Annotated in this window: 56 protein-coding genes and 1 tRNA gene (2 of these 57 cut by a window edge); 34 read left to right on the forward strand and 23 right to left on the reverse strand. The window is 71.9% G+C overall.

The features are described from left to right. Positions 1 to 629, reverse strand: partial view of a fumarylacetoacetate hydrolase family protein gene (locus RC1_RS12035; protein ID WP_012567672.1) — the 5' portion only. The gene continues 412 nt to the left of window position 1, outside the view; only the first 629 of its 1,041 coding nucleotides appear in the window; its start codon is at positions 627 to 629; its stop codon lies off the left edge, out of view. Positions 630 to 641: 12 nt separating this feature from the next. Beyond that, positions 642 to 1,778, reverse strand: a complete 1,137-nt coding sequence (locus tag RC1_RS12040; RefSeq protein WP_012567673.1) for a homogentisate 1,2-dioxygenase — start codon at positions 1,776 to 1,778, stop codon at positions 642 to 644. Positions 1,779 to 1,934: 156 nt separating this feature from the next. On the opposite strand from RC1_RS12040, the gene RC1_RS12045 reads away from it, so the two are divergent. Beyond that, a complete protein-coding gene (locus tag RC1_RS12045; RefSeq protein WP_148213442.1) occupies positions 1,935 to 2,375 on the forward strand; it encodes a MarR family winged helix-turn-helix transcriptional regulator in 441 nt (146 codons plus the stop codon). A 16-nt stretch (positions 2,376 to 2,391) separates the two neighbouring features. Here the strand turns inward: RC1_RS12045 and RC1_RS12050 are convergent, their stop codons facing one another. Continuing rightward, positions 2,392 to 2,979: a DUF433 domain-containing protein gene (locus RC1_RS12050; RefSeq protein WP_012567675.1), complete on the reverse strand. Its 588-nt coding sequence runs from the start codon at positions 2,977 to 2,979 to the stop codon at positions 2,392 to 2,394. A 120-nt stretch (positions 2,980 to 3,099) separates the two neighbouring features. After that, entirely contained in the window at positions 3,100 to 4,224 is a 1,125-nt protein-coding gene (pspF, locus tag RC1_RS12055; protein WP_012567676.1) for a phage shock protein operon transcriptional activator, read from the reverse strand. Between the two features lie 292 nt (positions 4,225 to 4,516). Here pspF and RC1_RS12060 point away from each other — a divergent pair, with 292 nt between their 5' ends. The 6 genes from RC1_RS12060 to RC1_RS12085 all read left to right on the forward strand — a co-directional run bounded on the left by RC1_RS12060 (position 4,517) and on the right by RC1_RS12085 (position 7,020). Beyond that, entirely contained in the window at positions 4,517 to 4,735 is a 219-nt protein-coding gene (locus RC1_RS12060; RefSeq protein WP_012567677.1) for a hypothetical protein, read from the forward strand. 14 nt (positions 4,736 to 4,749) lie between these two features. Continuing rightward, on the forward strand, positions 4,750 to 5,424 hold the full coding sequence (pspA, locus tag RC1_RS12065; protein WP_012567678.1) for a phage shock protein PspA: 675 nt from the start codon (positions 4,750 to 4,752) through the stop codon (positions 5,422 to 5,424). A gap of 36 nt (positions 5,425 to 5,460) precedes the next feature. After that, on the forward strand, positions 5,461 to 5,691 hold the full coding sequence (pspB, locus tag RC1_RS12070; RefSeq protein WP_012567679.1) for an envelope stress response membrane protein PspB: 231 nt from the start codon (positions 5,461 to 5,463) through the stop codon (positions 5,689 to 5,691). Further along, the gene (gene pspC / locus RC1_RS22185) at positions 5,688 to 6,422 is read left to right on the forward strand and encodes an envelope stress response membrane protein PspC (protein ID WP_012567680.1); all 735 of its coding nucleotides are present in this window, start codon (positions 5,688 to 5,690) and stop codon (positions 6,420 to 6,422) included. Before pspB ends, pspC begins: the two co-directional genes overlap by 4 nt. 29 nt (positions 6,423 to 6,451) lie before the next feature. After that, on the forward strand, positions 6,452 to 6,694 hold the full coding sequence (locus RC1_RS21775; RefSeq protein WP_012567681.1) for a hypothetical protein: 243 nt from the start codon (positions 6,452 to 6,454) through the stop codon (positions 6,692 to 6,694). A gap of 104 nt (positions 6,695 to 6,798) precedes the next feature. Continuing rightward, positions 6,799 to 7,020, forward strand: coding sequence for a phage shock protein B (locus tag RC1_RS12085; RefSeq protein ID WP_012567682.1), 222 nt, complete (start codon positions 6,799 to 6,801; stop codon positions 7,018 to 7,020). A 39-nt stretch (positions 7,021 to 7,059) separates the two neighbouring features. Here the strand turns inward: RC1_RS12085 and RC1_RS12090 are convergent, their stop codons facing one another. Next, the gene (locus RC1_RS12090) at positions 7,060 to 7,494 is read right to left on the reverse strand and encodes a VOC family protein (RefSeq protein ID WP_012567683.1); all 435 of its coding nucleotides are present in this window, start codon (positions 7,492 to 7,494) and stop codon (positions 7,060 to 7,062) included. A 366-nt stretch (positions 7,495 to 7,860) separates the two neighbouring features. On the opposite strand from RC1_RS12090, the gene RC1_RS12095 reads away from it, so the two are divergent. After that, positions 7,861 to 9,789, forward strand: a complete 1,929-nt coding sequence (locus tag RC1_RS12095) for an AMP-binding protein (RefSeq protein ID WP_012567685.1) — start codon at positions 7,861 to 7,863, stop codon at positions 9,787 to 9,789. 33 nt (positions 9,790 to 9,822) lie between these two features. Here the strand turns inward: RC1_RS12095 and RC1_RS12100 are convergent, their stop codons facing one another. Next, positions 9,823 to 11,127 (reverse strand): hemolysin family protein, encoded by a 1,305-nt coding sequence (locus tag RC1_RS12100; RefSeq protein ID WP_012567686.1) that lies wholly within the window; start codon positions 11,125 to 11,127, stop codon positions 9,823 to 9,825. A 190-nt stretch (positions 11,128 to 11,317) separates the two neighbouring features. On the opposite strand from RC1_RS12100, the gene RC1_RS12105 reads away from it, so the two are divergent. Beyond that, positions 11,318 to 11,617, forward strand: coding sequence for a hypothetical protein (locus tag RC1_RS12105; RefSeq protein WP_041785341.1), 300 nt, complete (start codon positions 11,318 to 11,320; stop codon positions 11,615 to 11,617). A 116-nt stretch (positions 11,618 to 11,733) separates the two neighbouring features. Then, positions 11,734 to 12,054: a hypothetical protein gene (locus RC1_RS12110; RefSeq protein ID WP_012567688.1), complete on the forward strand. Its 321-nt coding sequence runs from the start codon at positions 11,734 to 11,736 to the stop codon at positions 12,052 to 12,054. Positions 12,055 to 12,084: 30 nt separating this feature from the next. Here RC1_RS12110 and RC1_RS12115 read toward each other — a convergent pair whose 3' ends face one another. Beyond that, positions 12,085 to 12,603: a CIA30 family protein gene (locus RC1_RS12115; RefSeq protein WP_012567689.1), complete on the reverse strand. Its 519-nt coding sequence runs from the start codon at positions 12,601 to 12,603 to the stop codon at positions 12,085 to 12,087. Positions 12,604 to 12,695: 92 nt separating this feature from the next. Between RC1_RS12115 and RC1_RS12120 the strand changes: the two genes are divergently transcribed. Both RC1_RS12120 and RC1_RS12125 read left to right on the forward strand, forming a co-directional pair. Then, the gene (locus RC1_RS12120; protein WP_202795539.1) at positions 12,696 to 13,226 is read left to right on the forward strand and encodes a type II toxin-antitoxin system PemK/MazF family toxin; all 531 of its coding nucleotides are present in this window, start codon (positions 12,696 to 12,698) and stop codon (positions 13,224 to 13,226) included. A gap of 319 nt (positions 13,227 to 13,545) precedes the next feature. Further along, complete coding sequence (locus RC1_RS12125) at positions 13,546 to 14,007, forward strand: MmcB family DNA repair protein (protein ID WP_012567690.1); 462 nt, start codon at positions 13,546 to 13,548, stop codon at positions 14,005 to 14,007. A gap of 31 nt (positions 14,008 to 14,038) precedes the next feature. On the opposite strand, the gene rfaE1 is transcribed toward RC1_RS12125, so the two are convergent. After that, positions 14,039 to 15,502, reverse strand: a complete 1,464-nt coding sequence (rfaE1, locus tag RC1_RS12130; RefSeq protein WP_012567691.1) for a D-glycero-beta-D-manno-heptose-7-phosphate kinase — start codon at positions 15,500 to 15,502, stop codon at positions 14,039 to 14,041. 54 nt (positions 15,503 to 15,556) lie between these two features. Continuing rightward, on the reverse strand, positions 15,557 to 16,564 hold the full coding sequence (locus RC1_RS12135; protein ID WP_012567692.1) for a glycosyltransferase family 2 protein: 1,008 nt from the start codon (positions 16,562 to 16,564) through the stop codon (positions 15,557 to 15,559). 301 nt (positions 16,565 to 16,865) lie between these two features. Here RC1_RS12135 and RC1_RS12140 point away from each other — a divergent pair, with 301 nt between their 5' ends. The 3 genes from RC1_RS12140 (at position 16,866) to RC1_RS22525 (ending at position 19,705) form a co-directional block, all read left to right on the forward strand. Further along, entirely contained in the window at positions 16,866 to 18,509 is a 1,644-nt protein-coding gene (locus RC1_RS12140; RefSeq protein ID WP_012567693.1) for an alkaline phosphatase family protein, read from the forward strand. Between the two features lie 96 nt (positions 18,510 to 18,605). Beyond that, positions 18,606 to 18,890 carry a hypothetical protein gene (locus tag RC1_RS12145; protein ID WP_012567694.1) on the forward strand — a complete coding sequence of 95 codons (285 nt, stop codon included), beginning with the start codon at positions 18,606 to 18,608 and terminating at the stop codon, positions 18,888 to 18,890. Between the two features lie 161 nt (positions 18,891 to 19,051). Continuing rightward, positions 19,052 to 19,705, forward strand: coding sequence for a glutathione S-transferase family protein (locus tag RC1_RS22525; protein WP_012567695.1), 654 nt, complete (start codon positions 19,052 to 19,054; stop codon positions 19,703 to 19,705). Positions 19,706 to 19,736: 31 nt separating this feature from the next. On the opposite strand, the gene RC1_RS12155 is transcribed toward RC1_RS22525, so the two are convergent. Together RC1_RS12155 and RC1_RS12160 are read right to left on the reverse strand one after the other, a co-directional pair. Then, complete coding sequence (locus RC1_RS12155; protein ID WP_012567696.1) at positions 19,737 to 22,025, reverse strand: GumC family protein; 2,289 nt, start codon at positions 22,023 to 22,025, stop codon at positions 19,737 to 19,739. 236 nt (positions 22,026 to 22,261) lie between these two features. Further along, positions 22,262 to 22,471 carry a hypothetical protein gene (locus RC1_RS12160; RefSeq protein WP_041785345.1) on the reverse strand — a complete coding sequence of 70 codons (210 nt, stop codon included), beginning with the start codon at positions 22,469 to 22,471 and terminating at the stop codon, positions 22,262 to 22,264. A 217-nt stretch (positions 22,472 to 22,688) separates the two neighbouring features. Here RC1_RS12160 and RC1_RS12165 point away from each other — a divergent pair, with 217 nt between their 5' ends. Genes RC1_RS12165 through RC1_RS12175 form a run of 3 tightly spaced genes read left to right on the forward strand, consistent with a single transcriptional unit; the run spans position 22,689 to position 26,301 of the window. Next, on the forward strand, positions 22,689 to 23,972 hold the full coding sequence (locus tag RC1_RS12165) for a GumK N-terminal domain-containing glycosyltransferase (protein ID WP_012567698.1): 1,284 nt from the start codon (positions 22,689 to 22,691) through the stop codon (positions 23,970 to 23,972). Next, on the forward strand, positions 23,969 to 25,102 hold the full coding sequence (locus RC1_RS12170) for a glycosyltransferase family 4 protein (protein WP_012567699.1): 1,134 nt from the start codon (positions 23,969 to 23,971) through the stop codon (positions 25,100 to 25,102). Before RC1_RS12165 ends, RC1_RS12170 begins: the two co-directional genes overlap by 4 nt. After that, on the forward strand, positions 25,099 to 26,301 hold the full coding sequence (locus RC1_RS12175) for a glycosyltransferase (RefSeq protein WP_012567700.1): 1,203 nt from the start codon (positions 25,099 to 25,101) through the stop codon (positions 26,299 to 26,301). Before RC1_RS12170 ends, RC1_RS12175 begins: the two co-directional genes overlap by 4 nt. A gap of 21 nt (positions 26,302 to 26,322) precedes the next feature. Here RC1_RS12175 and RC1_RS12180 read toward each other — a convergent pair whose 3' ends face one another. The 3 genes from RC1_RS12180 to RC1_RS12190 all read right to left on the reverse strand — a co-directional run bounded on the left by RC1_RS12180 (position 26,323) and on the right by RC1_RS12190 (position 28,716). Beyond that, the gene (locus RC1_RS12180; protein ID WP_012567701.1) at positions 26,323 to 26,853 is read right to left on the reverse strand and encodes a hypothetical protein; all 531 of its coding nucleotides are present in this window, start codon (positions 26,851 to 26,853) and stop codon (positions 26,323 to 26,325) included. A 153-nt stretch (positions 26,854 to 27,006) separates the two neighbouring features. Beyond that, complete coding sequence (locus tag RC1_RS12185) at positions 27,007 to 27,876, reverse strand: ABC transporter permease (protein WP_012567702.1); 870 nt, start codon at positions 27,874 to 27,876, stop codon at positions 27,007 to 27,009. Positions 27,877 to 27,942: 66 nt separating this feature from the next. After that, complete coding sequence (locus tag RC1_RS12190) at positions 27,943 to 28,716, reverse strand: ABC transporter ATP-binding protein (RefSeq protein WP_012567703.1); 774 nt, start codon at positions 28,714 to 28,716, stop codon at positions 27,943 to 27,945. A 59-nt stretch (positions 28,717 to 28,775) separates the two neighbouring features. Between RC1_RS12190 and RC1_RS12195 the strand changes: the two genes are divergently transcribed. The 5 genes from RC1_RS12195 to RC1_RS12215 all read left to right on the forward strand — a co-directional run bounded on the left by RC1_RS12195 (position 28,776) and on the right by RC1_RS12215 (position 34,855). Next, positions 28,776 to 30,089, forward strand: a complete 1,314-nt coding sequence (locus tag RC1_RS12195; protein ID WP_012567704.1) for an ActS/PrrB/RegB family redox-sensitive histidine kinase — start codon at positions 28,776 to 28,778, stop codon at positions 30,087 to 30,089. A 69-nt stretch (positions 30,090 to 30,158) separates the two neighbouring features. After that, positions 30,159 to 30,743, forward strand: coding sequence for an ActR/PrrA/RegA family redox response regulator transcription factor (locus RC1_RS12200; protein WP_012567705.1), 585 nt, complete (start codon positions 30,159 to 30,161; stop codon positions 30,741 to 30,743). Between the two features lie 639 nt (positions 30,744 to 31,382). Further along, positions 31,383 to 32,831: an undecaprenyl-phosphate galactose phosphotransferase WbaP gene (gene wbaP / locus RC1_RS12205; RefSeq protein WP_012567706.1), complete on the forward strand. Its 1,449-nt coding sequence runs from the start codon at positions 31,383 to 31,385 to the stop codon at positions 32,829 to 32,831. Between the two features lies 1 nt (position 32,832). Next, positions 32,833 to 33,825: a UDP-glucose 4-epimerase GalE gene (gene galE, locus RC1_RS12210; RefSeq protein ID WP_012567707.1), complete on the forward strand. Its 993-nt coding sequence runs from the start codon at positions 32,833 to 32,835 to the stop codon at positions 33,823 to 33,825. A 43-nt stretch (positions 33,826 to 33,868) separates the two neighbouring features. After that, entirely contained in the window at positions 33,869 to 34,855 is a 987-nt protein-coding gene (locus RC1_RS12215; RefSeq protein ID WP_041785348.1) for a right-handed parallel beta-helix repeat-containing protein, read from the forward strand. Between the two features lie 101 nt (positions 34,856 to 34,956). Here RC1_RS12215 and RC1_RS12220 read toward each other — a convergent pair. The 3 genes from RC1_RS12220 to RC1_RS12230 form a co-directional block, all read right to left on the reverse strand. Further along, positions 34,957 to 35,047, reverse strand: a tRNA-Ser gene (locus RC1_RS12220). Between the two features lie 41 nt (positions 35,048 to 35,088). Next, positions 35,089 to 35,664 (reverse strand): DUF4269 domain-containing protein, encoded by a 576-nt coding sequence (locus RC1_RS12225; protein ID WP_012567709.1) that lies wholly within the window; start codon positions 35,662 to 35,664, stop codon positions 35,089 to 35,091. Positions 35,665 to 35,735: 71 nt separating this feature from the next. Continuing rightward, positions 35,736 to 36,461, reverse strand: coding sequence for a YggS family pyridoxal phosphate-dependent enzyme (locus RC1_RS12230; protein ID WP_012567710.1), 726 nt, complete (start codon positions 36,459 to 36,461; stop codon positions 35,736 to 35,738). 158 nt (positions 36,462 to 36,619) lie between these two features. Between RC1_RS12230 and RC1_RS12235 the strand changes: the two genes are divergently transcribed. The 5 genes from RC1_RS12235 to holA all read left to right on the forward strand — a co-directional run bounded on the left by RC1_RS12235 (position 36,620) and on the right by holA (position 42,821). After that, a complete protein-coding gene (locus tag RC1_RS12235) occupies positions 36,620 to 37,675 on the forward strand; it encodes a porin (protein WP_012567711.1) in 1,056 nt (351 codons plus the stop codon). A gap of 222 nt (positions 37,676 to 37,897) precedes the next feature. Beyond that, a complete protein-coding gene (locus RC1_RS12240; protein ID WP_012567712.1) occupies positions 37,898 to 38,416 on the forward strand; it encodes a DUF3576 domain-containing protein in 519 nt (172 codons plus the stop codon). A gap of 87 nt (positions 38,417 to 38,503) precedes the next feature. Then, entirely contained in the window at positions 38,504 to 41,101 is a 2,598-nt protein-coding gene (gene leuS / locus RC1_RS12245; protein ID WP_012567713.1) for a leucine--tRNA ligase, read from the forward strand. A 61-nt stretch (positions 41,102 to 41,162) separates the two neighbouring features. Then, a complete protein-coding gene (gene lptE, locus RC1_RS12250; RefSeq protein WP_012567714.1) occupies positions 41,163 to 41,762 on the forward strand; it encodes an LPS assembly lipoprotein LptE in 600 nt (199 codons plus the stop codon). 21 nt (positions 41,763 to 41,783) lie between these two features. Beyond that, positions 41,784 to 42,821, forward strand: coding sequence for a DNA polymerase III subunit delta (holA, locus tag RC1_RS12255; RefSeq protein ID WP_012567715.1), 1,038 nt, complete (start codon positions 41,784 to 41,786; stop codon positions 42,819 to 42,821). 255 nt (positions 42,822 to 43,076) lie between these two features. Here holA and RC1_RS12260 read toward each other — a convergent pair whose 3' ends face one another. Together RC1_RS12260 and RC1_RS12265 are read right to left on the reverse strand one after the other, a co-directional pair. Then, positions 43,077 to 43,301: a hypothetical protein gene (locus tag RC1_RS12260; protein ID WP_012567716.1), complete on the reverse strand. Its 225-nt coding sequence runs from the start codon at positions 43,299 to 43,301 to the stop codon at positions 43,077 to 43,079. After that, entirely contained in the window at positions 43,289 to 43,846 is a 558-nt protein-coding gene (locus RC1_RS12265; RefSeq protein ID WP_012567717.1) for a hypothetical protein, read from the reverse strand. Before RC1_RS12265 ends, RC1_RS12260 begins: the two co-directional genes overlap by 13 nt. 261 nt (positions 43,847 to 44,107) lie before the next feature. Here RC1_RS12265 and RC1_RS12270 point away from each other — a divergent pair, with 261 nt between their 5' ends. From RC1_RS12270 to RC1_RS12285, 4 genes are all read left to right on the forward strand, one after another. Continuing rightward, entirely contained in the window at positions 44,108 to 45,409 is a 1,302-nt protein-coding gene (locus tag RC1_RS12270; RefSeq protein WP_012567718.1) for an Hsp70 family protein, read from the forward strand. Further along, positions 45,406 to 45,810, forward strand: a complete 405-nt coding sequence (locus RC1_RS12275; protein ID WP_012567719.1) for a helix-turn-helix domain-containing protein — start codon at positions 45,406 to 45,408, stop codon at positions 45,808 to 45,810. Before RC1_RS12270 ends, RC1_RS12275 begins: the two co-directional genes overlap by 4 nt. Positions 45,811 to 46,073: 263 nt before the next feature. Then, entirely contained in the window at positions 46,074 to 46,532 is a 459-nt protein-coding gene (locus tag RC1_RS12280; RefSeq protein ID WP_041786449.1) for a Fur family transcriptional regulator, read from the forward strand. A gap of 10 nt (positions 46,533 to 46,542) precedes the next feature. Continuing rightward, entirely contained in the window at positions 46,543 to 46,752 is a 210-nt protein-coding gene (locus RC1_RS12285; RefSeq protein ID WP_012567721.1) for a hypothetical protein, read from the forward strand. A gap of 82 nt (positions 46,753 to 46,834) precedes the next feature. Here RC1_RS12285 and RC1_RS12290 read toward each other — a convergent pair whose 3' ends face one another. The 4 genes from RC1_RS12290 to RC1_RS12305 all read right to left on the reverse strand — a co-directional run bounded on the left by RC1_RS12290 (position 46,835) and on the right by RC1_RS12305 (position 50,705). Further along, entirely contained in the window at positions 46,835 to 47,782 is a 948-nt protein-coding gene (locus RC1_RS12290) for a diguanylate cyclase (RefSeq protein WP_012567722.1), read from the reverse strand. A 74-nt stretch (positions 47,783 to 47,856) separates the two neighbouring features. Next, positions 47,857 to 49,080 carry a tRNA guanosine(34) transglycosylase Tgt gene (gene tgt, locus RC1_RS12295; RefSeq protein ID WP_012567723.1) on the reverse strand — a complete coding sequence of 408 codons (1,224 nt, stop codon included), beginning with the start codon at positions 49,078 to 49,080 and terminating at the stop codon, positions 47,857 to 47,859. Between the two features lie 122 nt (positions 49,081 to 49,202). Beyond that, positions 49,203 to 50,402, reverse strand: a complete 1,200-nt coding sequence (gene rlmN, locus RC1_RS12300; protein ID WP_012567724.1) for a dual-specificity RNA methyltransferase RlmN — start codon at positions 50,400 to 50,402, stop codon at positions 49,203 to 49,205. A gap of 99 nt (positions 50,403 to 50,501) precedes the next feature. Further along, positions 50,502 to 50,705 carry a YgaP family membrane protein gene (locus RC1_RS12305; RefSeq protein WP_012567725.1) on the reverse strand — a complete coding sequence of 68 codons (204 nt, stop codon included), beginning with the start codon at positions 50,703 to 50,705 and terminating at the stop codon, positions 50,502 to 50,504. 139 nt (positions 50,706 to 50,844) lie between these two features. Here RC1_RS12305 and RC1_RS12310 point away from each other — a divergent pair, with 139 nt between their 5' ends. After that, on the forward strand, positions 50,845 to 51,936 hold the full coding sequence (locus RC1_RS12310) for an efflux RND transporter periplasmic adaptor subunit (protein WP_012567726.1): 1,092 nt from the start codon (positions 50,845 to 50,847) through the stop codon (positions 51,934 to 51,936). Beyond that, positions 51,933 to 54,244: the 5' portion of an efflux RND transporter permease subunit gene (locus RC1_RS12315; RefSeq protein WP_012567727.1), read on the forward strand. It continues 940 nt past the right edge of the window; 2,312 of the gene's 3,252 nt are visible here — the first part of the coding sequence; it begins with the start codon at positions 51,933 to 51,935; its stop codon lies beyond the right edge, outside the window. The genes RC1_RS12310 and RC1_RS12315 overlap by 4 nt, the downstream gene beginning before the upstream one ends.

Here is a 54,244-nt window from a genome sequence, read left to right on the forward strand (position 1 = left end):
CCGCCCAGTTCGTCCGGCGTCACCGCGACGGGGCTGAAGGCGCTGGACGGCTTGGACTGGAAGAAGCCGAAGCCCTTGGCCAGTTCGCCGGGGATCAGGCCGCGCAGGGAGACGTCGTTGACCAGCATGACCAGCGCGATCCGGTCCAGCGCCGCCGCCGGGTCGATCCCCATGGGCACGTCGGTGGTGACGACCGCCACCTCCGCCTCCAGGTCGATGCCCCAGCCCTCGTCCGCCGCCAGGATCGGGTCGCGCGGGCCGAGGAAGCTGTCGCTGCCGCCCTGGTACATCAGCGGGTCGGTCCAGAAGCTGTCCGGCATCTCCGCGCCGCGCGCCTTGCGCACCAGCGCCACATGGTTGACGTAGGCCGACCCGTCCGCCCACTGGAAGGCACGCGGCAGGGGGCTGTGGCAGGCGTCCGGATCGAAGGGCATCACGCCTTCGACGCCGCCATCGGTCTCCAGTCCGGCGGCGATGCCCTCCAGCCGCGGCCGGACCTCGGCCCAGCGGTCCAGGGCCTCCTGCAGGGTGCGGGCGACGGCGGGCACGGGGGCGCAGCGGGAAAGGTCGCGGCTGACCACCACCAGGGTGCCGTCGCGGCCGCCGGCCTTGAGCGATGCGAGTTTCATGGGCTCCGGTCCTCAGCGCGTGCGCCAGCTTTCGGCATAGGCGGCCAGTTCCACCGCCTCCAGGCCGGGGGCGACCTCCAGCGCGTCGCGGGTGTCCAGCATGACGGCATATTCGTCCGTGGCCTCCTTGCTCTGCCGGAATGCCCGGGCCAGCGCCTTGGGGTGCGGCCCGTGGGTGAAGCCGCAGGGGTGGAAGGTCAGCATGCCGGCCTTGATGTTGTCGCGGCTGAAGAAATCGCCAGCGTGGTAGAACAGCACCTCGTCATAGTCGTCGTTGTTGTGGAAGAACGGCACCTTGAGCGCCCCCTCGTCCGTCTCGAACGGCCGCGGGGTGAAGGTGCAGACGACGAAGCGGTCCGCCACGAAGGTGGTGTGGGCGCTGGGCGGCAGGTGGTAGCGGTGGCTCATCAGCGGCCGGATGTCCCGCACGTTCAGCCGCACCGGCGCCAGATCGCCCTTCCAGCCCACCGCATCCAGCGGGTTGAAGGGATAGCTGACGGTGGACAGCCGGCCGCCCCGCTTCACCGCCACCCGCCAGATGCCGTCCGGCCCGGCATGGTCCTGCTGTGCCAGGAAGGCGTCATTGATGGCGGGGGTGTCCAGCACCGCCGGGTCGAACACGGCATGCGGCCCCACCATGCCGCGGTCGGGAAGCTGGTAGGTCGATCCCGTCGCCTCGACCAGCAGCGCCGTCACCGGCCGGTGCGGAACCAGCCGCCACATCGTCCCCCGCGGCAGCACGACATAGTCGCCCGCCTCCACCGCCAGATGCCCGTAGTCGCAGAAGAGGTCGCCCGCCCCCTGGTGGACGAAGACCAGTTCGTCACCATCCCCGTTGCGGACCAGATGGTCCATGGCGGTGTCGCACTGCCAGATGCGCAGGGCCGTGTGGGCGTTCGACAGCACCGGCCGCGCCTGCCACGGACCGGCCGCCGCGGGCAGGTCTCGCACCAGATCGAAGGCGCGCGGGCGCAGCGGCCCCTCCCAGCCCAGCCAGCCGGTGGGCGGGTGGCGGTGGTACATGTGGGTGGCGGGGCCGAAGAAGCCCTCCTTGCCGATCTCGCGCTCATAGGTGCCGGGCGGCAGGTCGGCGTGCGCCTGGCGCGACGCCGTGCCTTCGATCCGGGGGAACGGAATGTAGCGGCGCATGGCGTCTGCTCCCTGGCCGACGGAGGGGCGGACCGGGACCGCACCCGGCCATCCGCCGGACGGTCGTTTCATCTGGAACGATACTAGGGCGACAATGTTGCGCTTGCAACGATGCCGGGGCCGCGCGACCGTCCGACAACGCAGAATGGCGGTCCCATGCTCCAGCTCGACAGTTTCATCCCCTACCGCATCAACGTCCTGGCGAAGCGGATCAGCAAGGCGCTCGCCACCCGCTACCAGGAACAGTTCGGGATCAGCGTCCCGGAATGGCGGGTGCTGGCGATCCTGGGGCGCGAACAGCCGCTCAGCTCCAACGACCTCGTCGAGCGCAGCCAGATGGACAAGGCGAAGGTCAGCCGCGCCGTGGCGGCGCTGGTGGACCGTGGCTTCCTGTCCCGCGCGGTGCATCCCGACGACCAGCGCCTGCTGCAGCTCCGCTTCACGGCGGCGGGCCGCGCGCTCTATGAGCGGATAGCACCGCTGGCGCTGGCCTGGCAGCAGCAGCTCCTGGACGCGCTGCCGCCCGACGACCGCGCCGCCCTGACCCGGCTGATCGACCGGATGGAGGAGCGGCTGCGGGAGATGGACGGGGTCTGACGCCGCCGGCAGCCGGCTACTCCGCCGGGCCGCCGCGGCTGGGCCGGCCCCGGCGGGGGTGCAGCTCGTCATAGAGCAGGGCCATCTCCAGCATCTCCTCCGTCAGGCCGGGAAAGGCGGCAAGGACGGCCCGCCGGTCGGCGCCCTCGCGCACCAGGACGGCCACCTGACGCACCGGCACGCGGGTGCCGCGGAAGACCGGGGCGCCGGTGCGGCCGTCGGCCCGCGCCACGACGATCAGCTCGCGCAACTGCCGCAGCCGGTCGATCCGGCCCTGCACCGTGCGGGCCAGATCGCGCAGCCGGACCCGGGTGACGACGAAATCGTCCGCGACCTCCACATCGACGATGTCGGCCAGACTGCGGGCGTCGCGCAGGGCACGCTGCACGGCCTGCTGCGCCGCCTCCTTCAGATGGGTCGGATAGGATTTGAGCGCCTCGCGCACGGCGATCACGACGGTGCGGACGATGTCCAGCTCGCGCCGGCGCGGCGCACTGGCCACGCTTTCCACCGCATGCTCGTCGAACGCCTTGGCGATATGCTCATGGCTGACGCCGGAGACGAAGGCCGCCTCGCGCACCGTCAACCTCACCGTGGGCAGCATGGCCTCCCCCGACGCCTTGCCGTCTTTCCGAAGGACCAGTTAACCCAGGGCCGGGGTCGGGCTTGAAGCGGGCGGATTGCCGCGCCGGCCGCATCCGGGAGGAACGCCGGCGGCGGCGTGTCACGCCTCCTCCCGCTCGGCCTCCTCGTCCTCGCCGACGGGGCGCGGGCCGGAGCGCCGCTCCAGCAGCTCGTACTTGCGCAGATAGCCGCGGAACTGGTGGTAGTTCAGCCCCAGGTCGGCGGCGGCGCGCTTCTGGTGGAACTGGTTGCGCTCCAGCGCCGTGCGCAGCAGCGCCTTTTCGAAATCCGCCACCTTGCCCAGGAAGTCGCAGGCCCCGCCGTCCGCGGGCCAGAGCCGCTCCACCCCGTCGCCCGGAGTCGGAGGCTGGGCGACGGTGACGGGAGTCGCGCCCGGGGGTGTCGCCGGGGCCGTGTCGTAGATCGCCATCTGCGTCGGCCGCCAGGGCGACCTGAAGGGGTCGAAGACGATCTCCTCGATCGCCCGGTCGCTCTCCGGCGCCCGGTAGACGGCGCGCTCCACCACGTTCTTCAGCTCGCGCACGTTGCCCGGCCAGGGATAGGCCAGCAGGCGCTGCTGCGCATGGGGCGCGAATCCGGGGAAGAAGGGCTTGCCCAGTTCCTTCACCATGGCGACGGCGAAGTGTTCGGCCAGGATCGGGATGTCCTCCGGCCGGGCGCGCAGCGGCGGGATGGTCAGCACGTCGAAGCAGAGCCGGTCCAGCAGGTCGGCGCGGAACTTCCCCTCGTCCGCCAGCCGGGGCAGGTCGGCGTTCGTCGCCCCCACCACCCGCACGTCCACCGAGAGGGTCTGGGTGCCGCCGACCCGCTCGAACTCCCCGTACTCGATGATGCGCAGGATCTTCTCCTGCACCCGCAGGCTGGCGGTGGCGATCTCGTCCAGGAACAGGGTGCCACCGTCGGCCAGCTCGAAGCGGCCGACATGACGCTTCTGCGCGCCGGTGAAGGCGCCGGCCTCATGGCCGAACAGCTCCGTCTCCAGCAGCGTCTCCGACAGGGCCGCGCAGTTCAGCTTGACGAACGGCCGGTCCCACCGCGGCGACAGATAGTGCAGGCGGGCGGCCACCAGCTCCTTGCCGGTGCCGCGCTCCCCGATCACCAGGGTCGGACGGTTCAGGGCTGCGGCCTGCGAGACATGCTCCATCAGCGCCGTGAAGGCGGGGGCCTGGCCGATCAGCGACGGCGGGCTGGCGGCGGCGGGCATGTGTCCCCCCTGCGTCTGGGGTCCCGGGCCGGGTGCGCCGGGGCCGTTTCGGGCGGTCGCCCCCGGCTTCCCCGAAGGCGGAGAAGCGGGATTGGTGTGATCGGCGACCGAGTGGCGAGAACCGCCAAGGAATGGTCCGGATGCTAAACCCGGCCACTGGGGTGGTCAAGACCGATCGCGGTATCCGCCTTGATTTCCAAGGATTTCCGGCGGACAGGGACGGTTGGCACGGTGCTTGCTGATATGTCCCCGACCGGAAGCAGACCTTCTCTCACGAAGGGGGACAGTGACGATGACAGACCAGACCTTCCAAACCGGACACCTCCCACGGACGGAGACGTTCGGTCGGGAAATCCGGTGCGAACGCGCCCCGGGGACGGGCTTCTTCGCCCGCCGGACCGACGGCGTGCTGCGGACCCTCTACGAGGATTTCCGCGCCGTACCGGCGGAGGCCTGGATCATCCTTGCGGTCGCCACCGTGATGAGCAACCTTTTCATCGCCCTTGCCTGAAGGAGACCCGTGACATGGGCATCTTTTCCCGTCTCGGCGACATCGTGAATTCGAACATCAACTCCATCCTGGATCGCGCCGAAGATCCGGAGAAGCTGATCCGCCTGATCATTCAGGAGATGGAGGACACCCTCGTCGAGGTCCGGTCCTCCGCCGTGAAGACCGTCGCGGAGAAGAAGGAACTGGAGCGCAAGCTGGCCGACCTGCGGCGCGAGTCGGAGGACTGGCAGCGCAAGGCCGAGTTCGCGCTGAGCAAGGACCGTGACGATCTGGCCAAGGGGGCCCTGGTCGCCAAGGCCAAGCTGGCCGAGGCCGCCGAGTCCATGGCGACGGAGCTGGCCCGGCTGGACGAGGCCCTGTCCAAGACCAACGAGGACATCGGGCAGCTCCAGCAGAAGCTGGCCGACGCCAAGGCCCGCGAGAAGGCCCTGGTGGCCCGCCACAAGACGGCGACGAACCAGCTCAAGGTCCGCACCCAGCTCTATGACAACCGCATCACCGACGCCTTCACCCGCTTCGAGCAGGTCGAGCGCAATCTCGACGTGCTGGAGGGCAAGGCCGAGGTGATGGCGATGGGCCAGAAGAAGAGCCTGGCGGACGAGATCGCGGAACTCGAAGCCGACTCCAAGGTCGAGTCGGAGCTGCAGGCGCTGAAGGCCAGGCTGGCGGCGAAGTCTCAACCGGAGTAAGTGGCGTGGCGGGTTCGACCCAAGAGGGGGCTCAAGATGCCTGAAGGCGCATTTGTCGTGGCGGTGGCGTTCCTGACCATCGTCGCCCCGATCTGGATCATCTTCCACTACGTCACCAAATGGCGCATCGCCAAGACGCTCTCGGCCGACGACGAGAAGATGCTGGCCGATCTCTGGCACAGCGCGGCGCAGATGGAGGACCGGATCCGGTCGCTGGAGAAGATCCTCGATGCCGAGGCACCGGGCTGGAGGGCCAAGGCACCATGAGCGATCCTTATGACAGGGGTGGCGGCCCGCCGCCCTTCCGCAAGCACCGCTACAGCAGCATGCGCAGCCGTGGCGGCCGCCCGGGGTTCGACTGGGAGCGCGATCTCCTGGGCAAGGACCCCGGCCAGAGCTGGAGCGAGTATCTCGGTCTGGGCGGCATCGGGATGTCCCGGGGGGGCAAGGACCCGTGGACGGACCGGGGAATGGACCGCGGGACGGGCCGGGGGACGGCCAGGGGGACGGGACAGGGTCCCGCCCCCGGCCGGGACGCCTACGGCGGCTACGACACGGACCACGACCCGACCAGGGAGGCGTCTTCGATGCCACAGATGGACCCGATGTTCCGGTCGCCCAACCCGCACCGGCTCTACCGCAACACCCAGGACGGCAAGCTGGCCGGCGTCTGCGCCGGGATCGCCGACTACATCAATGTCGATGCCTGGATCGTCCGGCTGGGGCTGCTGCTGGGCCTGCCCTTCTTCTTCTTCGCGATCGTGGCCGGCTATGTCGTGCTCTGGATCGTGCTGAAGGAGCGGCCCTCCCACCTCTACGAAAGCCAGGAGGAGGAGCGGTTCTGGCGGTCGGTCACGACCCGGCCCGACCAGACCCTGGCGGGCCTGAAGACCAAGTTCCGCGAGCTGGACCGGCAGATCGGCGGCATGGAGAGCTACGTCGCCTCCCGCGAGTACGACCTGCACCGCCAGTTCCGGGACCTTGAAAAGAAGAAGTGACGCGGGTCCTGCCCGCGGATGGAGGGGCCATGACCACCGGACATCTGATCGCGATCGTCGCCCTGCTGATCCCCATCGTGAGCATCGTCACGTCACACATGCGGCGCTGGCAGAAACTGGAGATCAAGGCGGCCCAGCGCGAGGTCGAGCTGCGCCGCCGCTTCCGGGTGTTCGACGAGCTGGAGCGCCGCGTGGCCGACATGGAACGCCACGTCACCAGCAAGGAGTACCAGCTCGACCGCGAGATCGGCCGGCTGGCCGGGCGCCCCTGATCCGGGAGGCCCCGATCCGGGAGGCCCTGAGCCGGGCGGTCCCGCGCCGGGCGCCCCGATCCTCCTTCCCCACACCCCCGACCTGATGCCTGACGGAGTCCGACATGTTGAGCGGTGGTCAACTCGTTGCGCTGTTCGCCCTGGCGATCCCCATCGTCGCCATCGTCATGAACCACATGACCGGCTGGCGGAAGGCGAAGGCCCAGGGCCTGTCCGAAGGGGCGGCGGCCGAGCTTGCGGCCCGCGCCGCCGGCCTGGAGGACCGCGTCGGACAGCTTGAACGCATCCTGGACGCGGAAAGCCCCGGCTGGCGGGCCCGGCACTGACACCCTGGGTCCGGCCCCGCACGTATCGGCCCCGCACCTCTAGCGGATCGGAGAAGCCAGCGCCCAGGTCACCCCGAACGGGTCGCGGAGCTGGCCGTAACGGTCGCCCCAGGCCATGTCCTGAAGCGGCATCGCCTCCGTCATCCCGGCGCCCACGGCCCGGTCCCACCAGGCCTGCACATCGTCCACGGCGAGCAGCAGGGTGAATCCCTGGGCCGGCTGCTGCGGATAGCCCTGCTCCGGACAGGGGTCGCTCAGCATGACCGAGCCGCCGTTGATCAGCATGTGGACATGCATGGTCCGGCCCTTCTGGTCGGCGGCCCGGATGGCCCGCTGCTCCGCCCCCAGGGCCCGGCCATAGAAGGCGGCCGCCTCGATGGCGCCGTCCACCTGGAGATAGGGAACCACCCCGCCTTCGATGGCCGGCCGGTCCTCCGGCGCGGGGGTCTGCACGGCGTTGGCCTGCGCGTTCATCTCTCGCTCTCCTCCCATGCCGCGGCAGAAGCCCCGCGGCCCACGCGGGAAACGCCGTCGCCCCCTGCTGCGTTCCGCGCGGGGGCGACGCTCCCCCCTCTTCCATTTCCCTTCGCCCCACCGCCCTGCGGACGGGGCGGGCGGGGTGCGGGTGGGGAATTGCGGGGGCGGGCGGGGCTGCTACACTCAGCGGAACCCGGCATCGGACCGGGCGGCGGCGGGCGGTGTCCCGCCGACCTGAAGCAGAAACACAGAAACAAAAACAAAAACAAAAACAGAACCAGAAGCGGACCGCCGGGCACGATCCCGGGACGTGATCCCGGGCACGGCTGAGAGTGGGACGCACGACCACGAGGGAGGTCGCCCATGGACAGCATTCCAGCCCCGCACCCGGACTCCGCCCGCGCTCCGGAAACCGGCATCCCCTGGCGGGACACCGGCCTGATCCCGCCCGATGTCGTGGTGGAGCACCGGCCCGACGGCTGCATCCTGCTCCGTTCCGGCCTGTCCATGGAGCCGCCGGCGCGCAGCGTCATCGACTGGCTGCGCCGCTGGGCGGCGGAGGCGCCGGACCGGCCGATGCTGGTGCAGCGGGAGGCGCTGCCCGACGGGCGCTGGGGCGACTGGCGCGGCCTGACCTATGCCGAGGCGCGCGAGCGGGCGGACCGGATCGGCCGTTCCCTGCTGGCCCTGGGGCTGGGACCGGAGCGGCCGGTGATGATCCTGTCCGGCAACGGCATCGAGCACGCGCTGCTGATGCTGGGGGCGCTGACGGTGGGGGTGCCGGTGGCCCCGGCCAGCCCGGCCTACAGCCTGCTGAGCCAGGACTGCGCCCGCATCCGCCACATCGCGGCGCTGCTGCGGCCCGGGCTGGTCTTCGCCGACCATGGCGGACGCTACGCCCGCGCCATCGCCGTGGCGCGGGAGGAACTGGGGCCGGACGTGCCGGTCGTCGTGCCGGATGGCGCCGCGCCCGCTGGAGCCTGTCTGCGCTTCGACGAGCTGGTCGGCGGCCCGCTGGACGCGGAGGAGCGCGCGCGGGTGGAGGCCGCCCACGCCGCCACGGGGCCGCGGACGGTGGCGAAATACCTGTTCACCTCCGGCTCCACCGGCATGCCCAAGGCGGTGATCAACACCCAGGGCATGATGACGGCGAACCAGGCCATGTCGGCCGCCACCACCCGCTTCCCGGCGCCGGGCGTGCATCTGGACTGGCTGCCCTGGAACCACACCTTCGGCGGCAACCAGAACTTCAACGCCAACCTGCGCACCGGCGGCACCCTCTACATCGACGCCGGCAAGCCGCTGCCCGGCCAGTTCGCGGAGACGGTGCGGAACCTGCGGGAGATCAGCCCCACCACCTACGGCAACGTGCCGGTCGCCTATGCCATGCTGGCCGCCGCCCTGGACCAGGACGAGGCGCTGCGCCGCAGCTTCTTCTCGCGGCTGGAGGCGATGGCCTATGGCGGGGCGGTGCTGCCGCTGGAGGTCTGGCAGAAGATGCAGGACCATGCCGTGCGCACGACCGGCAGCCGCATCCCCTTCCTGACCGGCTACGGCATGACGGAGACGGCGCCGACCGCGACCAGCGTCCACTGGGCGGCGCTGCCGGAGGCCGCCGGCACCATCGGCCTGCCGCTGCCGGGGGTGGAGCTGAAGCTGGCCCCGGTGGGGACCAAGTTCGAGCTGCGCATCCGCGGCCCCATCGTGACGCCGGGCTATTACAAGGACCCCGAGCGGACCCGCGCCGCCTTCGACGAGGAGGGGTTCTACCGCACCGGCGACGCCGGGCGCCTGATCGACCCGCGCGACCCGGCCCAGGGGCTGATCATGGACGGCCGGCTGGTGGAGGACTTCAAGCTGACCTCCGGCACCTGGGTGCATGTCGGCCCCCTGCGCATCGGGGTGCTGGACGCCTGCGCTCCGGTGCTGCTGGACGCCGTCGTCTGCGGCCTGTCGCGCGACGACGTGCGGCTGCTGGCCTGGCCCAACCTGATGGGCTGCCAGAAGCTGGCGGACGATCCCGGCGGCAGCCTGCCGCCGGCCATGCTGCTGGCGCATCCCGCCGTGCAGGGCCGGCTGCGCCAGGGCCTGCGCGACTGGAACGCCCGCAATCCGGGGCTGAGCACCCGGGTCCGGGCGCTGCTGCTGCTGACCGAGCCGCCGTCGATGGACGCGGGCGAGATCACGGACAAGGGCTACATCAACCAGCGCGCCACGCAGGAGCGCCGCGCCGCCCTGGTCGGGGCGCTGTACGCCGACCCGGCGCCGGCGGGAACGATCCTGCTGGAGTAGCGGGCCGGAACCCGCGGGACTGGCGCCCGCGCCCTACGGCTCCTGCTGCGTCAGGCGGGAGACCATGACCTTGTCGATGCGGCGGGCGTCCATGTCCACCACCTCGAAGCGCCAGCCGTCATGGCTGAACCCTTCGCCGGCCTTGGGGATGTGGCCCAGCTTGAAGAGCACGAAGCCGGCGATGGTGTGGTACTCGCCGTCCTCGTCGCGCAGGCTGCGCAGGGAGAGCAGGCTCTCCACCTCCTCCACGGCCAGCATGCCGTCGATCAGGTAGGAGCCGTCGGCACGGCGGACCACGTCGGCCTCCTCGCCCTCCTCCCCCGCCTCGGGCAGGTCGCCGGCGATGGCCTCCATCACGTCGGTCAGGGTGGCGACGCCCTCGACGGAGCCGTACTCGTCCACCGCCACGGCGATCTGCTGCCCGGTCTTCTTGAACAGCTCCAGCAGGCGCATGACCTCGGTGCCGTCATGCACGACCAGGGCGTCGCGGGTGGCGGCGCGCAGATCGAGGGGGCGCCCCGCGAACTGCGCCTCCAGCAGGTCGCGGATGTGGACGACGCCGACCACGTCGTCCAGGTCGCCGCGGCAGACGACGTAGCGGGAATGGCCCGCCTCCTGGATGTCGCGGCGCAGGCTGTCGGGATCGGCGTCCACGTCCAGCCAGTCCACGTCCAGCCGCGGCGTCATGATCGAGCGGACGGTGCGGTCCGACAGGCGCAGCACGCCCTCGATCATCCGCTTCTCCTCCGGCTCGAACACGCCGCTGGCGGTGCCCTCGGCGATCAGGCTCTTGACCTCCTCCTCGGTCACCGTGGAGTCCGGCCTGTCCGGGATACGCAGCAGCTTCAGCATCGCCTCGGTCGACGCCCCCAGCAGCCAGACGAACGGCGCCGTGGCGCGCGACAGGCCCGACATCACCGGGGCGGCGAAGGCGGCGATGCGCTCGGCATTGTTCAGCGCGATGCGCTTGGGCACCAGCTCGCCCGCGATCAGCGACAGATAGGTGATGATGACGACGACGATGGCCGTGCCCAGCAGCGCGCCGTAGCCGGCCAGCGACGGCACCGTCTCCAGCACCCGGCCCAGCCGGTCGCCCAGGGTGGCGCTGCCGACGGCACCGTTCAGGATGCCGATCAGGGTGATGCCGATCTGCACCGCGGAGAGGAACCGCGACGGGTCCTCCTGCAGGGCCAGCGCGGTACGGGCGGCGTGGCTGCCCTCCTCGGCCATCTGTTGCAGGCGGCCCCGGCGGGCGGAGACGACGGCCAGCTCGGACATGGCGAAGAAGCCGTTCAGGAGGATCAGCAGGACGACGATCGAGATTTCAACGGAAAGCATCTGTGGTCGGTGTGCGGTCGGGCCGGAGCGGCCCCGGGGCATCATAGGACCTGACCGGGCAAATGCGAAGGGCGCGCATGGTCCGCAGCGCGGTGCGGTGCAGCGGCGTTTCCCCGCGCGACGGGCGGCGGCATTTGACGCAGGGCGCGTGCGGCCTAGCTCTCCTGGCGTGCAGCGCCGCGAGGAGAGCATGCAGAAGAACCTCTGGTACCGCATCGCGGACCTGGAGCAGGCGATCGACCGGGTGCTGGCGGAGCGCCGGAGCCGGCCGGGCCGCGCCCGCGCAGGCAGCGAGGCGCTGTTCGCCTCGCTGAGCCAGGACGACCGTGAACGGCTGGCCCAGCTTCTGGCCCAGGGCGTCTACGAGAACCTGAAGCGGATGGGCCACGATGACGAGGCGGCGCTGGCCATGACCGTGGCGGCGCTGGGCCGCCTGCTGGGCGACCGGGAGGACGATTTCGCCTCCATGCCGCCGGCCGGCTCGGCCTGACGGACGCAGGAGAGGCGCCGCAGGAGGGACGCCACGGGGGCAAGACAGCATGGGGGCTCGATTCCGCGCGCCGGCTGGGGCAGGCTGGGCTCACCCGGATTTGAGAGGGAGCGAGCATGGACCCGGTTACCCAGGCGCGGCAGCAGGCCGGCCGTGAGCTTCAGACCCTGGCAGAGGATTTCGCCTCCAGCGACGAGGCGGCCTTCCTGCGCACCCGGATCGCCTACATCGTCATCTCGGTCGTGGTGACGCTGTTCCTGCTGGTGCTGACCATCGCCGGCGGCAACTGGCGTCAGCTCGGCCTGTTCTGGCTTCTCCTGCTGGCCGTGATGTGGGGCGCCTTCTGGCTGTCACAGCGGCGACAGCGGGCGCAGACCCACCGCCTGATGGAACTGGCGGAAAGCTGGCAGCGCAGCGCTGGCGTCCCGCCGCTCTGAGCCTGCCGCCGTCGGTCGGCGCGCAGGGCGTCAGGCCGGGCCGTAGAAGGCCAGCCGCCCCAGCGACAGGTCGGCGGCGAAGGCACGCCCGATGGCGACCAGCCCGACCCGGCGGAGCCGCCGCGTGTCCAGGGGCACGTCCGTCCGGTGCGGCACGAACCCGGCGAAGGGCAGGCGGACGGTGGTCCAGGCCGGCGGCGCGGCGAAGCCCTGGCGGTAGGACTGCCAGGGCCGGGCGATGTCCGTCGTGCGCAGGTGCAGGCCATAGCCCTCGCCGTTGCCCAGCACGTCCAGTTCCAGCCCGGCGAAGCCGGCGGCATCCACCGGCCCGCCGTCCGGAGCAAGGTCCAGCGCCATCTGGACGAAGCCGCCGTCGTTCTCCAGCCGCACCTCGCCGCGCAGGCGCAGGGCGGGACGGCCGGCCACCGTCTCGCGCGCCAGCACGGCGCGGGAGATGCCCCCCATCACCCCGTCCGTCACCACCCGCCAGACGGCCCCGTTGCCGGCCAGGGGATGCGGCGCCTCCAGCGCGTCGATCACGGTGAGCATTGACCCGCTCCATCCAGGCGCCAGGACATCGCGGCCCCTTGTCGAGGGAATGGCGCTCCTCCAGGCCGGCTCCCCATGCCGGAAAGAGTCCCATGAGCTGCACGGAAGCAGGGGAGAATGCCTCTGGCGCGAATCATCATTCCAATCCTATTCTCATCGGATTCCTGCTCGCCGGAAAACATCTCAGGGCTGCGATGCCCATTCAAGATCACCCTCCTGCCGGCACTGTTCTCCTCTGCGACTTCGACCAGGGGTTCAAGGAACCCGAAATGGTGAAGCGCCGGCCCGTGATCGTCGTCAGTCCGAAGATCAGCGTCCGTGCCGGCCTTTGCACTGTCGTGGCGCTGAGCATGGAAGACCCCCGCCCGAGGATGCCCTACCATTGCCAGATCAGGCTTGATCCGCCCCTGCCGGAGCCCTGGGGAGACCAGCTTCGCTGGGTAAAGGGAGATATGATCTATGCCGTTGGTTTCCACCGGCTGGATTTTCCAAGGATCGGGAAGGACGAGAGGGGACGACGCCTCTACAGGACCGCGCCAATCCCCGAGGACGACATGCGCAAGGTGAGAGGCTGCGTGCTCAGCGCCCTCGGGTTGGGTGGATTGACAAGGCACCTGCGCTAGCACAGATTCAGGTGGTCAGCGGCTCTGAGCCCACGAACCATCGGCTTCCAGGGGCCATCCGCATCTAAGACCCCTCCAGGGGCGGCCGTGCCCGGGCGATTGCAAGTCCGGCACGGCGTCGATTTCCAGGCCCCACCCCCCCCGGTGGGGCCTTTGCTTTTCTGCATCTCCGGGCCGGCTCCGCGTCGCCCTTCCCGCCTCTGCTGCCCGCCCGTGCCTGGCCCCCCCGCGCTTGGCAGGCGGGGCGGGTTCGTTCATGATCCGTACCATGACGGATCTCACATCATGACGGGCCTCGTATCATGACGGACCTCGCATCATGACGGGCGCGCTGCCCGCCCTGCCGCGTCCCCCGTCCGAGGCCGCCGCGGCGATCACCCGCGGGGTGCGCCGGGCGCTGGCGGACCGTGGCATCGCCACGCTGGTGGAGTTCCCGCTGGCGAACGGCCGCCGTGCCGACGTGTTCGGGCTGGCCGAGGATGGCGGCGTGCTGATCGTGGAGGTCAAGAGCTGCGTCGCCGACTTCCGCGCCGACCACAAATGGCCGGACTACCGGGAGTTCTGCGACTGTTTCTATTTCGCCGTCGCCGCCGACTTCCCGCAGGAGCTGATCCCCGACGGCTGCGGCCTGATGGTGGCGGACGCCTTCGGGGCGGAGGTGCTGCGCGAGGCGCCGGTGCTGAAGCTGGCCGCCGCCCGGCGCAAGGCCGTCACCCTGCGCGCGGCCCAGGCCGCCGCCGCCCGGCTGCACCGGCTGGAGGACCCCGGCCGGGTCCTGTAGCGGGCGGAGGTCCCGGTCCGGGCCGCCGGCGTCAGCCGCGCATGCGGCCGACCATGCGGGTGGTGCTCTGCCCCTCCACCAGATCGGCGAGCAGGACGCGGCCGCCGTAGGACTGCACCAGCCCGGCGCCGACCACCGTCTCCACCGTGTAGTCGGCGCCCTTGACCAGCACGTCGGGCCGCAGCGTCTCGATCAGGCGCAGGGGTGTATCCTCCTCGAAGATCACCACCAGATCCACGTCCGCCAGCGAGGCCAGCACGGTGGCCCGCGCCGCCTCCCCCTGCACCGGCCGCGTCTCCCCCTTCAGCCGGCGGACGGAGGCGTCGCTGTTCAGCCCCACCACCAGCCGGTCGCAGGCGGCCCGCGCCTGCGCCAGCAGCGAGACATGGCCGGGGTGCAGCAGGTCGAAGCAGCCGTTGGTGAAGCCCACCGTCAGGCCCTTGCGGCGCCAGCGGGCGACCCGCTCCTGTGCGGCGTCGAGGCCGAGGCACTTGGCCTCCCCCGCCGCCCAGTCCTGCCGGTGCAGGGCGGCCCGCAGCTCGTCGGGGCGGACCACGGCGGTGCCGACCTTGCCGACGACGATGCCGGCGGCGAGGTTGGCGAGCCGGGCCGCGTCCGCCAGGTCCGCCCCCGTGGCCAGGGCCGCGGCCAGCGTCGCCACCACCGTGTCGCCGGCGCCGGAGACGTCGAACACCTCCCGCGCCTCGGCCTTCAGGTGCGTCGCCTCCGGCCCCTGCGGACCGGCGCGGACGACGGACATGCCCTCCTCGCTGCGGGTGGCGACGACGGCGCCGATCCCGGCCGCGGCGATCAGGCGGGCGGAGGCTATTTCCACCTCGGCATCCGTGCCGACCGGCAGGCCGCTGGCCAGGGCCAGTTCGCGGCGGTTCGGCGTCACGGCCGCCGCCCCGCGGTAGCGGGCGAAGTCGGTGCCCTTGGGATCGACCAGCACCGGCCGCCCGGCCGCCGCGGCCGCTTCCAGCAGGCGCTCCGTCACGGCCGCGGTCAGCACGCCCTTGCCGTAGTCGGACAGGACCAGGACGGCGGAACTGTCCAGCGCGGCCACGGCGCGGGCGACGAGCGCGTCCGCCAGCGCCGGGGAGAGCGGCGCCACCGTCTCGCTGTCGGCGCGCAGAAGCTGCTGGCCGCCGGCCAGGAAGCGGGTCTTGCGCGTGGTGCAGCGGCCGGCATCGGACAGCAGCCCGTCGGCCCCGCCCAGCCGTTCCGCCGCCAGGGCGCGGACCTGGGCACCGGCCGCGTCCTCCCCCACGACGGAGAGCAGGCGCACCTGCGTCCCCAGGGCGGCGAGGTTGCAGGCCACGTTGCCGGCGCCGCCCGGCATGGCGGTCTCGCGCTCCACCCGCAGCACGGGGATCGGCGCCTCGGGGGAGATGCGCTCGACGCTGCCATGGGTGAACAGGTCCAGCATGACATCCCCCACCACCAGCACACGGGCGTCGGGCAGGGCGTCGATCAGGGCGGTCAGGTCGCTCATGGCCGCCTTTCTACCCGTGCGCGGGCGCCGGCGCCAGAGGACCGCGGCCCCGGATCAGCGCCCGAGGGCGGGGGCTGGCTCCGGTGCCACCGCCTCTGCCGGGGCGGCGCCGCGGCGCAGCGTCTCGGCATAGGCGCGGGCGCGGGCGATATCGACATGCGCCACGAACAGGCGCGGCCGGCTGCGGTTGCCCAGCAGGGCCAGCAGCCGGTTCTTCAGCACCTGCCGGGCGAACAGCCGCCGCCGGGCGCGCGCCTCGCGCTCGGCCTGGGGCAGGGTGCGGCCGTCCATCTCCGCCAGCGCCTCGGAGACGCCCTGCCAGTGGGCGCGCTCCAGGAACCAGGCCTGGGTCAGCCGCTCGCGCCCGACCCAGTGGCGCACGCAGGCGGCCGGCTCATAGCGTGTCTCGAAGCCCAGCGCCTCGATCCGCCGGGTCATCTCCCGCTCCTCCGCCGAGAGCAGCAGGCCGCCCTTGCGGCCCAGATGCTCGGAGAAGCCGTCCAGCCGTTCCAGGTGTTCGCGCCGGAAGGCGATGTTGGCGCCGGCCACGAAGCAGGGCGGCCGCACCGTGAACGGCCGCTCGCCCCAGTCGATCACGGTCAGGCTGGGCAGGAGCTGCCTGGCCAGCCAGGCCGGCCGCGGCACCTCCCAGTCGCCCAGGATGCGGCCGCCGACGACGCCGGCACGCGGGTCCGCGAACGCCCGGAGCAGCCGTTCCAGCCAGTCCGGCCCGGCCACGGCGTCGTCGTCCAGATAGGCGATGAGGGGGGCCTGCGCCTGCCGCCAGCCCGTGTTGCGGGCGCGGGAGAGGCCCAGCACCGGCTCGAACACGCTGCGCATGTTGGACGCGCCGGCGATGCCGCGGGCGATGACGTCGCGCGTGTCGTCGGTCGAGCCGTTGTCCACGACCACGACCTCGAACGCCGCGGGCGCCAGCGTCTGGGCGCGCAGGCTGTCCAGCGCGCGGGCCAGATGCCAGGCGCGGTTGTGGGTGCAGACGATCGCGGCGATGCGCGGGCCGGGGCAAGCGGCAGCGGACTTGGATACGGTCTGGTTCTGCATGGCGTCCCGATGAGGCGTCCCGAGGGACGGCTGGCGGCAAGGGAACCCGCGCGTCGCGGCCCGGGCGTCGGGAAGCGAACGGGCGGACGGGCACGCCGGTTCCCGACGCCCGGCCCAAGTGCCCCGGTCGCGTTACCCCGGCCGGGGCACGTCGCTCCCGCCTCCCGCGGACGCACAGGGAAGCGAACCACAACCGCCGTAGGGGTGTTCCTGGGTAGGGGTGTTCCTGTCCGGGCGGCAACGCTGCCCGGAGATCCATGTTCCGTCCCGACCGGGGGCGGGGAGCCAGAGGGAGGTGACCATGACCTGTCCGGTAATCGCCATCGGGCTGGATTCCGCCGAGCACACGCTGGTGCAGCGCTGGATGCGCGAGGGCCGGCTGCCGACCCTGGCCCGGCTCTGGAACGAAGGACTGCACGCGGAACTGGACAATTTCGCCGTCTATTCCGCCGAGCTGCCCTGGACCACGTTCCTGACCGGCAGCGTGCCCGAGCGCACCGGCTACTGGACGCCGATCCTGTACGATGCCCTGACCTATTCGGTGCGCCAGCGCGGCGGCTACGGCTTCGACCCGGTGCCGCCCTTCTACGCGCTGGGACCGGACTGGAAGGTCGCCGTCTTCGACGTGCCGCAGTCCGTCATCTCCGACCGGGTGTCCGGGGTGCAGGCGCTGGCCTGGGGCGCGCACTCGCCGCAGACCCCGCGCGCCTCCAGCCCGCCGGGCCTGATGGACGAGCTGATCGCCCGCCACGGCGACCACCCCGCCTTCCTGGACGACAATCTGGAGCCCTGGGAGACCGGGCGCGAGGGGCCGTTCCTGGAGAAGATGCTGACCGGCATCCGCCGCCGGGGCGAGATCTGCGCCGACCTGATGCGGCGCGACCGCTGGAACCTGTTCCTGACCGTGTTCGGGGAGCCGCATTCGGCCGGGCACGCGCTCTGGCACCGCTCCGACCCGGCGCATCCGCTGTACGAGCCGCCGGCCGACGGGGTGGACCCCGTGCTCCAGGTCCAGGAGGAGGTGGACCGCGCCTGCGCCCGCATCCTGGAGGCCGCCCCGGCGGATGCGCGGGTGCTGCTGTTCTCGGTCCATGGCATGGAGGGCAACTCCATGGACCTGCCCAGCATGTTCTTCCTGCCCGAACTGATGTACCGCTACAGCATGGGCCGGGCCGCCTTCGCTGATGGCACGCCGGGCGCCCCCCTGCCCGAGCCGCGCAGCCTGCTGCGCGACCGCCACTGGGCGGCCGAGGTCTATGCGCGCAAGGTGGACGTCAACCCGTTGCGCCGGCTGGCGCGGCGCCATGCCCGCTTCGACTACACCTGGGAGATCGAGAAGCGGCTGGGCTGGGGCGGCGGGCCGGCGCACCCGAATCACTATGACGATCTGCGCTTCATCCCGGCCATGTGGTACGCCAACTGCTGGCCGCAGATGCGGGCCTTCGCCCTGCCCAGCTTCGCCGACGGCTATGTCCGCATCAACCTGAAGGGGCGCGAGGCGAACGGCATCGTCGATCCGGCCGACTACGACCGGACCTGCGAGGACATCGCCCGCACCATCCGTGACCTGGTCAACCCCCGCAACGGCCGCCCCATCGCCCGCACCGTCCACCGCACCCGGGCGAACCCGCTGCCCGACGACCCGACCCTGGCCGAGGCCGACCTGGTGGTGGAGTGGGACCCGGTGCCGGCGGACGTGGCCGACCATCCGGTGCATGGCCGGATCGGGCCGGTGCCCTACCGCCGCACCGGCAGCCACACCTCCGAAGGCTTCGCCGTGATCGCCGGTCCGGGCATCCCGCACGGCTCCCTGCCCAAGGGCCACGGCACGGACATGGCCCCCACCATCCTGCACCTGATGGGGGCGCCGGTCCCCAACTCCCTGGACGGGGTGTCGCTGCTGAACCGGCCGGAGCCGGAGCCGCTGCGCGGCGCGGCGGAATAGGGGCGGGCGCCGGGAGCAGGCGCCGGGGCGGAACTCCGGCACCCTGCCCCTGTTGCCGCTGCCGGACCCCGAGACACCCCCGGCAGGAGAACGACCATGGCCGACCGCCCCGGCGACGCGAAGCCCCCCGGCGCGAGGGCGAAGGCAACCCCCGACAGCCTGGAAAAGCCCGACAGCCTGGAAAAGCCCGACAGCCTGGAAAAGCAGGTGCGCGACGGCCGCATCGACGGGAATCGGGCCGGCGGCCTGGACTACGGCGGCGGCGCCAGCAGCGGCCACACGCCCGAACCCGGCGCCGGCCTGGGCACGCCCGCCGACGCCGTTCCCGGCAGCACGGTTCCGGCCGGAGGTACCGACAAGGGCAAGCCCCGAGGGGACTGAGCCGGCGGGCCGCCACGGAACTGACCGCAGGGGGGCCGGCTGCTGGGGAGCCGCTTGCTCCCGGCGGCGTTGTGCGTTTCCCTGTGCCGACGCCGACGGCAGACCCCGGCGGCATGACCCTGAAGGGGGGGCCTGAAGGGGGGCCTGAAGGGGGGATAAGGATGCCGACCCTGTACGGATGCCCGGGCTGCGGCTCGGCGGCGGTCGAAGCCGCCTTCACCCTGGCCGGCGAACCCTATGAGTACATCCTGACCGACCCTGGCGGCGACCCGGCCACGGTGGCGCGGCTGCATGCCGTGAACCCGATGGGACAGGTGCCGGCCCTGCTGCTGGAGGACGGTACGGTGCTGACGGAAAGCGCGGCCATCCTGCTCTGGCTGGCGGACCGCCACCCCCGGCTGGCCCCGGCGCCGGGCGATCCGGCCCGGGCGCCGTTCCTGCGCTGGCTGCTGTTCCTGGCGGGGGCCGTCTACCCCATGTACACGGTGGGCGACTTCCCCGAACGCTGGGTCGGGGGTGAGGCGGCGCAGCGGGAGCTGCGCACCGCCACGGTGGCGCGCATCCTGTCCTGCTGGCGCACCCTGGAACAGGCGCTGGACCCCGCCCCCTTGCTGCCGGGTCCCCGGCTGTCGGGTCCCTGGCTTCTGGGTGCGGAGCCCACCCTGCTGGACATCTATGCCGCCACGCTCAGCCGCTGGCGGCCGGGGCGCGACCGCATCCGGGTCGTGGCGCCCCGGGTGATCGCCGCCTGCGAGCGGGCCGAGGCCCTGCCCGCCCTGGCCCCCGTCTGGGCGCGCAACTTCCCCGAAGGCTGATCCCGACGCCGCTCCCCGGTCACACTCGGCCCTACCGCTCGTAGTAGCGCGGGCCGAGATGGTACTGGCCGCTGTCGCCGAAGCTGTAGTCGGCATGGCGGCGGGTGTTGACCATGGTCAGCAGGACGCCGCCCAGATCGCCGCCCGCCTCCAGCAACTGGCGCAGCGCGTGCAGCACATGCTCGCGCCGGGTGCGGGCCCAGCGGACGACGAACACCGTCTCGTCCACGTAGCGCGCGAGGATGCGGCTGTCCGAGACCACCATGACGGGCGAGCTGTCCACCACCACGAAGTCGTAGTACTTGGTCAGGCCCTGGAGGAAGGTGCGGGTCCGGTCCGCGGCCAGGAAATGGACCGGGTTGGCGACATGCCCGCCGGCCGGAATGACGTCCAGCGAACTGCGCGGATCGCGCTGGATGATCTCCTCAAAGGTCGCCTTGTCCTGGAGATACTCCACCAGACCCGGCTGCAGCGAGAGGCCGAGCTGGGTGTGCAGGGTCGGCCGCCGCAGGTCGGCGTCGATCAGCAGCGTGCGCATGCCGCTCTGCGCCACCGCCCGCGCCAGATTGATGGAGGTCGTGCTCTTGCCCTCGTTGGGCAGGGCCGAGGTCACCATCACGGTGCGCGGCCGCCGGTCGCCGGTGCTCAGGAACAGGCTGGCGACGGCGCTGGACACCGCCTCGCCGAAGGCGGAGCGGGGCTTGCGCAGGAAGAAGTCGGCCGGGGCGATGCCGGCGCGCTGCCGCCGCCCGATCACGGGCAGCATGCCCAGCGCCGGCAGGCCGGTCGCGGCGGTAAGCTGCTCGGACGAGCGGAAACCCTGGTCGAGCTGTTCGGCGATGAAGGCCAGCACGACGCCCAGCACCAGGGAGAAGAACAGCGCCAGCCCCACCAGCAGCGGCTTGTTCGGGGCCGACGGCGCCTGCGGCACCGGGGCGGGGGAGATCACCCGCGCATCGGCCTGCTGGAGATCCTGTTGCAGCGTCGTCTCGTTGAACCGCTCCATCAGCGTGTTCAGCAGCAGCCGGTTGCTGGCCGCCTCCTCCTCCAGCGAGCGGAGCTGCACCAGCGAGGTGCCGCGCTCGCCGGCGGCGGTCTTCATCTGCTCCAGCTCCTTCTCCACCACCGACTGGCGCTCGCGGGCGATGGCGACCTCGTTGCGCAGGCCGCCGATGATCTTGTTCACCTCGCCGCGGATGCGGGTCGCCAGTTCGGCCATCTCCGCCTTGATGTTGATGATCTGCGGGTGGCGCTCGCCGAACGTCTCGGACAGGTCGGCGTAGCGGCGGTTCAGTTCGATCTGCTGGGACTGGAGGGACTGGATCAGCGGGCTCTGCAACACCGCCATCGGCAGGGACGAGGCATCCGTCGTGCCCTGCGCCCGCTCCGCCGCGCGCAGCCGCGCCTCGGCCTCCACGGTGGCGCTGCGCAGGATCACCAGCTCGGCGTTCAGGCGCGACAGCTCCTGCGTCGCCAGGGTCGTCGTGTTCTCCCCCTGGAGAAGCCCGGCGCGGGCCCGGTACTCCTCCACGGCGCGCTCCGCCGCCTCGGTCCGGGTACGCAGGTCGGTCAGCCGGGCGCTGAGCCAGTCCGTCGCCCGCTGCGTCGCCTCGTACTTCGCCTCGAGCTGCTCCAGGATGTAGAGGTCGGCGACGGTGTTGGCGACGCTGGCCGCCAACTGCCGGTCGGTGGAGGTGAAGGCGATCTGGATGACACGGCTGCGCCCGCGCGGGGCGGCGCTGAGCCGGTCCAGGAAGCGGTTCACGATGCGGGTGCGCAGCTCCGCCTCGGGATCGTCGGGACCCTGGCGCGCCGGCTCGGCCCCGAACAGGCCGCCGACCCAGCCGACGATGCCGCGCAGCCCGTCCGTCAGCCCGTCGATCGGCCCGCCGTCCAGCCCCATCTCCTCCGCCAGCGTCGGGTTGAATTCCGGCAGCCGGGCGAGGTCGAGCTTGTCGATCACCTTCTGCGCCAGCCCGCGCGACGTGATGATGGCGATCTCGCCCTGGATCGTCTCCACGTCCGGCGGCAGGCCGGAGACGACGGCCTCCACGTCCAGGGTGCGCTGCTGCCGCGGCTCGATCATCACGGTCGAGGTGGCGGTGTAGGTGGGCGTGATCTGCTCGACCAGCAGCACGGTCAGCAGCGTCACGACCAGCATGGTGCCCAGCACCAGCCACTTGCGCCGCTTCAGCTTCAGGAACTGGTCGCGCAGGGAGACGGCCTGCTGTTCGGTCAGCAGGCGCGTCAGGCGCTGGGAGCGCAGCTCGCGGTCCCGCTGGGTCGCCTCGCGGAAGGGAATGACGTCTTCGGATGCCATCTCGGCTCGCTCGCGCTGTCCACGAAGGGGGACGGCCCGGACCCCTGGGGGCCGGACACGAGAGCGCTAACGCGGGCCGGGAAAGAAGGCTCCACCGTCGGCGGGGGCGCATGCAGGGAAGACCGCGACCCTAGGGGGTACTCCGGCCCCCCGGCTTTGCGCCCCTCCCGGCGTTGCGCCTGCCGGCGTCCGGCCGGGGCGGATGCCCGGGACGGAGTGCCGGCGCCGACGGGATCTCAGCGGCGGCGGCGGTCCGGCCGCACGCGGACGGGGACGGGCACCGGGGCCGGCTGCGCCAGCCCGGCGATGCCGTCGAGCACCCCCTCCACGATCCGGTCGATGGCCTTGGCCAGCCGGCGCCGGAGCGACCGGCCCGCAGCGGAAGCGCGGGGGGTGGAAGCGTTTCTGTCTCGCACGTTCAGGCTCTCCTCGCTGTGAACGGCCATGGACACCGGCCGGGAAACCCGGCCTTCAACACAGGGGCCTTCCAACACATGGGTACGCACCCCGGGAAAGGGCAACACCGGGAGGGCCCCGTCCGTTGCAATCCACTGCTTTCGGAGTAGCCGCACCCCCGCCGTGAACGATCCGGCGCGGGGGGCGTTGACGACGGCGGCGCCCGGTCCCGGGCCGGCGTCCCCGCGGTCCTCCGGAGAAGACGACGTGCGCAGTCCCGAAGACCCGATACCCGACAGGCAGCCCCGCGGCAGCGGCCCGCGCGGGCAGGTGGAAACGCCCGCGCCGCGCCGCGCCGTGCTGCTGTCGGGTCACTACTACGCCTCGCGGCGGCGGGCGAACTTCCATTTCCTGGCGGACGCGCTGGTCGCGCAGGGCTGGGAGGTGACCTTCGCCACCACCCAGATCAGCCCGATCTCGCGGCTGCGCGGCGATCCGCGCTTCGAGTACCCGGTGCAGGCCGAGGCGAACCGGCCCGTGACGGTGCGGCCGGGGCTGACCAGCCATGTCTGGTACACGCCCTACCATGTCTTTCACCTGCGCCACCCGCTGCTGGACCGGCTGAGCCAGCCGCTGGCGGCGCTCTGGGCGCGGCTGCCGATGCCGGGGCTGGAGGAGGCGCTGCGCCGGGCCGATCTGGTGATGGTGGAGAGCACGGGCGCGCTGCTGCTGGTGGAGCGCATCCGCCGCCTGAACCCGGGCGCGCGGCTGGTCTACCGGGTATCGGACGACATCCGGAACCTGGGCCAGCACCGGGCCGTGATCGCGGCGGAGGAGCGGGTGGCGCCGCTGTTCGACCTGATCTCCACCCCGTCACGCTATTCCTTCGAGCGGTTCGCGGCCCTGGGCACGGCGCGGCTGCACCCGCACGGGATCGACGCCGCCGCCTTCGACGCCCCCTGCCCCGACCCCTACCGCGGGCTGCGCGGGAGCGGAACCGGCGGGGACGGTCTGCACGCCGTCTCGGTCGGGCATTCCTTCTACGATCCGGAGCTGGTGGCCGTGGCGGCGGAGCAGTTCCCGCACTGGACCTTCCACGTCATCGGCCGGGTGCCGCGCACGGGCGACCGGCCGAACATCCGCTGGTACGGGGAGATGCCGTTCCGCGAGACCATCCCCTACATCGTCCATGCCGACATCGGGCTGGCCCCCTACACCTACCGCGAGGGGGCGGAGACCCTGGCCGACAGTTCGCTGAAGCTGATGCAGTACACCTGGTGCCGGCTGCCGGCGGTGGCGCCGGACTTCGCCACCCGGCCCGACCGGCCGCATGTCGTCGGCTACCGGCAGGGCGACCGCGCCTCCATCCGCCACGCCCTGGTCGCCGCCGCCAAGGTGGACCGCGCCGGCATCTCCCGCGCCGGCATCGCCGGCTGGGACGAACTGGCACGCCGGATCGTCGGTCCCGACGATGCCCCCGCCGATGACGCGCCCGTCCGGGAGACCGGGCAGGACGCCCCCCGCCGCGCCGCTGCCGGGTACGGCCGATGACGATGCCCCTGTCCCGGACCCGGCCGGCCGCGGCCCCGCGGCCGCCGCTGGCCATCAACGGCCGCTTCCTGGCGCAGCGCCTGACCGGGGTGCAGCGCTACGCGCGCGAACTGGTGCGGGCGCTGGACGCGGCGCTGGCCGCCCGCGCCGCCGCCGGCGATCCCTGGCCGGCGGAGATCCTGCTGCCCCCCGACGGGCAGGAGCCGGAGCCCTTCCGCCACATCGCCGTGCGCCGGGTCGGCCGGCGCCACGGCCACGCCTGGGAGCAGATCGACCTGCCCCGCGCCGCCCGCGGTGCGCTGCTGCTGAACCTGGGCAACACGGGGCCGCTGCTGCATCCGCGGCAGGTGGTGGCGATCCACGATGCCGGCGTCTATGCCGTGCCGGAGAGCTATTCCTGGCAGTTCCGCGCCTGGTACAGGGCGCTCTGGTCGGTGCTGGGCCGGCGTGCGCTGAAGGTCGTCACGGTCAGCGCCTTCTCCGCCGGGGAACTGGCGCGCCATGCCGGGGTGGCACCGGAACGGCTGGCCGTCGTCCACAACGCTGCCGACCATTTCGCCGGGCTGGACGCCGATCCCGGCGCGCTGGCGCGGCACGGGCTGGCGGCGGGCGGCTACGTCTTCGCCCTGGGCAGCCGGGCGAAGGCGAAGAACACGGCCGCGGTGGCGAAGGCGCTGGCGCTGCTGCCGGAGCCGCGGCCGCTGCTGGTCACCGCCGGGCACCGCGATCCGCGCATCTTCGCCGACGCCGGCGGGCTGCCGGATGCGGGCGTGCGCGAGCTGGGCCCGGTCTCCGACGCCGAGCTGAAGGCGCTCTACCAGGGCGCCCTCTGCCTTGTCTTCCCCAGCTTCTACGAGGGGTTCGGCCTGCCGCCCCTGGAGGCGATGATCGCCGGCTGCCCGGTGGTGGCGGCCCGCGCCGCTTCGCTGCCGGAGGTGTGCGGCGACGCCGCCCTCTATGTCGATCCGGCGGACCCCGCCGACATCGCCCGCGCGGTCGCGCGGCTGACGGGCGACCCGGCCCTGCGCGCGGCCCTGGCCGGGCGCGGTCGGCGGCGGGCCGCGGATTTCGGCTGGGACGTCAGCGCCGGCCGCCTGCTTTCCGTTCTCGACGAGGTTTCCGGCCCATGAAGGTCGCCATCATCCATTACTGGCTGGTCGCCATGCGCGGCGGCGAGAAGGTGCTGGAACAGCTCTGCCGCCTGTTCCCGCAGGCGGACATCTTCACCCATGTCGTCGATCCGGCGGTGCTGTCGCCGACGCTGAAGCGCCACCGCATCGTCACCAGCTTCATCGACCGACTGCCCGGCGCCCGCCGGCACTACCAGAAGTACCTGCCGCTGATGCCGCTGGCGCTGGAGCATCTGGACCTGCGCGGCTACGACCTGGTCATCAGCAGCGAGAGCGGCCCGGCCAAAGGCGTGGTGACCGACCCGGACGCCGTGCATGTCTGCTACTGCCACTCGCCCATGCGCTATGTCTGGAACATGTACCACGATTACCGCGGCGGGCTGGGCCGGCTGGCGGGATCGGCGCTGGTGCCGGTGGCGCACTATCTGCGCTGGTGGGACACGGTGACGGCGGCGCGGGTGGACAGCTTCGCGGCCAATTCGGGCAACGTCGCCCGCCGCATCCGCCGCTACTACGGCCGCGGGTCAGAGGTGGTGTTCCCGCCGGTGGAGGTGGACGACTTCACCCCGACCCGCGACCATGACGGCTTCTATCTCGTGGCCGGTCAGCTTGTCGGCTACAAGCGGGCCGATCTGGCGGTGGAGGCGTTCAACCGCAGCGGCCGGCCGCTGGTGGTGATCGGCGCGGGCGAGCAGCTCGACGCGCTGCGCCGCATGGCGCGGCCGAACGTGCGGGTGCTGGGGCCGCAGCCCTTCGACAGCCTGCGCAGCCATTACGCCCGCTGCCGCGCCCTGGTGTTCCCCGGCGAGGAGGATTTCGGCATCGTCCCGGTGGAGGCGATGGCCTCGGGCAAGCCGGTGCTGGCCTATGGCCGCGGCGGCGCCCTGGAGACGGTGGTGGACGGCCGCACCGGCCTGTTCTTCCGCGAGCAGAGCGTGGACGCCATCAACGCGGCTGTGGAACGGTTCGAGGCGACGGAGCGCCGCTTCTCCACCGAGGAGATCGCGCTGCACGCCCGCGGCTTCCACGCCGACCTGTTCCGCGGGCGGATGGCCGGGCTGATCGCCCGCAGCCTGACCGCGGCGGGGCACGATCCGGGGGATCTGGCGGCGCTGGCGGCGGAAACGGAGCTGGCGGCGGAGCCGTCCCTCCTGGCCCCGCCCGCGCCCCTGCCCCCACGGCAGCGCGCGGCGGGCTGAGCCGGGATCAGCCGAACCAGATCAGCCAGAGCAGCCCGGCGACGGCGCCGAAGGCCGCCAGCGCCAGATAGGTGGGGACAGGCACGGGCACCTTCTCGTCCGCGCGGCGCTGCTGCTGGGCGGCCGCCGGCCCGCCGAGCCCGCCCATTCCCGCACCGCCCATTCCCGCGGAACCGAGGCCGCGGGCGCGGGCGCCCTGCCCGCGGGACGCGGGTCCCGCGCCGGGCCGGGCCGGGCCGGGCGGGCCGCGGCGGCGGCAGCGGACTCGGGGTCGGGCTGCCGACGCTCCTTGCCGGCGACCAGGGTGGGCCGGGTCGGCCCCTTGCCCTTGAAGGGATCGTGCAGGTCGATCAGGTGCCAGTCATAGTCCGACAGCACGTCCTCGGTCTTGAAGTCCACCTGGATCAGCCGGACATAGCCGCCGCCGTGCTGCGCCACGGCCTGACGGAACTCGGCGCGGCCCTGCTCCAGCCCGTCCACCAGGGCGAGCGTCTCCCACTTCCTGCCTTTCGGCTTCTGGACGGCGAACTTGCGGTGCGGGCTGGACGGCACGGGCGCTCTCTGGACGGTTCGCAGTGGGGGACGGTTCGCAGTGGGGGACGGTTCGCGTGAGAACGGTTTCGCAGGCGGCGGCCGGGCGATTGTAGGAAACACGCCCCCGGCAGCCAACAGTGGACTGCCGGCGGGGGACACCGTGAAGCGGCCTCACTCCCCCGTCTGCAACAGCGCTCCCCGGGTCCGCGCGTTGCGGAAGGCACCGAGGAAGTAGAGCGCGGCGGCCAGACCGTAGAGGAGGTTGAGCCCGACGGCCGCCCCCAGATGCCCCCAGTGGAACGGCTGGCCGAACAGCGTGGCCCGCATCCCCTCGAACACATGCGTGGAGGGCAGCGCCAGCGACAGCGGCTGCAGCCACGCCGGCAGGGCGGTGACCGGGTAGTAGACGGCCGACACCGGGGCCAGCACGAAGACCGCCATCCAGGCCAGACTCTCCGCCCCCATGCCGTGGCGCAGGATCAGACCGCTGGTGACCAGCCCGACCGCCACCCCCATCAGCATCAGGTTGGCGAAGAAGGGCAGCAGCGGCAGCCCCAGGCTGGTGATCAGATTGAAGTCGAACAGCGGGATGGCGATCAGCACCGGCACGCTGAGCCCGATCAGGGTGCGGATCAGCGCCATGGCGATCAGCGAGACGACCCATTCCGCCGGCCGCAGCGGGCTGACGAACAGGTTGCCCAGGTTGCGGCTCCACATCTCCTCCAGGAAGGAGACGGACATGCCCATCTGGCTGCGCACCAGCACGTCCCAGAGCAGCACCGCCGCGATCAGCACGCCCGCGGCCTGCGCGACCCAGGAGCTGTTGGTGGCGAGGAAACGGGAGAGGAACCCCCAGAGCAGGAGCTGCACCGTCGGCCAGTAGGCCAGTTCCAGCGCCCGCGGCCAGGACCCGCGCAGCAGATACCAGTGGCGTAGCACCACGGCACCGATCCGCCGGGCCGGCGAGGACGCCAGCGGAGGGCGGACATAGGAAGGGGGCGGATCGGCGGGGAGGTCGGCGGGGGCGGAACGGGCGTCCATGCGCCTCAGGTAGAGAAGCGGCGCGGCGAAGGCAAGCGCCTTGCCGGGCCACGGCACGCCCGTCCGCTATTCGGCCGCGGCACGGCGGTCGCGGGCGATGTCCAGGAACACCTCGTCCAGCGTGGCGCGGCCGTAGCGGGCCAGCAGCTCGGCCGGGGCGCCGCGGTCCACGATGCGCCCGGCCTTCATCATCAGCACCCCGTCGCACAGCCGCTCCACCTCGGCCATGTTGTGCGAGGCGAGCAGGATGGTGGCGCCGGTGCGGGCGCGGAACCGCTCCAGATAGGTGCGGATCCAGTCCGCCGTGTCGGGATCCAGGCTGGCCGTCGGCTCGTCCAGCAGCAGCACCTCCGGCTCGTTCAACAGGGCCTTGGCCAGGGCGACGCGGGTCTTCTGCCCGGCCGACAGCCCGCCGGAGGAGCGGTTGAGCAGGCGGGTCAGGTCCAGATCCTCCGCCAGCGCGTGGATACGACGGCGATAGCCGGTCAGGCCGTAGAGATGGGCATAGACGGTCAGGTTCTCTTCGACCGTCAACCGGTGCGGCAGATCAACGTAGGGGCTGGAGAAGTTCATGCGCGGCAGCACGCGGTAGCGTTCGCGCAGCATGTCGCGGCCCAGCACCTCCACCCGGCCCGAGGTCGGCAGCAGCAGCCCCAGCAGGACCGACAGCGTCGTCGTCTTGCCCGCGCCGTTGCCGCCCAGCAGCGCCACCGTCCGCCCGGACGGAACCTCGAAGCTGATCGAATCCACGGCGACGACGGACCCGAACCGCTTGGTCAGGCCCTCGACACGGATGCTGGCGGCCGGATCGCCGGAGGTTGATCTGGTCGATTGCGACATAGGATCGAATATGGCCCTATGGGTGCCCCCTGCCTAGACCGACGCGACCCAATATCACGATGCCCACACTGGCCTTCTCCCCCTATCTGCCGCACGACGCGGCGCCCGCACCGGGTGGGCGCGTGCACGCCCGTACCCTGATCATGATCCGCTGGGTCGCCGTGGCGGGTCAGCTCGTCACGCTGATGACGCTCGGCTACCTGCTCGGGTTCGAGCTGCCGATGGCGCACACCCTGGCCGCGGTGGCGGCCTCGGTCCTGCTGAACATCTATGCCGCGCAGCGGCTGGCGCATCAGCCCTTCCTGCACAACCGGGACGCCTGGCTCTATCTCGCCTACGACATGCTGCAGCTCACGCTGCTGCTGTTCCTGACGGGCGGGCTGGAGAACCCCTTCGCCGTGCTGATGCTGGCGCCGCTGCTGGTGGCGGCCAGCACGCTGAGCCTGCCGGCGGTGGTCGGGCTGACCGGGCTGACGATCGCCTGCTTCACCGGGCTGTCGCTGCACGCCCTGCCGCTGCCCTGGCCGGGGGACGAGGGGGTGACGCTGCCGCCGCTCTACCGGCTGGGCATCTGGTCGGCGCTGGTGCTGTCCGCCGCCTTCATCGGCACCTACCTGTTCCAGGTGGCGGAGCGGCTGCGCAGCCTGTCCGACGCGCTGACGGCCAGCGAGGCCGCGCTGGCGCGGGCCCAGCGCATCTCCGCCGTGGGCGCGCTGGCCGCCGCCGCCGCGCACGAGCTGGGCAGCCCGCTGGGCACCATCGCCGTCGTGGCCAAGGAGCTGGCGCGCGACATCCCCGCCGACAGCCCGCAGGCCGAGGACCTGCAACTGCTGCAGAGCCAGGTCGCCCGCTGCCGGGACATCCTGGCGGAACTGGCGCGCCACCCCGACGAGGCCGCCGGCGACACCTTCGCGCCGCTGCCCCTGACCGCGCTGGTGGAGACCATCGCCGCCCCCTACCGCAAGCCGGGCATCGCCCTGGTGATCGAGACGGAGAACGAACCGGAAGAGGGGGCACCCGGCGTCCGCGACATCCCCGAGGTCCTTCACGGTCTGGGCAACATCCTCCAGAACGCCATGCAGTTCGCCCGCACCACGGTGCGGGTGACGATCGACTGGACCCCGCCGGGCGTCCAGATCACGGTGGCGGACGACGGTCCCGGATTCCCGCCCGGCCTGCTGAGCCGGCTGGGCGAGCCCTATGTCTCCGGCCGCACCTCGGCCGCCCGCCAGACCGGCGGGAACATGGGGCTTGGCGTCTTCATCGCGCAAACTCTTCTGGAAAAGTCGGGCGCAGTCGTGTCATACGGGAATGGCAGACAAGGCGGGGCCAAGGTTGCCGCACGCTGGAAGAAGCCCAATTTTGTTTTATAACAAACAAGGCTGCATGCATCCGTCCGAGGATGTCTGCTGAGGAATGGTCAATCCGGAGCGAAGGGTTTGATGAGCACCGACGTGCCGACACAGCCACAGGAACAGGAGAAGCTGACCTTTACCGGGGACGCTTCCCGTAGCCTTCTGATCGTCGATGACGATGCTCCCTTCCGCACCCGTCTGGCCCGCGCGATGGAGCGCCGTGGCTTCGACGTGGTCGCGGTGGACAGCGTCGCCATGGGCGTCGAGATGGCGCACGAGGCGGCCCCGCGCTTCGCGGTCGTCGATCTGCGCCTGGGGGACGGGTCCGGCCTGGAGGTTGTCAAGGCCCTGCGCGATGCCCGCCCCGAGGCGCGCATCGTCATGCTGACCGGCTATGGCAACATCGCCACCGCCGTGGCGGCGGTGAAGGCCGGGGCGGTGGACTACCTGCCCAAGCCGGCCGACGCCGACGCGGTGGAGGCAGCCCTGCTGGCGGAAGGTCCGCTGCCGCCGCCGCCGGAGAACCCGATGTCGGCCGACCGGGTGCGCTGGGAACACATCCAGCGGGTCTTCGAACAGTGCGAGCGCAACGTGTCGGAGACCGCGCGCCGGTTGAAGATGCACCGCCGCACGCTGCAGCGCATCCTGAACAAGCACGCGCCGCGCGGCTGATCCGCGGTACGTCGGACCAGGGGCGGGCGTCCACCGGACACCCGCCCCTTTTTCGTGGGCGCATCCGCGCGCAAGGGCCGCCCGTCCGTCCGCGGCAGCGGTCCACTCCCGGGGCGGAACAGACGGCCCCCGGAGGAACAGAAGGCCGTCCGGGCGGTCGCCGGCACAGCCCTTCCCCGCCCGCCACGGCACATTTCAGCTCACGCTGGCAGAAACAATCAGCCGGACACGCGATGGTTCCTGAAACGGAGAGTCATCCTGCCGGCGCGCCTACCTCTTTATCGGTGGGAAAATTCCGTCCTTTACTTGCCCCATTCATGTCACGGCCAAGCCTCACCCGGACGGATGATGGCACGGGAACCCCTTCCCCGGCCGGAGAGATACAAAACGCCTTACACTTCCCCTTTTTTGCGGGTCTATTATTTGAGGCCTCAGGGTATTTGCGTGATATCGAGGCAACAAACGCGATGATTTTCTGTATCACCCTCCCCCAGAAGCATAGCCGATTCATGCGCCTGTGAACAAAGGGTCGCGTGCCCGTGTTTGGAGCCGGTACTGCGGTGCGGCATCGGACGGGGTCCGGGCGGCGACCGCGCCGGCCGGCCGCCGCTGGCCGCGAAACCTGAACGCAGGCCCACGATGTCGATTCAAACCGGGTTCTCGACCGCCGGTCCGGTGTCGGCCGGAGCCATGGTCCGCAACTCCACCCTGCTGGTGCTGGGGGACGCGCTGGCCGCCGTCGCGGCCTTTGCCGTGTCCGGCTTCCTGGGCTACTGGCTGTCCGACCTGCTGGAGCCGGGACCACCGGCGGCGGTGGACGGCGACCTGGTGGTGCGCCGGATCATCCACTATGCGGTCTTCGTCGCAGGGCTGATGCTGTGGCTGGCCGTGCAGGGCCACTACAACCGCCGCATCCCGTTCTGGACCGAGCTGAAGCAGATCCTGCTGGCGGTCGCCCTGGCCGGCATCCTGGACGGTTTCAGCCAGTATGCCTTCAAGCAACAGTTCTCCCGCGTCTGGCTGGGCACGAACTGGGCCATGGTGGCCCTGTTCCTGGTGATGGCGCGGCACGGGGTGAAGGCGCTGCTGACCGCCCTGGGCACCTGGCAGTGCCCCACCCTGCTGGTCGGCTCCGGCGCCACGGCGCGGGCGGCACAGGATGCGCTCGCCTCCGAACGGCACCTGGGCTACGTCGTCGTCGGCAGCGTGACGCTGGGCGGTGCGGCCGCGGACGACCGCAGCACGACGGCCGCGGTCTGGAACGCCTACCGCCGCTTCGGCGCCCGCTTCGTCGTCGTCGCCCCCGATGCCGCCGACATCCCCCGGACAGAGCCGGTGATCGCGGAGCTGACGCGGCGGCGGGTGAACTTCGCCGTGATCCCGTCGATCTTCGGCATGAGCGTGCTGGGCCTGCGCTCGGAAAGCTTTTTCAGCCACGATGTCGTGATGCTGACCGGCCAGAACAATCTGGCCGAACCGCTGATGCGGGTGATGAAGCGCCTGTTCGACGTGACGGTGGCCTCTGCCCTGCTGGTGCTGCTCGCCCCCTTCATGCTGGGCGTGGCGGCGCTGATCAGGCGCGACGGCGGGCCGGCGCTGTTCGCGCACCGCCGCGTGGGCATGAACGACACCCGCTTCGGCTGCCTGAAGTTCCGCACCATGATCGTCAACGCCGACGAGGTGCTGCGCCGGGTGCTGGAGACGGACCCCGAAGCGCGCGCCGAGTGGGAGCGTGACTTCAAGCTGCGCAACGACCCGCGGATCACCCCGGTGGGCCGCTTCCTGCGCCGCACCTCGCTGGACGAGCTGCCCCAGCTCATCAACGTGGTGCGCGGCGAGATGAGCCTGGTCGGCCCCCGCCCCATCGTCGAGAAGGAGATGGAGCGGTATGGCGACGACATCCGTTACTACCTGGAAGCGCGCCCCGGCCTGACCGGCCTGTGGCAGGTGTCCGGCCGCAACGACAGCGGCTACGGCCGGCGCGTGAAGCTCGATGCCTGGTACGTCAAGAACTGGTCGCTCTGGCACGACATCACGATTCTTCTGAAGACGGTCCGGGTGGTGCTGACCAAGGAGGGAGCCTACTGACATGCGGACCGTCCTGGTGACAGGTGGCGCCGGCTATGTCGGCAGCCACACCTGCAAGCTGCTGGCCGCCTCGGGCTACCGCCCCGTCGTCTACGACAATCTCAGCCGCGGCCAGCGGGCGGCGGTGCGCTGGGGGCCGCTGGTCGTCGGCGACCTGACCGACCGCGCCCGGCTGGACGAGGCCTTCGCCGAATGGCGCCCCTCGGCCGTGATCCACTTCGCCGCCCTGACCTATGTCGGGGAGAGCGTGGAGAAGCCGGCGCTCTACCACCACGTCAATGTCGGCGGCAGCCGGACGCTGGTGGAAGCCGCCACCGACGCCGGCGTGGACCGGCTGGTCTTCTCCAGCACGGCCGCGGTCTACGGCACGCCGCAGCGGACCCCGATCGCGGAGGACCACCCGCTCCGCCCGATCAACCCCTATGGCGAGACGAAGCTGCGGGTGGAGGAGATGCTGGCCGCGGCCGAAGCGGCGTCCGGCCTGCGCAGCGTGGCGCTGCGCTACTTCAACGCCGCCGGCGCCGATCCCGAGGGCGAGACCGGGGAGGACCACGAGCCGGAGACCCACGCCATCCCGCTGGCGATCCAGGCGGTGCTGGGCGAGCGGCGGGAGTTCCGCGTCTTCGGCCGCGACTATCCCACCCCCGACGGCACGGCCGTGCGCGACTATGTCCATGTCATGGATCTGGCGCAGGCGCACCTGCTGGCGCTGGAGCATCTGGAGCGCGGCGGGGCCGGCACACAGGTCAATCTCGGCACCGGCAGCGGCACCTCGGTGGCCGAGCTGCTGGATGCCGTCGCCCGGGCGGCCGGCCGGCCGGTGCCGGCCGCGACCGCCCCGCGCCGGGCCGGCGACCCGCCGGTGCTGGTGGCCGACGGGCGGCGGGCTCACGATCTCCTGGGCTGGCGCCCCCGCTTCGGCAGCCTGGACGCCATCGTGGAGACGGCCTGGCAGTGGCACACCGGGGCGCTGCGCCGCCGCCGCGCTGCCTGAGCGGGCCGTCACCATGCCAAGACTCCGCGTACTGCAGCCTGGGGTGGCGGACGACTGCGCGCCGCTGATCCAGAAGGCCCTGGACGAGGTCGCCGCCGCGGGCGGGGGCGAAGTGGTTCTGCCGCCGGGCGACTGGCCCTACCGCGGCGCGCTCACGGTGGGCGGCGGCACGGTCCTGCGCGGCAGTGCCGGGACCCGGCTGCTGGCGCTGGACCCGCGGCGGAGCGCGGTGTGCCTGCGCGGCCGCTTTCCCGCCGTGCGCGACCTGCTGCTGGACGGCCGCGCGACGCGGCGTTCCTCCGCCGGGGACGCGGCAGGTTTCCGGCTGCTGCGGGCCGAGGAGGCGGAACTGGACCGGGTGCGCGTCACCCGCACCGCCGCCGCCGGGATCTTCGTGCAGGAGACGGTGGGATTCCGCATCACCCACAGCACCGTCCACGGCTGCCTGGCCGACGGATTCCACGTCACCGCGGCCAGCCGCTACGGCCAGATCCTGGGCTGCCGCTCCTACGACAACGGCGACGACCTGTTCGCGCTGGTCGGCTATGCCAGCAACGGCGCCCCGGTCGAGCACATGGTGATCGCGGACAATATCGGCCGCAACGGGGCCGCCCGCGGCATCACCTGCCTGGGCGCCCGGCATGTCGCCATCACCGGCAACCTGATCCACGGCAGCGCCGCCGCCGGCATCTACCTGCATCAGGAGACCAGCTACGACACCTTCGCCCCGTCCTGGGTGGTGGTCAGCGGCAACGTGCTGCGCGATGTCGCCCGCAAGGCCAGCCACGCCGGGCTGTTCATCGGCGGCGGCCGGGGCGCGCAGCCGCTGAAGGCGGGCGGCACCCTGTCGAATGCCATCGAACAGGTGGTGCTGTCCGGCAACCTGCTGGACGGGTCCGGCCATGACGGGCTGTACGTGTCCAGCCGGGCGCGGCGCGTGACCGGCAGCGGCAACGTGGTGCGCAACGTCCGCCAGGGCGCGATCCGCATCGACTCCCGGGAAGCCAGCGTGGAAGCGGTGGCGGAGTAGCCCCGTCCGGTCTCGGCGGCAAACCCGCCCCGGCAAAGCCTTTTGAGCCCGACAGGAAAAGACCGCGTCAGCGGCCCGGTTCCTGACTCATGTCAGGAAAGTGGCGGAGGGGATGAGATTCGAACTCACGATACGGTTTTGCCGTATACCCGCTTTCCAGGCGAGCGCCTTCAACCACTCGGCCACCCCTCCGCTGGATCGGGCGCGGACCATACAAAGGACGGAGGCCGTCTTCAAGCACCTTTTTTCGCGGCAGCCAGGGCCTCGATCTCGGCCTCCTCCGCCTCCGCCAGCCGGGCCAGTTCCGCATAGGGATCGCCGGCAATCCCGAAGAATCGGGCGAAGGCGGGTTCCGTCTTCATGCCGCCCGTCTTCAGGCGGCGGATGGGGTCCTTCGCCGCAGGGCAGGCGTGCAGCAGGCGCGCCTCCGCCAGCAGATGCCGCCAGCCCGCCTGCGCCTCCACCGGCCCGGGCTGGGCGAACACCTCCACCGGCACGCCCTCGCAGGTGAAGTTGGCGATCACGGCGGGCACGCCGCCGATCGTGTCGGTCTTCCGCCGGTAGCCCGGTTCCTGCCAGAACAGGTCGTCCAGGCGGGAGCGGGCGGCGGCCACGTCCGACACCTCCACCAGCAGATCCAGGTCCGAGCCGCGCACCGCCACGTCCAGCGGAAAGGTCCCCGCCAGCCGCAACGGCCACGGGGACAGCCGGTCCATCAGCGCATGGCGCGTCAGCACCTCCCAGACGCGGACCTGATCGGGGCTGCCCTGGGCCATCCAGGCGGGATTGCGGAGACGGTCTTGGATCACCGGACGTACTCACCTGTCGGGAAAGGACGGGCCGGCGGGGGCCGGCCCCGGGACGGGACGGGGCGGACGGGTCAGGCGGCGGCGGTGGGCGTCGCGCGCTCCCCGAAGATGGCGGTGCCGACGCGCACCACGGTGGCGCCCAGCCGCACCGCCACGTCGAAATCGTGGCTCATGCCCATGGAGAGGCCGGGCACGAAGTGCCGGCGGGCAAGGTCGGCCAGCAGCGCGAAATGCGGCGACGGCTCGTCCTCCGCCGGGGGAATGGCCATCAGGCCGGCGACCTGCACCCCGTACTCGGCCTTGCAGGCGGCCAGGAAGGCGCCGACCTCGGCCGGGGCGATGCCGGCCTTCTGCGGCTCCTCTCCCGTGTTGACCTCGACGTAGAACCGCGGCCAGCGGTTCTGCCGGCGGCACTCCGCCGCCAGGGCCTGGGCCAGCTTCGGCCGGTCCACCGTCTGGATCACGTCGAACAGGGCCACCGCCTCCTTGACCTTGTTGGTCTGCAACGGCCCGATCAGGTGCAGCTCCACGTCCGGGTACTCCGCCTTCAGCGCCGGCCACTTGGCCTTCGCCTCCTGCACCCGGTTCTCCCCGAAGACGCGCTGGCCGGCGGCAAGGGCCGCGCGCAGCTTCTCCACCGGCTGCACCTTGGAGACGGCGACGAGCGTGACGCCGCGCGGATCGCGGCCGACGGCGTCGGCGGCTCCGGCGATGGCGGTCCGCACGGCGGCCAGATCGGCGGCAATGTCGCCGCTGGGCGTGACGGGAGGACGGGGCGGGGGGGCGACGCGGGTCATGACGGTTCTGAACGGTTGCGCGGGACGGAAGGCACGGCTCCCCGGTCCGGTCTGGACAAGGCCGCCGGGGAAGCCGACTTTCCCTCGGCCGGGCGCCCGATGCAAACCGTTTGGTCGCGCCCCCGTCCTGCCGTCCCGCCAGTCCGGAGAGACCCGCCATGTCCCGCCCCCTGTTTTCCGCGCCCGCGCTGGCCCTCTGCCTGCTGCTGCCGGCCGCCCCGGCCGCGGCGGAGATCATGGTCGACTGGAGCGCCGTCGGGCAGGCGGCCGGCACCTACACCGGCAAGGCGCCGGCCGGCGGCGACCGCTGGAACGGTTTCGCCGGCTACGCCCTGACCGGCCGGGCCGACGGCATGACCGCCTCGGGCATCGGCTACGGGCTGGTCGGCACGCTGGGGTCGGGCGACTACGAGAAGAGCCTGGACCGCCCCGGCAACCGCGAGAAGGCCACCCTGAACGAGGTCTATGTCTGGCTGGACACCGCCTACGGCCAGATCCGGGCGGGCGACGAGGACGGGGCGGCCAAGCGCGCCGTGGACCTGCTGCCGCTGCTCGCCGGCGGACAGGTGGACGGCTTCTGGACGCGGGCCGCCGCCGTGGCCCCGCCGGCCGATCACCTGGGGCGCGACAGCGACGACGCGGCCAAGGTTCTCTATGAGACGCCGCGCCTGTTCGGGCTGCGCCTGGGCGTCTCCTACGCGCCCGAGCGCAAGAGTCTGGTGGAGGACATCACCGGCCTGGACGCGGTGCCGACGGAGGACGACCTCTGGGAGGTCGGGCTGAACTGGCGCACCGATTCCGGCCCCTGGTCCTATGAACTGGCGGCCGGCTATGTGCGCGGCGCGGCCGGGGCCGCCGGTGCCGCCGACACGGAAAGCCGCAAGCTGGCCGCCCTGGTGCTCTATGGCGGCTTCGCGGCGGGCGCCGTCTGGTTCGACGAGGAGGTCGGCGACCGCACCCTGGGCCGGGTGGACCGGCAGGGCTGGACCGTGCAGGGCACCTACGAGAACGGACCCTACGGCCTCGCCCTCTGGGTCTCGGACATCGAGGCGGAGCGGCTGCTGGAGCACACGGCCTACGGCCTGGGCCTGTCCTGGCGGGCACGGCCGGAGCTGACGCTGGGCCTCGACCTCGTCCGCTACGACGCCGACCGGCCCGGCGCGTCCGGCCGGTCCGGCACCGTGGCCCAGCTCTCCGGCGAGGTGCGGTTCTGAGCGGCGGCCTTGCCCGTGGTGGCAATCGGTGCCACCTCCGAGGACGGGCGGAAAGCCGCGAAACCGTCGGCTCGCTGCCGTCCGCCGCCTGACCCGCCCGCCGCCGCTTCGGCGCCCCGCGTCCGCCACGGAAACGCCTCCGGTGCCGTGCTTGCGCCCGCGCGGCTTTTTTGCTCTAACGGGTGCTCCGTTTCCCTGGCCTGATTCCTGGGTGGTCTACTCATGCCGTCGCGCCGCGTCTCCCTTTTCGGTCGCACCCTGGTGCTGGGCGCCCTGGCCCTCGGGCTGTCGGGTTGCTCCTGGCTCAACTCCATCGGTTCCGACACGGAGGAGCCGGGTCCCGGTCAGGCCACCCGGATCAACGGCTCCGACTATGCCGGTGCGACCATGGCGGCCGTGCCCGCCGCCGGGCAGGCGGTCAACGCCTATCTCTGGCGCGCGGCGCTGGACACGCTCCAGTTCATGCCGATCGCGCAGGCCGATCCCTATGGCGGCGTGATCCTGACGGACTGGTACAGCCCGCCGGGCACGCCGAACGAGCGTTTCAAGGTCAATCTCTACATCCTGGACGCCGCCCTGCGGGCCGACGGCGTGCGCGCCACCGTGTTCCGCCAGCAGCTCAACTCCGTGGGCGGCTGGATGGACGCCGGCGTCGCGCCGGAGACGCATGTCCAGCTTGAGGATTCCATCCTGACCCGGGCCCGGCAGCTCCGCCAGGCCAGCACCACAACCACCCGCTGATACCGTCCGACAGCCGCCCCGGGCGGGCCTGACCCTTTTCCCGGGTGGCGCCCCGCCGCGGAGCGACACCCGAGACAAGGACCGTCCATGTCCCGCTACAACGTGCGCGAAACGGAAGCCAAGTGGCAGGCCGCCTGGGCCGATGCCGGCTCCTTCGCGGTCACCGCCGATCCCGCGAAGCCCAAATACTACGTGCTGGAGATGTTCCCCTATCCGTCGGGGCGCATCCACATGGGGCACGTGCGCAACTACACGATGGGCGACGTGGTCGCCCGCTTCAAGCGCGCCAAGGGCTTCAACGTCCTGCACCCGATGGGCTGGGACGCCTTCGGCCTGCCGGCGGAGAACGCGGCGCTGGAGAAGGGCGTCCATCCGGGCAAGTGGACCTACGAGAACATTGCCACCATGCGCGGCCAGCTCCAGACCATGGGGCTGGCGATCGACTGGAGCCGTGAGGTGGCGACCTGCCGGCCGGAATATTACCGGCACGAGCAGAAGATCTTCCTGGACTTCCTCAAGGCGGGTCTCGCCTACCGCAAGGAATCCTGGGTCAACTGGGACCCGGTGGACAACACCGTGCTGGCGAACGAGCAGGTGGTGGACGGGCGCGGCTGGCGCACCGGCGCCCTGGTCGAAAAGCGCAAGCTCTCCCAGTGGTTCCTCAAGATCACCCATTTCGCCGACGACCTGCTGGAGGCGCTGAAGGGCCTGGAGCGCTGGCCCGACAAGGTCCGCACCATGCAGGAGAACTGGATCGGCCGGTCCACGGGCTGCCGGTTCTTCTTCCGGATGTCGGACGGCCATCCGGATCTGGAGGTCTTCACGACCCGGCCGGACACGCTCTACGGCGCCAGCTTCGTGGCGATCAGCCCGAACCACCCGCTGGCCGCGACGCTGGCCGCGGGCAACCCGGCGCTGGCCGACTTCATTGCCGAGTGCAACCGCACCTCGACGTCGGAGGCCGACATCGAGACGGCGGAGAAGAAGGGCTTCGCCACCGGCGTGACGGCCGAGCATCCCTTCGTCCCCGGCTGGACGCTGCCGGTCTACGTCGCCAACTTCGTGCTGATGGAATACGGCACCGGCGCCATCTTCGGCTGCCCGGCGCATGACCAGCGCGACCTGGACTTCGCCCGCAAGTACGGCCTGCCGGTGAAGCCGGTGGTGATCCCGGAAGGCCAGGACCCGGCCGCCTTCGCCGTGGCCGACGAGGCCTATACCGGCCCCGGCGTGCTGCGCAACAGCGACTTCCTGGACGGGCTGGGGGTGGAGGAGGCGAAGGCCGCCGCCATCCGCCGGATCGAGGAGGCGGGCCGCGGCCAGGGCACCACGATGTACCGGCTGCGCGACTGGGGCGTCTCCCGCCAGCGCTACTGGGGCTGCCCGATCCCGGTGATCCACTGCCCGAAATGCGGCGCCGTCCCGGTGCCGGAGGCGCAGCTTCCCGTCACCCTGCCCGACGACGTGACCTTCGACGCGCCCGGCAACCCGCTGGCCCGGCACCCGACCTGGAAGCATGTCGCCTGCCCCTGCTGCGGCGGAGCCGCCGAGCGGGAGACGGACACTTTCGACACCTTCATCGAGTCGAGCTGGTACTTCCTGCGCTTCGCCGACCCGCGCAACGGCACGCTCGCCTTCGACCCCGAGCTGGTGAAGTACTGGCTGCCCGTGGACCAGTACATCGGCGGGGTGGAGCATGCCGTGCTGCACCTGCTCTATGCCCGGTTCTGGACGCGGGCGCTGGCGCACTGCGGCTACCTGGATCTGGCCGAGCCCTTCGCCGGGCTGTTCACCCAGGGCATGGTCACCCACGCGACCTACCAGGGGACGGACGGCAAGTGGCTGTTCCCCGCGGAGGTGGAGTTCCGCGAGGGCGCGATGGTGAAGTCCGACGACGGCACGGCCGTCACCGTCGGCCCCATCATCAAGATGTCCAAGTCCAAGAAGAACGTCGTCGATCCGCAGCAGATCATCGAGAGCTACGGCGCCGATGCCGCCCGGCTGTTCATGATGTCGGACAGCCCGCCCGACCGCGACCTGGAATGGACCACCGCCGGCATCGACGGCGCCTGGCGCTACATCAACCGCCTGTGGCGGCTGGTGACGGAGCCGGGTTTCGACCTGCCCGCCCCCGGCACGCCGGCCCCGGCGTCGTTCGGGGAGGAGGCGACGGCGATCCGCCGGCTGGCCCACAAGGCGGCGCAGCAGATCGGCGAGGACATCGAGGGCTTCCGCTTCAACAGCTCGGTCGCCCGCCTGCGCAGCTTCAGCAACGGCGTGCAGGACGCCTTCGCCAAGCTGGCGGCGAAGGCCGCCGCCGGCACCGCCCCCGCGGCCGACGAGGCCTGGGCGGCGCGCGAGGCGCTGGAGATGCTGGCCCGCATGGTCGAGCCGATGATGCCCCATCTGGCGCATGAGATGTGGGTCGAGCTGGGCCATGCCGGCCTGCTGCTGGACCGGCCCTGGCCGGCCGTGGACGCCGCCCTGGTGGTGGAGGACACGGTGACCGTGGCCGTGCAGGTGAACGGCAAGCTGCGCGCCACCATCAACCTGCGCCGCGACGCCGGGAACGAGGAGGCGCAGGCCGCCGCCCTGGCCGACCCGGCCGTGCAGAAGGCGGTGGAGGGCAAGCCGCTGCGCAAGGTCGTGGTGGTGCCCAACAGGATCGTCAATGTCGTCGTCTGAGGCCGCGGCGCCGGCCACGTCTGAGGCTGCGGCGCCGGCAGGAAGGGAAGGAGGCTCCGGGATGCGCACCGTCCGTCATGGTGTCCGCCGTGCCGCCCCGCGCGGCACCGGCTCCCGGCTCGCCGCCGCCGGCCTGCTGGTCCTGGCCCTGCCGGCGCTCGCGGCCTGCGGCTTCAAGCCCGTATACGGCGCCCGGTCGGCGTCCGCCGTCGGCTCGGGCGCCCCGGCCTCGGTGCAGCTCAACCAGGTCTTCATCGACCCGCTGCCCGACCGCAGCGGGCAGGTCCTGCGCAACAAGCTGATCGACCGGTTCTACCATGAGGGCCGGCCGTCCGATCCGGCCTACCGGCTGGCGATCCAGCTTGCCGCGCAGGAAGAGGACCTGGGCATCCGCCAGGACGCCACGGCCACCCGCGCCCGGCTGCGGCTTGTCGCCAGCTACGAGCTGATCGACAACCGCACCGGCCAGCCGGTCTACCGCACCTTCTCGCGCGCCATCATCAGCTACAACCTGCTGGAAGCGCAGTACGCGACGCTGGTGGCGCAGCAGGACGCCTACGACCGCGGCCTGACCCAGCTTGCGGACGAGATCCAGACGCGGCTGGCCCTGTTCTTCGCGCGCGAGCCGGAGCCGGCGCCGGCCGCCGCATCCCCGGGCTGATCCGCGCCGGCGGCCCGCGCGATGAAAATCCAGCCGAAGAACGTCGAAGGCTTCCTCAAGCGGCCCCTGCCGCAGGTCCGGGCGGTGCTGTTCTACGGGCCGGATTCCGGGCTGGTGCGGGAGCGCGCGGCCCAGCTCTGCCGCACGGTGGTGGAGGATTTGTCCGATCCCTTCCGGGTGGCGGAGCTGAAGTCCGACCAGATCGCGGCCGACCCGGCCCGCCTGCATGACGAGATGGCCGCCATCGCGCTGACCGGCGGCCGCCGTCTGGTCCGCCTCCGTGATGCCGAGGACGCGCTGGCCGCCGCCCTGGGCCGGCTGCTGAAGGACCTGCCGGCGGGCGACAGCCTGCTGGTGGTGGAGGCGGGCGATCTGGGCAAGGCGTCGAAGCTGCGCGCCCTGGCGGAGGAGGCGGACAGCGCCGCCGCCATCGCCTGCTATGTCGAGGGGGAGGAGGAACTGGCCGGCACCGTCGCCCGCATCCTGGGCGAGCACGGGCTGGCGATCGACCCCGACGCCCGCGCCTGGCTGGCCGGCAATCTGGTCGGCGACCGGGTGATGGCGCGCAACGAGATCGACAAGCTGGCGCTCTACATGGCGTCCGCCCCCAAGGGGGCGAAGGTGACGCTGGAGGACGTGCGCGCCGTGGTGGGCGACAGCGCCGCGCTGGAGCTGGAGGAACCGGCCCTGGCCGCGGCCGACGGCGACATGGCGGCGGTGGACCGCAGCCTGCGCCGGCTGTTCGCGGAGGGCACGGCCAGCGTCGCCCTGCTGCGCACCGCGCAGCGCCACTTCCAGCGCCTGCACATCGCCGTGGCCCACGTCGCCCGCGGCCAGACCCCGCAGCAGGCGGTGAAGTCCCTGCGCCCGCCCGTCTTCTTCAAGATGGAGGCGCAGCTCACTTCACAGGTGCGGCGCTGGACCCTGCCGCTGCTGCAACAGGCCCTGACCCGGCTGCTGGAGGCGGAGGCCGACTGCAAGCGCACCAACATGCCCGACGAGACGATCTGCGCCCGCGCCTTCTTCCAGCTCGCCCAGCTCGCCCGCCGCGGCGGCTGACCCCGGCGCTCTCCCGCCGCGCCGGTCAGGCGCGTGACGCCAGGCCGCCGGACGCGGCGCCGGCGCCTGAGGACAAGGGAAAATCCAGGGCCGCGACCGCGGCCCCGCGCCGGGCAGGCGCGTGAAGCCAAGCCGCCGGAGGCGGCGCCGGCGCCTGAGGACAGGGGAAAGCCAGGGCCGCGACCGCGGCCCCGCGCCGGGCAGGCGCGTGAAGCCAAGCCGCCGGAGGCGGCGCCGGCGCCTGAGGAACACGAACTAAGACAACAGATTCATCGTCGGGTCCGGCGGCGGCGGCGGCTCGGCCGCGGCGGCGACGCCCTTCGCAACCTCCGCCGCCGCGGCACGCAGATCCACGGTATGCCCGTCCGCGCCCAGATGCACCCGGCAGGCGGCATCCCCCAGGGCCACGATCAGGCTGACCAGACGCGGGTTCAGCCAGACCTCGCGCCCCGCGCTGTCCTTGTAGTTCACGAACTCCATGCGGCCTCCCGCTGCGGGGTTCCGGTTCCGCTGGATACCGCGCGGCGGCGCGGGCGGGGCGCCGGCCGGTCCGCGACCAGGGCGGTGGCGGCCCCCCAGACGACATGGGCCGCCAGCATCAGCGCCACCCGCCGGCCGGAATGCCGGGTCGCGGGCGGCAGGAGGCCCAGGGCCGGAATCCAGCCCAGATAGCTGCCGGCCCAGACCGCCAGCCCGAAAGCGGCGCCGGAGCCCGGCCCCGGTCCGACCGCCCGGCGCCACAGCGGATAGGCCGCTCCGGTGGCGGCCCCGTAGCCGAAATGCGCGCCCAGGGTCAGGCTGCGCTTCACCATCCCGTCCTCCGGCCAGGGCAGGCCGCTGCGGCGCAGCACCTGCCGGGTCAGGGGCCGCGGCGGCAGCGGCGCCTGCTCCGCCGCCGGCAGGGCTGCATGCAGGGCCGTCATCGCCAGCGTCATCGGCGCCGTGGCCGCGAAGCCCGCGACCGCTCCGGCCGCCAGCATCTCCAGGGCCGTTTCCTGGGCCGTTCCGTTCCGTGTCTCCGCCATGTCGTCCGCCTCCGGCTCCGTTCTCTCCTGCCATGGGGAACACCCGCACCCCGGGGTTCGTTGCAGGCCGGGCCACGCGACCTTGACCGGCGGCACGCCCGCGCGTAGAACCCGCTCCCCCGCGCCGGGTCCCCCTTTCCGCCGGGCGCCTGGTTCCGTCGCCGTCCACCAGGCCCCGCTGCCGCAACGGCATTCCCGTTGCGGTCCGCCGGCGCGCGTGCCTTGCTGGTGAAGCGACAGCGCGACCCGAGGAAGACACCCATGCGAACGGATTGCGCCGCCGGCTGCTGCGGCCTGGATTTCGGCACCTCCAACTCCACCCTGGGCACGCTGGTGGGCAACCGGATCGAGTTGGTGCCGCTGGAGAACGGGGAGCCGACCCTGCCCAGCGCGCTGTTCTTCGATTTCGAGGCGCACCGGCCCCGTTTCGGCCGCGCCGCCGTCGCGGCCTATGTCGCGGGGGTCGAGGGGCGGCTGATGCGCTCGCTGAAGTCCGTGCTGGGCACCGGGCTGATCGACGAGGACACCCAGCTCCTGAGCCGCCGCATCGGCTTCCGCGAGGTGATCGGGCTGCTGGTCGGGCACGTCAGGAGCACGGCCGAGGCCGCCGCCGGCCGCCCGCTGGACAGCGTTGTCCATGGCCGGCCGGTGCATTTCGTGGACGGCGATCCGGCGGCGGACGCGCGGGCCGAGACGGCGCTGGCGGACATCGCCCGCGCCGCCGGCTTCCGCCATGTCTCCTTCCAGTACGAGCCGATCGCCGCCGCCCTGTCCTATGAGAGCACGGTGGGGCGGGAGCAGGTGGCCCTGATCGCCGACATCGGCGGCGGCACCTCCGACGTCTCCATCGTCCGCATCGGGCCGGACCGGGCCGGCCGCCCCGACCGGGCCGACGACATCCTGGCCAACGGCGGCGTCCGGCTGGGCGGCACCGACTTCGACCGGCTGCTGAGCCTGGAGACGCTGATGCCGGCGCTGGGCTACCGCGCACCGCTGCGGACCAAGGGCCTGCTGACGCCGAACCACTGGTACGTGGACCTCGCCACCTGGTCCAAGATCAACTTCCTCTACGTGCCCTCCGTGCTGGCCGCGGTGCGGCGGCTGGAGCCGGAGGCCGTGACGCCGGCGCTGCTGCGCCGGCTGGCGACGGTGCTGGAGCACCATCTGGGCCATGCCCTGGCGATCAAGGCGGAAGGGGCGAAGATCGAGCTGTCCGGCGGCCGGTCGGTGGAGATCGACCTGGACGCGGTGGAGGCCGGCCTGACCGTGCCGGCCTCGCGCGGGCAGCTCGTCACCGCCATCGCGGAGCCGGTGGCGCGGCTGGGGGCGCTGGTGCGCGACTGTCTGGCCCAGGCCGGGCTGCGACCGGAGCAGGTGAACGCCGTCTTCCTGACCGGCGGTTCCACCCTGCTGCCGGCCGTGCGCGGCGCCATCCTGGCCGAGCTGCCGGCGGCGGAGCCGGTGGAGGGCGATAAGTTCGGCGCCGTCGGGCACGGGCTGGCGCTGGAGGCGGCACGGCGCTACGGCGGCCTGCCGGCGGATACGGCCGGGCTGGTCGCATGACCCCGTTCGGCGCCCGCATCCGCCGCCTGCGCGAGGCGCGCGGCATCCAGCTCAAGCGGATGGCCGCGGACCTGGAGATCTCCTCGGCCTATCTCTCGGCCCTGGAGCACGGCCACAAGGGCCTGCCCTCGCCCATGCTGGTGCGCCAGATCTGCACCTATTTCGGCATCATCTGGGACGAGGCGGAGGCGCTGGAACGGCTGGCCGCCCTGTCCGACCCGCGCGTGGTGGTGGACACGGCCGGCCTGACCCCGGACCACACCCTGGCCGCCAACCTGCTGGCCCGGCGCATCGCGCACCTGACCCCGGCCGAGCTGGAGCGGCTGCTGGCCCTGCTGGGCGGCGTGCCGCCCGAGGCCCGCCCCGACGCCCCCCTGCCGGAGCCGGACGGGCAGGCGTAGGGGCTGCCCCGGCGACCATCCGGCCGCTCCCGGGCGACGCGCGGTCGCCCTCTGCCGTGCCGGCTTCCCCGACGGCGCCCGTGACGTTAGAGTTGCGCGGGCTGTGTGCCCGTCGATCAGCGGTCTTCCGTTGTGTCGGCGTTCCGCCGCCCTCCGGGCGTTTCCGTCCGGCGTGGCTTTCGTAAAGGAACGAACCCCCTCGTCTTCGAGCAACGGATTTCCATATCATGGCCTCTACGACCGACAGCGCCGGAATCGCCGACATGCCCTCCCGCCTCGAACAGCTCTGCATCCAGAAGGGCCTGAAGATGACGGAGCAGCGCCGTGTCATCAGCCGGGTCCTCTCCGATTCGACCGACCATCCCGACGTGGAGCAGGTCTACCGCCGCGCCATCGAGATCGATCCGCACATCTCGATCGCCACCGTCTACCGCACGATGCGCCTGTTCGAAGAGGCGAACGTGATCGAGCGGCTGGATTTCGGCGACGGCCGCGCCCGCTACGAGGAGAACCGGGACGAGCACCACCACCACCTGATCGACGTGCAGTCGGGGGAGGTGGTGGAGTTCACGAACGAGGAGATGGAGCGGCTGAAGGAACGCATCGCCGATGAGCTGGGTTATGAGCTGATCGGCCATCGGCTGGAGCTGTACGGCGTCCGCAAGGACCGGGCGAAGTCGATGAAGACCTCCTTCAAGCCGCAGCTCCCCCGGACCGAGTGAGGCGTCTTCCGTGTGCTGTGAGAACAACCCGGGCGACGGTTCCTGCTGCCGCTCCGCCGTGGTCCGCGCCTTCCGCGAGATGCGGGCCTGCGGCCAGCCCGACCGTTACTGCTTCGAAGCGGCGGTGACGGTCTTCCGCTGGCACCATCCCGAGACACCCGAACCGCAGGCGACCACCATCGTCAGCACCTGGGTGGAGCCGCCGCCCCGCTGGCACTGAGACGTCCGCGGGGCTGACTGACGCCCGCCACCATGCCGGCGGCTCAGGAGCGGTCGTCAGGGGCGATCGTCAGGGGCGATCGTCAGGGGCGGTCGGGGGACCCTGTCTCCGGACCGGCCAGCACCACCCGGTTGCGCCCGGCCCGCTTCGCCTCGTAGAGCGCGCGGTCCGCGATGGAGGGCAGGTCCTCCGGATGCACCGTCAGGTCCGCCTCGGCCACGCCGAAGCTGGCGGTGACGGAGATGCTGCGGCCGTCCGCGATCAGCACCTGCTGCGCCGCGATGTCGGCGCGCAGCCGCTCCAGCACCCCCGCCCCTTCGGTCAGGCTGGCGTCCTTCAGCAGGATCAGGATCTCTTCTCCGCCCAGGCGGAAGGCCTCGTCGAAGTTGCGGATGCCGCGGTTCACGGCGCCCGCCGTGGCGACCAGCACGCGGTCGCCGGCATCGTGGCCGTAGGTGTCGTTCACCGACTTGAAGCGGTCCAGGTCGCACAGCGCGATGCAGAAGGGCCGGCCGGTGCGGCGGAAGCGGTTCATCTCCCGCTCCAGTTCCTCATAGAGGCCGGTGCGGTTGCGCAGGCCGGTCAGCGGGTCGATGCTGCTGCCGGCGGCGCCGAAGGCGCGCTCGATCCGGCGGCACTGCGCCATGAACTCCTCGAATCTCTCGGCCACGGCGGCATAGGAGTCCAGCGTCGGCGGGTCGCCCTCGGCCGCGCGCATCAGCACCAGCCGGGCCAGCCGGTGGAGTTGCTCGTGCAGCCCGACCAGCCGGTCGATGGCGGGCTGGTGGCTCAGCTCGGCATCCTTGGCCTCGCGCACCCACTGCACGAAGGCGGTCGGCATCGCCAGCGCCTCGGCCGGCAGCCGCGCCTCGCGCCAGAAGAAGGCGGCCCGGTGCCAGCGCCCGATCCAGCGCAGATGCTCGTCCACCACCGTTCCCAGGGTGGGGGCGGAAAGCTGACGCTCCGCCACCGTCGCGGACGGAGCGTGGGGGGGCGGGGGGATGGCAGACGGGGCGATGGCGGTGGGCATCGGAAGGGGTTCCCGCCGGGACGGCGATACCCCTTCAGATGTAGCGCACTTCGCTCACGGCTTCACCCTCCGGTTCAGGCTTTCACCGTCGCGGCCGGCGCAACCCAGCGTCGCCGCGCCGCGTCCAGCGTGCCGGTGCGGATCGCCTCCCGCACCTCCCGCATCAGCCGGTTCATCACGGCGATGTTGTGCAGGCTGACCAGTTGCAGCGCCAGCATCTCCCCCGCCTTCAGCAGGTGGTGGATGTAGCCGCGGCTGAAGCGGCGGCAGGCATGGCAGTCGCAGGCCGGGTCGATGGGGTCGGCATCCTCGCGGAAGCGGGCGTTGCGCAGGTTCAGCCGCTCGCCCGGCACCCCCGGCATCAGGGCCCAGCCGTGCCGGGCGATGCGGGTGGGGCTCACGCAGTCGAAGGTGTCGATGCCCAGGGCCACCCCGGCGAAGATGTCCACGATGCCGCCGATGCCCAGCAGATGCACCGGCCGGTCGGGATGGACATGGGGCATCGCCATGGCCACCACCTCCACCATCTGGTCCTTGTGGGCGCCCAGCGAACCGCCGACGGCGGTGGCGAAGAAGGGCCGGTCGGCCGTGTATTCCGCGCTCTCCCGGCGCAGGTCGGGATACACCCCGCCCTGCACGATGCCGTACATGGCCTGCGGCAGCCCGTTGGCGGACAGCCCGCCGCCGCGGACGAACTCGGCCAGGCTGCGGTCGCCCCAGCGGTGCGACATGCGCATGGAGCGGGCGGTATAGTCCCGGTCCACATGGTAGGGGGTGCATTCGTCGAGCTGCACCACGAGGTCGGCGCCCAGCTTGCGCTGGATGTCCACCGACCGCTCGGGCGTCAGGAACAGCTTCTCCCCGTTCGTGTAGCTGCGGAACTCCGCCCCCTCCTCGCTGATGCGCAGCAGGGTCTTCTCGCGCACCTGGCTGCGGCGGCCCTTGATCTCGTCGGCCACGCTGCCGTGGCCCATGGCGAAGATCTGATAGCCGCCGCTGTCGGTCAGCATCGGCCCGTCCCAGCCCATGAAGCGGTGCAGACCGCCCAGCCGGGCCACCGTCTCCGCCCCCGGCTGGATCATCAGATGGTAGGTGTTGGACAGGATGATGTCCGTCCGCTCCTCGCGGAGCTGGGCCGGGGTGACGCCCTTCACGCTGGCCTTGGTGCCGCAGAAGATGAAGTTGGGCGTCTCGATCGTGCCGTGCGGGGTGGTCAGCCGCCCGACCCGGGCGCGGCTGGCGGGATCGCGGTGCAGGATGTCGAAGCCGAAGCCGGGATAGGGGATCGTCTGGGGCATGACCGGGGGCGGATGACAGAGGACAGGGCAGACAGGACACACAGGACCGCGGCGGGGCGGGCGGCCGCGGAGGAAGAAGAAGCGGGCGGGCGGAAGACGGGCGGAAGAATGCGGCCGGGCCGCTACAGGCCCAGCGCGGTCTCCTTCTCGGCCACGCGGGCGGCGTACTCGGCCATCAGGGCGCGGTGCTCCTCCATGTGCGCCGCGCGCCGGGCGGAGATGCCGCGCTGGCTCTCGCTCTTGAGCTGGCCGCAGGCCGCCATGATGTCCTTGCCGCGCGGGGCGCGGATCGGGCTGGCGTAGCCGGCGTCGTTCACGAAGTCGGAGAAGCGCACGATCTGGTCCCAGTCGCTGCACTCGAACGGCGCGCCGGGCCAGGGATTGAACGGGATCAGGTTGATCTTGCTGGGGATGCCGCGGATCAGCCGGACCAGGGCGCGGGCATCGGCCAGACTGTCGTTGACGCCCTTCAGCATGACGTATTCCCAGGTCACGCGGCGGGCGTTGTTCAGGCCGGGATAGGTGCGCACCGCATCCATCAGCTCGGCGATCGGGTACTTCTTGTTGATCGGCACGATGCGGTTGCGCAGCTCGTCCGTGACGGCGTGCAGGCTGACGGCAAGATTGACGCCCAGCTCCGCCCCGCAGCGTCGCATCATCGGCACCACACCGGAGGTGGACAGCGTGATGCGCCGCTTGGAGATGGCGATGCCCTCGCCGTCCATGACGATCTTCAGGGCGCGGGCCACGTTCTCGTAATTGAACAGCGGCTCGCCCATGCCCATCATCACGATGTTGGACAGCATGCGGCCCTCGGCCGGGCTCGGCCACTCGCCCAGATGGTCGCGCGCCAGCATCACCTGCCCGACGATCTCCGCCGAGGTCAGGTTGCGCACCAGCCGCTGCGTGCCGGTGTGGCAGAAGCGGCAGGTCATGGTGCAGCCGACCTGGGAGGAGACGCAGAGCGTGCCGCGGTCCTCCTCCGGGATGTGGACGGTCTCGATCTCCTGCCCGTCGGCGGGCATGCGGCACAGCCATTTGCGGGTGCCGTCGTCGGACTGGAGGTCCTTCACGGCCAGCGGCCGCTCGATCACGTAATGCTCGGCCAGCCGCTCGCGCGCCGGCTTGGCCAGATTGGTCATGGCCGCGAAGTCGGTGACGCCGCGGTTGTAGATCCACTGCCAGACCTGGCGCGCGCGGAATTTCTCGAAGCCCGCGCGCGCGAACTCCGCCTCGAGATCCTCGCGGGACAGCCCGACCAGATTGACCCGGCCGTCGCTGCGCGGCGGCTCGAAATAGCTGCTGTGTGAATCGACGCTCATGGTCTGCCTAGATGGGGCAGAACCGGCCGTTAGTCAAAGCCCGAAACCGCGCCCCCCTCGCGGGGGAGCCGTGCGCGGGCGGGAGGCCGATGCGGACTTTCAGCGGAAGGCGACGCCGGGGGGCACGCCGAGCTTGCGGAAGATGATGGCCGCCGGGCAGAAGCCGGTGAAGGCGGCCTGGAGCATGTTGGCGCCCACGAAGGCGGTCAGGTAGAGCCAGGCCGGCGCCACCAGCACCGACAGGGCCAGACTGATCAGGACCATGGTCCCGGCAAGGGCCAGCACGGCACGATCGACGGTCATCGCATTCTCTCCCACGGCACGGGCCGGGGCGGCGGCCCCGGCGTCATCCTGCTTGACCTGTATCCTATACCTTCATATCTTCGCAAGTATCAATTCACGACCAAGCCGGGGACCCGCGGTCCCCGGCGGAGCGACACAGATGGCTGTACGAGTCCGGACCCTTCTGACTGCCGCGCCCGTCCTGGCGCTGATCCTGGCCGTGGGGGCGACCGCCGCCCTTTCCGGCTGTTCCGATCCCGCCGCCGATTCCGCGCCCGGCCCCGCCTCCCCTGCCGGCGCCACCCCGGGGACGGCGCCGGCCGCCGCCGGGCGGACGCATGAGGTGACCCTGCGCCCCCTGCCCGACCGCAAGGCCGTCTTCGCCACGGTGGAGAGCGCCAACGTGGTGCCCGCCCGCGTCCGGATCGGCGGCACGCTGGCCGACCTGCGCGTCGCCTACGGCGACAAGGTGGATCTCGGCCAGCCCGTCGCCACCGTCGGCGACGACAAGCTGGTGCTCCAGATCAAGGCGCTGGATGCGCAGATCGCGGCGCTTCAGGCGCAGCGCGACCAGGCCCGCACGGATTTTGACCGTGCCGAGGACCTGTTCCGCCGCGGCACCGTCCCGAAGGCGCGGCTGGACGATGCCCGCACCGCCGTCTCCGTCGCGGAGAACGGGCTGAAGGCCCGCACGGCCGAGCGCGCCGTCGTCGAGCGCCAGCTTGCCGAGGGCGTCGTCCTGGCGCCGGTGGCCGGCCGCGTGCTCCAGGTGCCGGTCACCGTCGGCACCGTCATGCAGCCCGGCGAGACGGTGGCGCAGATCGCTGAGGGCGGCTTCAAGCTCCGCCTGCGTGTGCCCGAGCGCCATGCCTCCAGCATCCGCGCCGGCGACCCGGTGACGCTGGAGGCGCCGGACGGCGCCGGCCGGGAGGACGGCCGGGTCGTCCTGGTCTATCCGCAGATCGAGGACGGCCGTGTCGTGGCCGATGCCGAGGTGGCGGACCTGGGCGACTATTTCGTGGGCCAGCGCGTGCGCGTCTGGGTCTCGGCGGGCGACCGCCCGGCCATCGTCGTGCCGGGGGCCTTCGTCACCACCCGCAACGGCATCGACAGGGTGCGGCTGCGCCGGCCCGACGGCGGCACGGCCGAGGTGCCGGTGCAGCGCGGCGTGGCCCGGCCGCTGCCCGGCATGCCCGACGGCCTTGAGATCCTCTCCGGCCTCGCCGCCGGCGACGTGCTGGTGCAGCCATGAGGGCGGACCTGTCCGGGACGCTGGCGCGCGCCACCATCCGCTCGCCGCTGACGCCCCTGTTCCTCGTCGCTGCCTTCATCATGGGGCTGATCGCCACGCTCACCATCCCGCGGGAGGAGGAGCCGCAGATCAGCGTGCCCATGGTGGACATCCTGGTCACGGCCGACGGGCTGAAGGCGCCCGACGCGGTGGAACTGGTGACCAAGCCGCTGGAGGCTATCGTCAAGGCCATCGACGGGGTCGAGCACGTCTACAGCCAGACGCGCGACGACCGCGCCATGGTCACGGCCCGCTTCGTCGTCGGCACCGATGCCGACGCCGCCATCCTGCGCGTGCATGAGAAGCTGCGCGCCAACTACGACCGCATCCCCATCGGCATCCCCGAGCCCCTGGTCGTCGGCCGCGGCATCAACGATGTCGCCATCGTGGTGGCGACGCTGGCGCCGACGCCCGAGGCCGCGGCGCACTGGACCGGGCGGGAGCTGTACCGGCTGGCCGAGACCCTGCGCAGCGAGATCGCCAAGATCGAGGATGTCGGCCTGACGACCCTCGTCGGCGGCTCGCCCGAGCAGATCCGGGTCGAGCCGGACCCCGAGCGTCTGGCGCTGTACGGCGTCACCCTGGCCCAGCTCGCCGCCAAGCTGGAGGGGGCGAACCGTTCCTTCCTGGCCGGCGGCATCCGGCGCGGGGGCGGGGCGGCAGAGGTGGCGGCCGGCCAGACCCTGGCGGGCATTCCCGACATCGGCCTGCTGCTGCTGACCACCCGCGACGGCCGGCCGGTCTATGTCAAGGACGTGGCCGACGTGGTGTTCGACACCGTGCCCGCGGAGTCCCGCGCCTGGCACATCGCCATGCCGGCGTCCGGCGGGGGCGATGGCGCCGCCGCGGCGGCCGCCCCGGCGGTGCCGGCCGTCAGCCTGGCCGTGGCGAAGCGGCCGGGGGCGAACGCCGTCGTCGTCGCCGACCACGTCCTGAAGCAGATCGAGGCGCAGCGCGGCACGCTGCTGCCCGACGACGTGCAGGTGCTGATCACCCGCAACTACGGGGAGACGGCGAACGAGAAGGCGAACGAGCTGCTGTTCCATCTCGGCCTCGCCACCGTCTCCATCGTGCTGCTGGTGGGGGTGGCGGTGGGCCGGCGCGAGGCGCTGGTCACCCTGGTGGTGATCCCGACGACCATCCTGCTGACCCTCGCCGCGGCCAATCTGATGGGCTACACGATCAACCGTGTCAGCCTGTTCGCCCTGATCTTCTCCATCGGCATCCTGGTCGATGACGCCATCGTGGTGGTGGAGAACATCGCCCGGCACTGGGCCATGCGCGACGGCCGCGGCCGGCTGGACGCCGCCGTGGACGCGGTGGCCGAGGTCGGCAATCCCACCATCGTCGCGACCCTGGCGGTGATCGCGGCCCTGCTGCCGATGCTGTTCGTGTCCGGCATGATGGGTCCCTACATGGCGCCGATCCCGGTCAACGCCTCGGCCGCCATGCTGTTCAGCTTCTTCGTCGCCGTCATGATCGCGCCCTGGCTGATGGGCCGGCTGGCGCCGAAGGAGCAGGGAGCGCCGGGCGCGCCGGCTGCGGGCGGCCACCATGACGGGGAGGGGCGGCTGGGCCGGCTCTACCGCGCCGTGGCCGGGCCGGTCCTGGCCAGCCGCGGGCGGTCGGGCCTGTTTCTGGGCGCCGTCGGGCTCGCCACCGTGCTCTCCACGGGGCTGGTGGCGACGAAGGCGGTGACGGTGAAGCTGCTGCCCTTCGACAACAAGTCGGAGTTCCAGGTGGTGGTGGATCTGCCCGAGGGCGCCAGCCTGGAGGATACCGAGCGGACCCTGTTCGCCGCGGCGGAGCGGCTGGCCCGGCTGCCGGAGGTCGTCTCCATCCAGGCCTATGCCGGCACGGCGGCCCCCTTCAACTTCAACGGGCTGGTCCGGCACAGCTATCTGCGGGCCGATCCCGAACTGGGCGACCTCCAGGTCAACCTGACGCCGAAGGGCGACCGCTCCCGCGACAGCCACGCCATCGCGCTGGCCGCCCGGGCGCTGCTGGCGGACCTGCCCGTGCCCGACGGCACCGCCCTCAAGGTGGTGGAGGTGCCGCCCGGCCCGCCGGTGCTGGCGACCCTGCTGGCCGAGGTCTACGGCCCCGATGCGGAGACGCGGCGGGCGCTGGCGACGAAACTGCGCGGGCTGTTCGAATCGGTCCCCTTCATCACCGACGTGGACGATTCCTTCGGCACGCCGCGGCCGCGGCTGCGCATCGCCATCGACCAGGACCAGCTTGAGTATTTCGGGGTGCAGGAGCAGGACGT

The organism is Rhodospirillum centenum SW, from assembly GCF_000016185.1.
In the GTDB taxonomy this organism is placed as follows: domain Bacteria; phylum Pseudomonadota; class Alphaproteobacteria; order Azospirillales; family Azospirillaceae; genus Rhodocista; species Rhodocista centena.

Coding starts and splice junctions, on each gene's coding strand:
- RC1_RS12115 (WP_012567689.1), bottom strand. CDS start 12,603: ATGCTCACCGTGATCGACGCGCTGGAGGCGCCGCATCCCCTGGCCGGC.
- RC1_RS12305 (WP_012567725.1), bottom strand. CDS start 50,705: ATGACCGTCGATCGTGCCGTGCTGGCCCTTGCCGGGACCATGGTCCTG.
- pspB (WP_012567679.1), top strand. CDS start 5,461: ATGCCTGAAGGCGCATTTGTCGTGGCGGTGGCGTTCCTGACCATCGTC.
- RC1_RS12175 (WP_012567700.1), top strand. CDS start 25,099: ATGAAGGTCGCCATCATCCATTACTGGCTGGTCGCCATGCGCGGCGGC.
- RC1_RS12120 (WP_202795539.1), top strand. CDS start 12,696: ATGAGCTGCACGGAAGCAGGGGAGAATGCCTCTGGCGCGAATCATCAT.
- RC1_RS12260 (WP_012567716.1), bottom strand. CDS start 43,301: ATGGAGTTCGTGAACTACAAGGACAGCGCGGGGCGCGAGGTCTGGCTG.
- RC1_RS12270 (WP_012567718.1), top strand. CDS start 44,108: ATGCGAACGGATTGCGCCGCCGGCTGCTGCGGCCTGGATTTCGGCACC.
- holA (WP_012567715.1), top strand. CDS start 41,784: ATGAAAATCCAGCCGAAGAACGTCGAAGGCTTCCTCAAGCGGCCCCTG.
- RC1_RS22525 (WP_012567695.1), top strand. CDS start 19,052: ATGCCGACCCTGTACGGATGCCCGGGCTGCGGCTCGGCGGCGGTCGAA.
- RC1_RS12230 (WP_012567710.1), bottom strand. CDS start 36,461: ATGACCCGCGTCGCCCCCCCGCCCCGTCCTCCCGTCACGCCCAGCGGC.
- RC1_RS12145 (WP_012567694.1), top strand. CDS start 18,606: ATGGCCGACCGCCCCGGCGACGCGAAGCCCCCCGGCGCGAGGGCGAAG.
- RC1_RS21775 (WP_012567681.1), top strand. CDS start 6,452: ATGACCACCGGACATCTGATCGCGATCGTCGCCCTGCTGATCCCCATC.
- leuS (WP_012567713.1), top strand. CDS start 38,504: ATGTCCCGCTACAACGTGCGCGAAACGGAAGCCAAGTGGCAGGCCGCC.
- RC1_RS12280 (WP_041786449.1), top strand. CDS start 46,074: ATGCCCTCCCGCCTCGAACAGCTCTGCATCCAGAAGGGCCTGAAGATG.
- rlmN (WP_012567724.1), bottom strand. CDS start 50,402: ATGAGCGTCGATTCACACAGCAGCTATTTCGAGCCGCCGCGCAGCGAC.
- pspC (WP_012567680.1), top strand. CDS start 5,688: ATGAGCGATCCTTATGACAGGGGTGGCGGCCCGCCGCCCTTCCGCAAG.
- RC1_RS12185 (WP_012567702.1), bottom strand. CDS start 27,876: ATGGACGCCCGTTCCGCCCCCGCCGACCTCCCCGCCGATCCGCCCCCT.
- RC1_RS12110 (WP_012567688.1), top strand. CDS start 11,734: ATGGACCCGGTTACCCAGGCGCGGCAGCAGGCCGGCCGTGAGCTTCAG.
- wbaP (WP_012567706.1), top strand. CDS start 31,383: ATGTCGATTCAAACCGGGTTCTCGACCGCCGGTCCGGTGTCGGCCGGA.
- RC1_RS12045 (WP_148213442.1), top strand. CDS start 1,935: ATGCTCCAGCTCGACAGTTTCATCCCCTACCGCATCAACGTCCTGGCG.
- pspF (WP_012567676.1), bottom strand. CDS start 4,224: ATGCCCGCCGCCGCCAGCCCGCCGTCGCTGATCGGCCAGGCCCCCGCC.
- RC1_RS12090 (WP_012567683.1), bottom strand. CDS start 7,494: ATGAACGCGCAGGCCAACGCCGTGCAGACCCCCGCGCCGGAGGACCGG.
- RC1_RS12135 (WP_012567692.1), bottom strand. CDS start 16,564: ATGCAGAACCAGACCGTATCCAAGTCCGCTGCCGCTTGCCCCGGCCCG.
- RC1_RS12235 (WP_012567711.1), top strand. CDS start 36,620: ATGTCCCGCCCCCTGTTTTCCGCGCCCGCGCTGGCCCTCTGCCTGCTG.
- RC1_RS12290 (WP_012567722.1), bottom strand. CDS start 47,782: ATGCCCACCGCCATCGCCCCGTCTGCCATCCCCCCGCCCCCCCACGCT.
- pspA (WP_012567678.1), top strand. CDS start 4,750: ATGGGCATCTTTTCCCGTCTCGGCGACATCGTGAATTCGAACATCAAC.
- RC1_RS12085 (WP_012567682.1), top strand. CDS start 6,799: ATGTTGAGCGGTGGTCAACTCGTTGCGCTGTTCGCCCTGGCGATCCCC.
- galE (WP_012567707.1), top strand. CDS start 32,833: ATGCGGACCGTCCTGGTGACAGGTGGCGCCGGCTATGTCGGCAGCCAC.
- RC1_RS12060 (WP_012567677.1), top strand. CDS start 4,517: ATGACAGACCAGACCTTCCAAACCGGACACCTCCCACGGACGGAGACG.
- RC1_RS12240 (WP_012567712.1), top strand. CDS start 37,898: ATGCCGTCGCGCCGCGTCTCCCTTTTCGGTCGCACCCTGGTGCTGGGC.
- RC1_RS12095 (WP_012567685.1), top strand. CDS start 7,861: ATGGACAGCATTCCAGCCCCGCACCCGGACTCCGCCCGCGCTCCGGAA.
- RC1_RS12125 (WP_012567690.1), top strand. CDS start 13,546: ATGACGGGCGCGCTGCCCGCCCTGCCGCGTCCCCCGTCCGAGGCCGCC.
- RC1_RS12050 (WP_012567675.1), bottom strand. CDS start 2,979: ATGCTGCCCACGGTGAGGTTGACGGTGCGCGAGGCGGCCTTCGTCTCC.
- RC1_RS12190 (WP_012567703.1), bottom strand. CDS start 28,716: ATGTCGCAATCGACCAGATCAACCTCCGGCGATCCGGCCGCCAGCATC.
- RC1_RS12195 (WP_012567704.1), top strand. CDS start 28,776: ATGCCCACACTGGCCTTCTCCCCCTATCTGCCGCACGACGCGGCGCCC.
- RC1_RS12310 (WP_012567726.1), top strand. CDS start 50,845: ATGGCTGTACGAGTCCGGACCCTTCTGACTGCCGCGCCCGTCCTGGCG.
- lptE (WP_012567714.1), top strand. CDS start 41,163: ATGCGCACCGTCCGTCATGGTGTCCGCCGTGCCGCCCCGCGCGGCACC.
- RC1_RS12170 (WP_012567699.1), top strand. CDS start 23,969: ATGACGATGCCCCTGTCCCGGACCCGGCCGGCCGCGGCCCCGCGGCCG.
- RC1_RS12100 (WP_012567686.1), bottom strand. CDS start 11,127: ATGCTTTCCGTTGAAATCTCGATCGTCGTCCTGCTGATCCTCCTGAAC.
- rfaE1 (WP_012567691.1), bottom strand. CDS start 15,502: ATGAGCGACCTGACCGCCCTGATCGACGCCCTGCCCGACGCCCGTGTG.
- RC1_RS12040 (WP_012567673.1), bottom strand. CDS start 1,778: ATGCGCCGCTACATTCCGTTCCCCCGGATCGAAGGCACGGCGTCGCGC.
- RC1_RS12155 (WP_012567696.1), bottom strand. CDS start 22,025: ATGGCATCCGAAGACGTCATTCCCTTCCGCGAGGCGACCCAGCGGGAC.
- tgt (WP_012567723.1), bottom strand. CDS start 49,080: ATGCCCCAGACGATCCCCTATCCCGGCTTCGGCTTCGACATCCTGCAC.
- RC1_RS12265 (WP_012567717.1), bottom strand. CDS start 43,846: ATGGCGGAGACACGGAACGGAACGGCCCAGGAAACGGCCCTGGAGATG.
- RC1_RS12105 (WP_041785341.1), top strand. CDS start 11,318: ATGCAGAAGAACCTCTGGTACCGCATCGCGGACCTGGAGCAGGCGATC.
- RC1_RS12200 (WP_012567705.1), top strand. CDS start 30,159: ATGAGCACCGACGTGCCGACACAGCCACAGGAACAGGAGAAGCTGACC.
- RC1_RS12160 (WP_041785345.1), bottom strand. CDS start 22,471: ATGGCCGTTCACAGCGAGGAGAGCCTGAACGTGCGAGACAGAAACGCT.
- RC1_RS12140 (WP_012567693.1), top strand. CDS start 16,866: ATGACCTGTCCGGTAATCGCCATCGGGCTGGATTCCGCCGAGCACACG.
- RC1_RS12275 (WP_012567719.1), top strand. CDS start 45,406: ATGACCCCGTTCGGCGCCCGCATCCGCCGCCTGCGCGAGGCGCGCGGC.